This window comes from Luteimonas sp. TWI662, from assembly GCF_039673825.1.
In the GTDB taxonomy this organism is placed as follows: Bacteria; Pseudomonadota; Gammaproteobacteria; order Xanthomonadales; family Xanthomonadaceae; genus Luteimonas.
The window spans coordinates 114447-172117 of sequence record NZ_JBDJMI010000003.1 but is presented as its reverse complement, the minus strand read 5'-3'; the positions used below and the strand labels follow the sequence as shown (position 1 = coordinate 172117).

Here is a 57671-nt window from a genome sequence, read left to right as displayed (position 1 = left end):
GCATCGCATCTTCATCGCCGGCGATTCGACCGCGGCGACCTATGGCCCCGAGCGGGCACCGCAGGCCGGCTGGGGTCAGGCGCTGCCGCGCTGGACCGCCGACGGCTGGGAGGTGCGCAACCACGCGATGGGCGGGCGCAGCACCCGCAGCTTCATCGACGAAGGCCGGCTGGACGCGATCGCCAGCGAGATCGGCGCAGGCGATGTGTTGCTGATCCAGTTCGGCCACAACGATGCCAAGCGCGAGGACCCCGCGCGCTACACCGATCCGGCGACCGACTACCCGCGCTGGCTCCAGCGCTACATCGACGTGGCGCGCGAGCAGGGCGCCACGCCCATCCTGATCACCCCGGTCGCGCGGTTGCGCTACGACTTCGGTTCGCTGATCGACACGCATGGCCGCTACACGCTGGCGATGCAGGCCGTGGCGACCCGCGAGAACGTGGCGCTGATCGATCTCAATGCCGCGTCTAGCGATTGGATCCGCGTCCATGGCGAAGACGGTGCCAAGCACTACTTCATGCACGTGCCGGCGCAGGGCAAGGCCGACGGCACTCATTTCAGCGAGGCCGGTGCCGATGCGGTCGCCTGCCTCGTCGCGGCCGGCTGGCGTGGCCTCGATGCCGACGCGCCGGTCAAGCACGTCACCGCAGCCGACTGCCACGCATTGCCCGCGCCGCCGCCCGACTCGGTGTCGCCGTCGGTCGTCGTACAGGAGCGCGACATTGCGGTCCAACAGCCCGGGCCGCACGAAGGTGCCGGCACGACGACGGCCTATCCGTTCTTCGATGACGCGACCGGCCTGGACCTGGTGTTCCGCAAGCGCGCACTGCACCCCGGCGCGACGATCGGCGAACACGTCAACGACAAGGACGAGATCTACTACGTGCTGTCCGGGCGCGGGCGACTGCTGCTGGGCGAGACCGTGCGCGAGGTCGGCCCAGGCGATGCGATCCTGACCCGCGACGGCGACCGCCACGCGCTCGACCAGGTCGGCGACGAGGACCTGGTGATCTTCATCGTCTATCGTCCGGTGCGTCGCTGAGCGAGTATTGCGGCAGGCCCGTGCCCCCACCCGACACGCGTTGCGTGTCGACCTCCCCCGCAGGCGGGGGAGGTGACTTCACTGCGGCGTCCAGGCTTTGGCCCCTTCCCCCGCGTGCGGGGGAAGGCTGGGATGGGGGCGCTTCTTCCGTGGCAGGTCCATGCCTCCACCCGATGCGCAGGCGGGGGAGGTGACATCACTGCAGCGTCCAGGCTTTGGCCCCTTCTCCCGCGTGCGGGGGAGGGCTGGGATGGGGGCGCTTCTTCCGTGGCAGGCGCATGCCTCCACCCGACGCGCAGGCGGGGAGGTGACTTCACCGCAGCGTTGAGGCTTTGGCCCCTTCTCCCGCGTGCGGGGGAAGGCTGGGATGGGGGCGCTTCTTCCGTGGCAGGTCCAAGCCTGCACCCGACGCGCAGGCGGGGAGGTGACTTCACCGCAGCGTCCAGGCTTTGGCCCCTTCTCCCGCGTGCGGGGGAGGGCTGGGATGGGGGCGCTTCTTCCGTGGCAGGCGCATGCCTCCACCCGACGCGCAGGCGGGGAGGCGGCTTCACTGCAGCGTCCAGGCTTTGGCCCCTTCTCCCGCGTGAGGGGGAAGGCTGGGATGGGGGCGCTTTCCCGCACGCCTCGGCATCGTGGCGATCTCCGATGGCGGACTCGGCGGTATCCTAGGCGCAGTCGAAACGAGGATATGTCGATGGATCCGCAGCGCTGGCGCCTGGATGGCCAATGTGCCCTGGTGACCGGTGGCAGCGCCGGCATCGGGCGGGCGATCGCACGTGAGCTGGCGGGGTTTGGCGCCACGGTGTTGATCGTCGGCCGCAACGGCGACGCGCTCGAGGCCGCGCGTGAGGAACTGCTCGAGGCGTTTCCACAGGCTGACGTCCGCGCGCTGATCGCCGATGTCGTCGACGAGGAGCAGCGCGGCGAGATTCTCGACTGGGTCGAGGATCAGGGACAGGGGCTGAACATCCTGGTCAACAACGCGGGCGGCAACGTGCCGCGTGCGGCGACCGAGTACGGCGAGGACGAGTGGCGCGAGATCTTCGAGATCAACGTGTTCAGCGCGTTCGAGCTCACCCGCCTGGCGCATCCGCTGCTCACCCGCCATGCCAGTTCCAGCGTGGTCAATGTCGGCAGCGTGTCGGGCATCACCCACGTGCGCACGGGCGTGGTCTACGGCATGAGCAAGGCGGCGCTGCACCAGATGACGCGCAATCTCGCGGCCGAATGGGCCGAGGACGGCGTGCGCGTGAACGCGGTGGCGCCGTGGTACATCCGCACCCGGCGCACGTCCGCGCCGCTGGCCGATCCCGACTATCTCGACGAAGTGCTGCTGCGCACGCCGATGGGACGCATCGGCGAGCCGGAGGAAGTGGCGGCGGCGGTCGCGTTCCTGTGCCTGCCGGCGGCGGGCTACATCACCGGCGAATGCATCGCCGTGGACGGCGGCTTCCTGCGCTACGGGTTCTGAGGGCGGAGGCAGCCCACTGGGGTCACGGCGGGTCCGCCGCGCACGCGCTCCCGTCCCAGGTCGCACGCATCTGCTCGTAGGCCTGGCGCAGCGCCGGACCGGTCGCGCGGTCGGCGTAGCGCCAGCGGAACTCCGCTTCGTGCAGCCGGGCCTGCCAGGCCGCGCACAGCGCATCGGCGGCGACCGCCTCGCAGCTGTCCTCGACCCGCTCGCAAGCCTGGCCGGCACCGATGCCCGGCAGGCCACCGATGCCGACGGTCTGCATCGGCCGGCAGCGCGTGGGCGGGGTGGCGTCCTCGCGCCAGTCGATGTGGCCGTCGTAGCTGCGACAGGCGTACAGCGGTGGCGGCGGGGTGCGCACGGCCGGCGGCTCGGCCGCCACGTCCGGGGGCGTGCGCGGCGCCGGTGCGGGCGTCGCTGCCGGTGCCGGGCGTGCCGGCGCGACGTAGGCGGGCAGGGGCGCCGCGATCTCGACCACGCGCCGTTGTTGCTGTTGTCCGGGCGCGCAGGGGCGGCCGTTCTGGAACGTGACCGCGCCGTCGGCGTCGGTGCAGCGGTAGATGACGGTATCGGCGGCGGCGGTGCCGACGGCCACGACCGACAGCAGCAGCGCCACGGCCGCGAGCAGGCCGCGCGTCATCGACCGCAGTCCTGGCCCAGGCGGGCGTTGATCGTGGTCTCCTCGCCGCGCAGGCGCGCGCGTTCGCTGGGTTGGGCGTTGAAGAACCGGCGCCGGATCTGTTCGCGGCGATCGGCCAGCAGGCTGCAGACCTCGGCCTGCGGCAGCGGGCTGCAGTCGTCGCGGACCCAGGTGCCGGCGTCACCGTAGCCGCCGCGCCACCCGCGCCGCGTGCCTGCGTCGATGTCCACGTCCACCCGGCCGCCGCCCTGGCCGGCCTCCACGCCGATCCGGGTCGAGGGGCCGCGCTGCGGCGGTCCGTAGCCCAGCGTCCACAGCGGCACCCAGCGCGGATTGCCCGCCGACGAATCGCTGGTGTACGTACTGCCGTCCGGACGCACGCAGCGGTACATCGGTTGCGGGGGGCGGACCACGACCACCTGGGGGGGCGCGGGGGCGACTGCCGGTTCGGCCGAAGGCGTCGGCCGCGGCGGTCGCGGCGCGGGTGCGGCATCGATCGGGCGGATCATCGTGCGCACCTCCTGGCGATGGCCCTCGCTGCACGGCGAGTCGCGCAGCGCGACCTGTCCGCGCGCATCCGTACATCGGTACACGACGACGTCGTCGCCGGCTGCCGCCGGGGAACTTGCCGCGGCCAGGCATGCGATCAGGACGAGAAGGCTCGGAACGCGGCGCATGCCGCCATCATGCGACGACTGGCGGCCGGACGAAACCGGGGGAGGGGCCAGCGAGATCGCGGGTTGATCTGCTTGCTGCTGCCCGCTGGCGACCTGCGGCGAAGAAAGGCGGACAGAACCGACGGCATCGCAGGGCGCGACAGCGGATCGCACGGCAGAGCGGGGCGCCGCGATCCGCAGACGGCCCTTCGCGCATGGGCCGACACCAGCCGCGATGCGCGCCGCTGCCAGCCCATGGACGCGGTTCGGCCGCAGGATTACGATGCGCGCCGGATCGTGACCCCATCCGCTCTTCGCGAAGGGCGGGCGAGGCGACGGTCCCCGGCGTTCGTCGCGACGCGCCCCAGCGCGCCACGGCCTGTGCGATCGGTGGAGACCGATCCGGCCTGGAGCGGATGCAGACATGCATCGGCGCTCTTTCCCGCGATGTTCAGGAGTCCGGCGCGTCGACAACGTCCGGTCCGCAACGCCCGCCGCCGCGCGCGGCGCACGTTGCGCGGCCCTGCCGATCGCCCGGGCCGCGTTTCCCGTTTCCCCATGTGCCGGCCCTGTGCTGGCGCGTGCCTGCGCATGGACGCGCTGCCGCTGTGTCGTCCCGTGCTGTCCCGACCGTCATCCACCACGACCCTAAAAAGCCCCCTGGAGGGGATGTCATGAACGCAACCCGTTCGCCCCGTGTTCCCCAACCCGCCCTGCTGGCCTGCGCGCTGGCCGCCTGTCTGGCCGTTGCCGCACCTGCGTTCGCCCAGTCCACCAGCGCCACGCTGCGCGGGCAGGTGCGCTCGGCCGAAGCCGGCACCACCGTAACCGCGACCAACGTCGCCACCGGTGCCGTGCGCCGTGTGCAGACCAATGCCGGCGGCGCCTACACGCTCGTTGGCCTGCCGCCGGGCACCTACCGCGTCGACGCCGGTGGCGAGCCGCAGACGGTGACGCTGTCGGTCGCCTCGACCGCGACGCTGGACATCCAGGGGGCGGTCGCCGAAGGCGTGCCGGCCGACGGCCCGGTCACCGACATCGGCGGGGTCACCGTGACTGCCCCGCTGCTGCGCGACGTGCGCACGTCCGAGGTCGGCAACACGATCTCGCTGCGCCAGATCCAGCAGCTGCCGCAGGCCACGCGCAACTTCCTCGAGTTCGCCGACACCGTCCCGGGCATGCAGTTCAAGATCGACGCCCAGGGCCGGGCGACGCTGCGTGCCGGCGCGACCAACACCAGCTCGTCCAACCTCTACATCGATGGCGTCAGCCAGAAGAGCTACGTGCAGCAAGGCGGCATTGCCGGCCAGAACGAGAGCCCGGGCAATCCGTTCCCGCAGCTGGCGATCGGCGAGTACAAGGTGATCACCTCCAACTACAAGGCCGAGTACGGCCAGGTCAGCGGCGCGGCGATCACCGCCGCCACGCGTTCGGGTACCAACGCGTTCGAAGGCGAGATGTTCTATCGCTTCACCAACGAGCGCATGCGCGCCAAGCGGCCCGACGAGACCGACAAGGACGATTCGCAGGTCAAGGAGTACGGCTTCGCCCTCGGCGGCCCGATCATCGAAGACCGCATGCATTTCTTCGTCGCCTATGAAGGCAAGAAGAACATCTACGCCCGCTCGGTGCAGCCCGAGGCCGCGTCGGGCGAGGCGTATCTGCGGCTGCCCGACAACCTGCGCAGCTACTACGGCGCGACTACGCTGCCGTTCGCAGAAGACCTGTACTTCGCCAAGCTCAGCTGGGACATCGGCGACAACGACCGCCTGGAACTGAGCGGCCAGTACCGCGACGAGGACGTGATCGGCAACGTCGGGGGCATCAGCACGCCCGAGCACGGCGATGCGCGCATCAACGAGGACAAGCGCGTCAATCTCAAGTGGATGCACTACGGCCAGCGCTTCTACAACGAACTGATCGTCAGCACCCAGGACTCGCAGAACTCCAAGACGCCGGTCTCGTTCGGCAACGGCGCCATCTACACCGTGATCGACCGCCGCCCGCCGCTGACCGAGGCTACGCTGTTGCAGCTCGGCCCGGCCAGCGGGTTTAGCCTGCAGTCGCAGCACCAGAAGGGCTGGTCGCTGCAGAACGACCTGACCTTCAACAGCTTCGAGTTCAACGGCGATCACACCGTCAAAGTTGGCGTGAACTACCGTGACATCGAGCTGGCGTCGAGCGACGGGGAGCCGCTGAATCCGCAGTTCTCGTGGGAATTCGACCCGGCCACCGGCCAGGTCGCCGCGCAGCCCTACCGCGTGGAGTTCATCGCGCCGTTCGCGACCCCGGGCCTGACCCCGCGCGTGGAGACCACGGCCAAGCAGTACGGGTTCTATATCCAGGACGACTGGCAGGTGAACCCGCATCTGATGCTGAACTTCGGCGTGCGCTGGGACTACGAGGACGTGCCGGCCTACACCGACCACGTCACCCCGAAGGCCTTCGTCGATGCGCTCTACGCCGCCGATCCGCAGAATCCGGGGCAGCGCTGGGTCGACCGCTGGCTCAACGGCGGTATCGATGCGATCAACCCGCTCGACTACATCAGCACCGGCAGCAACCGCAAGAACTTCAAGGACGCGTGGGCGCCGCGCTTCGGCTTCTCCTACGACCTGGGCGCCGACGAGCGTCACGTGATCCACGGCGGCGCCGGCCGGTCCTACGACCGCAACCTGTTCCGCGACCTCGCGTTCGAGCGCCACAAGGGCTCGATCTCGCTGGTGCGCCTGGAGTTCGCCGATCCGGCGACCGGCCAGTGCGTGGCGATCACCGGCTCGCGTTGCGTCGCCTGGGACCCGGCCTACCTGGGCGGGGCGGACGTGCTCGCCGGTATCACCGGTTCGCGCGATGCCGCCGAGGCGTTCATGCTCAACAACCGGCTCAAGACGCCCTACAGCGATCAGTTCAGCCTGGGCATGAGCAACCAGGTGGGGCAGTGGCTGACCGACGTCACCGTGCAGCGCATCCTCGCCCGCGACGGCTTCGGCTACACGCTCGGCAACCGCTATCCCGACGGCGCGTTCTTCAGCCCCGACGGCAGCCCGCCGTGGGGCGCCTCCGATCGCGTGCCGCCGGGCTTCGGCGGCGTGATCCTGGGCGACAACGGCGTCGAGCAGCGCAGCACGCAGATCCTGCTGGCGGCCGACAAGCCGTACACCAAGGAATCGGGCTGGGGCGCCAACATCGCCTACACCCATACCCAGGCGCGCCAGAACAGCCGCGACAACGACAGCCAGTTCGACTACTTCGACAAGGCGCGGCTGCAGTACTTCCCGTTCGTGAAGTCGAGCAACCAGCCCAAGCACCGCTTCACCGCCTCGGCCTCGGTCGACGGGCCGTGGGGGGTGACCTACGGCGCCAAGCTGGTGCTCGAGACCGCCAACCCGATCAACACCGTGGCCTGCTACGGCGTCCAGGGCTGGGACGGTTCGACCTGCCAACTCGTCGGCTTCGTGCCGCCGGGAAACGGCAAGTTCCTGGTCGGCGGCGACATCTGGAGCTACCGCACCGTGGATCTGCAGGCGACCAAGGAGTTCGTGCTGGGGGGCGACACGCGGCTGACCGCACGCGTGAACCTGCTCAACGCGTTCAACTTCAAGAACTACGACAGCTACGTCTACGGCGGACCCGACGGCAGCAGCAACTACTTCGGCGAAGGCGGCCAACTCGACACCGGCTACGTGTCGGTGAACCGCAATGCCGGGATCTTCTACTTTCCGCGCACGCTGACGGTGGAAGTGGGCCTGAAGTTCTGAGGCCACGCTGCATCGATGGAAACAGAACGGGGCCTTCGGGCCCCGTTCTGCGTTCCGGCGCATGCCCACGCAAACCGCGCAGCGGCACGCAGCGTCGATTAGATGGCGTCGAGCGCGGCCCGCGTCGTGTCGGCGACCCGTCGGCGCAGCATGCGCGCGATGCTTGCGGCTGCGTCGCGGCCTTCCTGCACCGCGGTGACCACCAGATCGGCGCCGCGCACCGCATCGCCACCGGCGAATACACGCTCATGCGCGGTCTGATACGGCAGCCGACGCTCGCCGCCGACGCGGATGCGCCCGCTGCCCGGCGCCTGGGCCTCGACGCCGTGCGGGTCGAGCCAGGCCGGCACGGCCGGCGAAAAGCCGAAGGCGATGATCACCACGTCGGCGGCCAGCGTCGATTCGCTGCCCGCGACCGGAACGGCGGCACGGCGGCCGTTCGCGTCCGGGTCGCCGAGCCGGGTCTCGACCATGCGCACGCCGGCCGCGTTGCCGTCCGCATCGGCTTCGATTGCCAGCGGCTGGCGGTTGAACAGGAAGCGCACGCCTTCCTCGCGGGCGTTGGCGACTTCGCGCGCCGAGCCGGGCATGTTGGCTTCGTCGCGACGGTAGGCACAGGTGACGCTGGCCGCGCCCAGTCGGACGGCTGAGCGCACACAGTCCATGCCGGTGTCGCCGCCGCCGAGCACGACCACGCGCTTGCCGGTCAGTTTCGGCAGCGTGAGCGTGTCCTCCCAGCCGGCGATCGGCCGGCCCCAGGTGTCGCCGCCAGTGACCAGGCGGCCGTTGTGCACCAGGAACGGCAGCGCCGGCAACACGCCCGGCAGGTCCTGACCGGCCAGGCCACCATCGGTGTAGCGGTAGGCGCCGGTGCCCAGGAACACCGCATCGAAGTCTTCCAGCAGCGCGTCGAGCGCGATGTCGCGGCCGATCTCCACGCCGAGCCGGAACGTCACGCCCATGCCCTCGAGCACGGCGCGCCGGGTGGCGATGACGGCCTTGTCGAGCTTGAAGCTGGGGATGCCGAACTGCAGCAGGCCGCCGATCTGCTCGTAGCGGTCGAACACGACCGCCTCGATGCCGGCGCGCGCCAACCGGTCGGCGCAGGCCAGCCCGGCGGGCCCGGCACCGATCACCGCGACCCGCCGGCCGGTGGCCACGACCTTCGACAGGTCCGGCCGCCAGCCCTGGGCGAATGCGGTATCGACGATGTACTTCTCGACTGCACCGATGGTCACCGCGCCGAAGCCGTCGTTGAGCGTGCACGCGCCCTCGCACAGCCGGTCCTGGGGGCACACGCGGCCGCACATCTCCGGCAGCGGGTTGGTCTCGTGGCACAGCGCCGCGGCCTCGTGCACGCGCCCTTCCTGCACCAGCTTCAGCCAGTTGGGGATGTAGTTGTGCACCGGGCACTTGGCTTCGCAGTACGGGTTGCCGCAATCGAGACAGCGATCGGCCTGGTGCGCGGCCTCGCTCGGCCCGAAGCCGCCATAGAGCTCGTTCCAGTCGCCGGCCGTGCGCAGCGTCAGCGGCACTTTGCCCGGCATCTCGCGCGGCTCCTTGAGGAACCGAAATACATCGCGCTTGGTCATCAGGTGGACTCCGTTGCGCGAGATGCGAAGCGGATCGTAAAGGCGGATGTGCGCAACACGGACCTCATGCCGCCCGCCTCAGGTCTTCGGCGAGTGCCGCCAGGCTCGCGGCCTTGGGCTTGACCAGCCAGAACTTGCCGACGAAGTCGCGGAACTCGTCGAGGATGCGGGCGCTCCAGGCGCTGCCGGTCAGGCGGGCGTGGGTCTCGATCAAATCGCGCAGGTGCGAGCGGTAGTTGTCGAAGGCTTCTGGTGTCACCCGCAGGATGTCGATCAACTCGTGGTTGTAGCGGTCGACGAAGTCGCGATCGAGGTCGAGCACGTAGGCGATGCCGCCGGTGAAGCCGGCGCCGAAGTTCAGGCCGGTGCGACCCAGCACCGCGACCGCGCCGCCGGTCATGTACTCGCAGCAATGGTCGCCGGCGCCTTCGATCACTGCGACCGCGCCCGAGTTGCGCACGCCGAAGCGCTCGCCCGCGCGGCCCGCAGCGTACAGCTCGCCGCCGGTCGCGCCATACAGACAGGTGTTGCCGAGGATCGGCGTGAGTCGCGACTCGAACGCGCTGCCGGCCGGTGGACGCAACACGATCCGGCCACCGGCCATGCCCTTGCCGACGTAGTCGTTGGCTTCGCCCTCCAGTTCGAGGTGCAGGCCGCCCGCATTGAACGCGCCCAGGCTCTGGCCGGCGGTGCCGCGCAGGCGCAGCGTCAGCGGCCGGTCGGCCATGCCGGTGTTGCCGTGCACGCGCGCGATCGCGCCCGACAGGCGCGTGCCGATGCTGCGGTCGGTGTTGCGGATCTCGAAGTCATAGCTGCCACCGTCGCCGCGTGCGATCGCCTTGGACACGCGCGCGTCCAGCGCGGCCGCCAGACCGTCGGGCGGCGCCTGCAGCGCCGGGGCACCGCAGTAGCCAAGCGGCTTGTCGGGATCGCGGCGCAGCAGCATCGACAGGTCGATGTCGACGTGGTCGCGGGTGCGGCGCAGGTGCTGCTCGAGCAGGTCGGTGCGGCCGACGATCTCGTCGAGCGCGCGCGCGCCCAGCGCCGCCAGGTGCTCGCGCACGTCCTCGGCGACATTGCGGAAGAACGCCTCCACGCGCTCGGGCAGGCCCTTGTAGTGGTGTTCGCGCAGCCGCGGATCCTGGGTCGCCACGCCGGTGGCGCAGTTGTTGAGGTGGCAGATGCGCAGGTACTTGCAGCCCAGCGCGATCATCGGCGCGGTGCCGAAGCCGAACGTGTCGGCGCCCAGCAGCGCGGCCTTGATCACGTCCAGGCCGGTCTTGAGCCCGCCGTCGGTCTGCAGCAGTACGCGCTCGCGCATGTCGTTGAACTGCAGTGCCTGGCGCGCCTCCGACAGGCCCAGTTCCCACGGCGCGCCGGCGTAGCGGATCGAGCCCAGCGGGCTGGCACCGGTACCGCCGTCGTGGCCGGAGATCGTGATCAGGTCGGCGCCGGCCTTGACCACGCCGGCGGCGATCGTGCCGACCCCGGCATGGCTGACCAGCTTGACCGAGATCAGCGCCTGCGGGTTGACCTGGCGCAGGTCGAAAATCAACTGCGCCAGGTCCTCGATCGAGTAGATGTCGTGGTGCGGCGGCGGCGAGATCAGGCCGATGCCCGGCTTGGCATAACGCAGGCGCGCGATCAACGCGTCGACCTTGCTGCCCGGCAACTGGCCACCCTCACCGGGCTTGGCGCCCTGCGCGACCTTGATCTGCAGCACCTCGGCGTTGATCAGGTACTCGGGCGTCACGCCGAAGCGGCCCGAAGCGATCTGCTTGATCTTGCTGCGCCGCTCGCTGCCGTAGCGCGCCGGGTCCTCGCCGCCCTCGCCGGAGTTGCTGCGTCCGCCCAGCCGGTTCATCGCGATCGCCAACGCTTCGTGCGCCTCGGGCGACAACGCGCCCAGGCTCATCGCCGCCGAGTCGAATCGGCGCACGATTGCCGAGACCGGTTCGACCTCGTCGAGCGGTACCGGCATGGCCGCCGCGCGCGGGCGCAGCAGGTCGCGCAGCGCGGCCGGGGGCCGGGTGTCGACGAGGCCCGCGTAGCGACGCCAGTCCTCGCGCGCGCCGGTGGCGACCGCGCGCTGCAGCGCTTGCACCACGTCGGGATTGAACTGGTGGTACTCGCCGCCGTGCACGTAGTGCAGCAGGCCGCCGGGTTCGGGCAGCGCGGTATCGTCCCAGCCTTGCGCGGCCAGCGCCCAGGCGTCGGCCTCCAGGCGCGCGAAGCCAGCGCCGCCGATGCGGGATGGCGTGCCCTCGAAGCATAGCGCGACGACTTCCGCATCGAGTCCGACGATCTCGAACAACTGCGCGCCGCGATAGCTGGCGATACTGCCGATGCCCATCTTCGACAGAATCTTCAGCAGGCCCTTGCGCACGCCGCGGCGGTAGCTGCGACCCAGTTGCAGCATCTCGTCGCCGCTCTGGGTCGGGATCACGCCGCGCCGCGCCAGTCCATGCAGGGTCTGGTAGGCAAGGTAGGGATAGACCGCGGTCGCGCCAAAGCCGATCAGGCAGGCGAAATGGTGGGGATCGCGCGCGGTGCCGGTCTCCACCAGCAGGTTGGCGTCGCAGCGCAGTCCCATGCGCACCAGGTGCAGGTGGATCGCGCCGGTCGCCAGCAGCGCGTGCACCGGTGCGGTGCCGCGCTTGGGATAACGATCGCTCAGCAGCAGGATCTCCACACCCTCGCGCACCGCCGTTTCGGCCTCGGCGCACAGCCGGTGCAGGGCGGCCTCGAGCGTTTCGTCCTGGCCGAAGTACAGGTGCAGCAGTCGGTTGGCGTGCTCGAAGCGCGGCAGCGCGAGCAACTGCCTGAGCTTGCGCTGCGAGAGCACCGGCGAGTTCAGCAGCACGTGGTGCACGTTCTCGGCGCGGTCGAGGAACAGGTTGCCCTCGCGCCCGATCTGCGTGGCCAGGGTCATGACCCCGCCCTCGCGCAGCGGATCGATCGGCGGGTTGGTGACCTGGGCGAAGGCCTGGCGGAAGCCGTCGTAGAGCGGGCGCACGCGCTGGCTGATCGCCGCCATCGGCACGTCGTCGCCCATCGAGCCGATCCCTTCCTGTTCGGTCTGCGCCAGCGGGCGCAACACCGATTCCTGTTCCTCGCGGGTGAGCTGGAACAGCTTCTGGAACGCCAGCAGGGTGTCGGCGGGGAAGGGCTCGGCGGCCAGCGCCGGGTCGATCAGTTCGGTGTGCAGATAGCTCATGCCGCGCTTGAGCCACTGCTTGTATGGCGCGCGCGCGCGGTTGACCGCGTCGATCGCGTCGTTGTCGAGCAATGTGCCGGCGGCCAGATCGATCGCGATCATCTCGCCCGGCCCGAGTTTGCCCTTGGCCTTGACCCGCTCGGGCGCGACGTCCCACACACCGGTCTCGGAGGCGATCACGAAGATGCCGTCGTGCGAGAGCGTCCAGCGCGCCGGGCGCAGGCCGTTGCGGTCGAGGGTGCAGGCCGCATACCGGCCGTCGCACATCACCACGCCGGCCGGCCCGTCCCACGGTTCGGAGTTGATCGCGTAGTACTCATAGAACGCGGCGAGGTCGGCGTCCTTGTACTCCAGCGACTGGGTTGCCGGCGGCATCAGGATGCGCATCGCCTGCAGCAGGTCCATGCCGCCGAGCAGCAGCCACTCGAGCATGTTGTCGAGGCTCTGCGAATCGGAGCCATGCATCGTGACCGGCGCCTCGAACTCGCCGATGTCGAGCAGCGGCGATGCCCAGACCCCGCGGCGCGCCTGGGCCCAGCGCCGGTTGCCTTCGATGCTGTTGATCTCGCCGTTGTGCGCCAGCCGCCGGAACGGGTGCGCCAGCGGCCAGCGCGGCAGCGTGTTGGTCGAAAAGCGCTGGTGGAACACCACCGTGACCGCGGCCAGGTCCGGCCGGGCCAGGTCGGGGAACAACTGGGTCAGGTGGCTCGGCAGCACCATGCCCTTGTAGCCGAGCAGGCCGGGCGTCAACCCGACGACGTAGAAGTCGGCCACGTCGCGCAGCGCCTGCTCGGCGCGGCGGCGCGCCAGGTACAGCGCGCGCTCGAACGCCGGCGCATCGTCGTCATCGGCTTCGACGAACACCTGCGCCACCTGCGGCAGCGACGACAGCGCCAGGCGGCCGAGTGCGGCAGTGTCGAGCGGCACCTCGCGCCAGCCGAGCGTGCGCACACCCAGCGCTACCAACTGCGCGGACAGCGTCTCGCGGCACTGCGCCGCGGCCGTCGCGTCGTACGGCAGGAACACCATGCCGGCAGCGATTCGAGGACCGGTGACGACGAACCCGCTTTCGGCGGCGAGCGTGCGCACAAAGGCCTCGACGCCGACCAGCAGCACGCCGCAGCCGTCGCCCGACAGGCCGTCTGCGGCGATGCCGCCGCGATGGGCCATGCGCGACAGCGCCTGCAGTGCGCCGTCGACAATCTCGCGCGCGGGCGCGCCGCCGATCGTCGAGATCAGGCCGAAGCCACAGGCGTCGCGTTCGTCAGCGGGGTCGTACAGCCCACGCACCGGGGATTCCCGCATCGTCGTCATTGCCGTCCGGTCAGGGGAGCAGAGCCGGCGTGGGGATCGGAGCGTGTGGAGATCTCGCAACGCGTCCACGTCGGGCCATCGAATAGAGCACAGTTTGTGCAGTGCGGCAATACGCTATTCGCAGCACTTCAGACGTTTCCGATGCAACCATTGCGACGCGGCACCAGCCCCGATGCAGGTCGATCCGGGCGGCGGCCGTCAGCCGCGCAGCACCCGTCCAGTGGCGGCGTCGCGGATCGTCGACGGCGCGCGGCGTCCGCCGGTCTCCCCGTCGGCCACACCGTCGATCTGCGCCAGCAATCGCGGGTCGAGCGCGGAGGCCTCGTGCACGGCCGGCTCGCCCGAGAGGTTGGCGCTGGTCGATACCAGCGGCCCACCGAAGGCGGCGCACAGCGCGATGACGCCCGGATGGGCGCTGACGCGTACCGCGATGCCGGCATGGTCACCGGTCAGCCAGTCCGGAACGCCGGGCAACGCCGGCACGATCCAGGTGTTGGGGCCCGGCCAGGAAGCGAGCACCGCGTCGCGGCGCTCGGGCGCGAGCCGGGGCCAGTCGGCGATGTCGGCCAACTGCGCCGTTTCCCCGGCGATCAAGATGACCCCCTTGTCGACCGGCCGGCGCTTGATCTGGAGCAGGCGACCCACGGCGGCCGCGTCGAACGGCGCGCAGCCCAGCCCCCACACGCCCTCGGTGGGGTAGGCGATCACACCGCCGCGCGCGAGCACGGCGGCCGCGGCGGCGATGTCCAGACGCGCGAGGGCGGACATGCGCGATGCCGGCCGCGCGTCAGAACGGCGCGGCGTCGTCGGACGCGGCCTTGACCACGCGCTTCTTGCCCGGCGCGACCTTGGCCGGCGTCAGCAGCGACTTGGCCGGCTCAGGCGCCGCGACCGCCTGTTTGGCGACCTTCTTCGTCGCTTTTTTCGCGGTCTTCTTGGCGGCTTTCTTCGCAGGTGCCTTCTTGGTCGCGGCCTTCTTCGCAGCCGGGCTCTTGTCGGGCGCGGCCTTCTTCGTCGCGACTTTCTTGGCGGCGGCCTTTTTGGCGCCGAACCCCTTGCGCACCGGCTTGCCGGTTTCCTCGAGCAGGCGGGTGACCTCCTCGAACGTCAGCGACGCGGGCTCGCGGTCCTTGGGGATCTTGCCGTTGAGCTTGCCGTCGCTGATGTACGGCCCGAAACGGCCGTTGAGTACCTGGATGTCGCTGCCATCGAAGGATTTGATGATCCGGTTGCGCGCGATCTCCTCCTTCTCCTCGATCAGGAACACCGCGCGCGTCAGGTCGATCTTGTACGGATCGTCCTCCTTCTTCAGCGAGGCGTAGGTGCTGCCGCGCTTGGCGAAGGGACCGAAACGGCCGATGCCCACGCTGACCTGCTCGCCCTTGTCCTCGCCGAGGATGCGCGGCATCAGGAACAGCTCGAGCGCCTGCTCGAGCGTGATCGTGTGCATGCTCTGGCCGGGGCGCAACGAGGCGAACTTGGGCTTGTCCTCGGCGTCCTCGGCGGTGCTGCCGATCGCCGCGTACGGCCCGAAGCGGCCCAGCCGTACGCTGACCGGCTTGCCGGTCTTGGGGTCGGTGCCCAGCTCGCGCGCGCCGGTGGCCTCGGTGCGGTCGACCGACTCGGTCTTCTCGACCACCAGCTCCTTGAACGGCCCCCAGAACTTCTCCATCAGCGGGATCCAGTCCTCCTCGCCGCGGCTGACCGCATCGAGCTCGTCCTCAAGCTTGGCGGTGAAGTCGTAGTCCACGTAGCGGGTGAAGTGGCTGGACAGGAACTTCGACACCGCACGGCCGACATCGCTGGGCCGGAAGCTGCGGCCTTCCATCTCGACATACTTGCGGAACAGCAGGGTCTGGATGATCGAGGTGTACGTCGACGGGCGGCCGATCCCGTACTCCTCGAGCGCCTTGACCAGCGCGGCTTCGGTGAAGCGCGGCGGCGGCTGCGTGAAGTGCTGCTCGGCGAGGATGCGGTCGAGCGGCACGCGGTCGCCCGGCTTCATCTGCGGCAGCTTGCGGCCCTCGTCGTCGTCATCCTTGCCCTTGGTGTCCTTGCCTTCTTCGTAGACCGCCAGAAAGCCCGGCACCACGACCGTCGTGCCCGAGGCGCGGAAGCTGTGCTCGCTGCCGGCCGCCAGGTCGACGGACACGGTGTTGAGCGTGGCGGGAATCATCTGCGAGGCCACCGCGCGCTTCCAGATCAGCTCGTAGAGGCGGCGCTCGTCGTCGGTCAGATGGCGCGCGACCTGCGAAGGCGTGCGCAGCGCCGAGGTCGGGCGCACCGCCTCGTGGGCCTCCTGCGCGTTCTTGGACTTGGTCTGATAGGTATTGGGCTGGTCGGGCAGGGACGCGGTGCCGTAGTCGCGCGCGATCACGTCGCGGATGTCCACCAGCGCGTCCTGCGACAGATTCACCGAGTCGGTACGCATGTAGGTGATCAGGCCGATCGTGCCCTCCTCGCCGAGCGCCACGCCCTCGTAGAGTTTCTGCGCGATCTGCATGGTCTTGCGCGTGGTGAAGCCGAGCTTGCGCGAGGCTTCCTGCTGCAGCGTCGAGGTCGTGAACGGCGGCGCCGGGCGGCGCTTGCGTTCCTTGGCGCCGACGTCGGTGACGTGCAGCGCGCCCTGCGCGGCGGCCTGGATGCGCGCGCGGGCGGCCTCGGCGGTGTCGCCGTCGGTGATCGTGAACTGCTCGAACTTCTGCCCGTCGAGCTTGGCCAGCCGCGCGCTGAAGCTCTGCGAGGGATGCGCGCACGCGGCTTCGATCGACCAGTACTCGCGCGCGATGAAGGCCTCGATCTCCTCTTCGCGCTCGACGATCAGTCGCAGCGCCGGCGATTGCACCCGGCCGGCCGACAGCCCGCGCTGCACCTTGCGCCACAGCACCGGCGAGAGGTTGAAGCCGACCAGATAGTCGAGTGCGCGGCGCGCCTGCTGGGCATCGACGAGGTCGCCGGCGATCGAGCGGGGCTTCTGCATGGCCTCCTTGATCGCCCGCGGCGTGATCTCGGTGAACACCACGCGCTGCAGCGACCGGTCCTCGAGCAGTCCGCGCTCTTTGAGGATCTCGGCGATGTGCCAACTGATCGCCTCGCCCTCGCGGTCCGGGTCGGTCGCCAGAAAGATGTCCTGCGCGCCGCGCGCGGCCTTGGCGATCGCCTCGACGTGCTTTTCGTTCTTCTCGATCAGGTCGTAGCGCATCGCGAAGCCGTGGTCGGGGTCGACCGCGCCTTCCTTGGGGATCAGATCGCGCACATGGCCGTAGGACGCCAGGACCTGGAAGTCGTTGCCGAGGTACTTGTTGATCGTCTTGGCCTTGGCGGGCGACTCGACGATGAGGAGGTGTTTGGCCATGGGGGCGACATCCGTGGGTGCGCCGTTGGACCGGCGCCCCGAAAGGTGTGAAGACGCCGCCGCCCGGGGCGGGGCCCCGGGCGGTCGGTTGCTTTTATAGTGGAATCACGGGCGGGCAGGGCTGTCAAGCGCGAGCCCTGCCGGGGTTCACATCGAAGCGAACAAAAGGGCGGCCACGATCGCGACCAGCCCCAGTCCGAACAGGGCGCCGAAGATCGCCAGCACGACGATCGCCACCGTTCCCAGGCCATCGTGCTGCAAGTCGGGCCGGTCGGTGAAGGCCCACTTGTCGACCACCACGGTGTCGCAAATGATGTCGTGCAACGACTGCCTGCGCTCGGTGAAGACAATCATCAGGAAGCCGATCATCAGGATCAGTGCGCTGAGGATGGTCGAAAAATAGCGGCCGATGCCGCGCAACAGCGAAATGCGCTCGCCGTTGGCGCGGACGACCTTGATGCCCACTGCCATCTTGCCCGGTGTGGCCATCATGTTCGAGGCGTGGAACCAGGCGTAATAGAGCGCGCCAATGGCGATCGACAGCAGGTTGGACAGGACCTGGACCAGCACGAACCCGATGCTCCCGGCCGAGCCTGAGCCGCCGACGGCGAGAATGCCGCCGAGCACGGCGAGGGCGATCCCGCCGATCACCATGCCGATGATGCCCACGACCAGACCGTCGATCAGATAGGCTGCGACCCGCTTCCAGAAGCCTGCGTAGAACACGGGGCCGCCGCGCACCACTGCAGCGGCGCCGGCCACCGGGGCGGTCGGTGGCGCGTAGGGCGAGGCGCTGGCCGTGGCGCCGGCAGGAGCGACTGCGGTGGTATGCGCGCTCTCGGTGACCGGGCGCCAGGCATCGCCAGGCGCCGGGGCCCCCTCGACGTTCGCTTCCGCGGGCGCCAGCGCCTCGAGGGTCCATTCCGATGCCGCGGGGGCCGGGGAGGCGGCACTGGCGAACTCACCGCGCACCGCGTCCAGCGGCACCCACTCGGCCAGGCCATCGCGCCAAACCAGGGTCCTGTCGTCGATCTGGCGGGCCTGGTACAGGCGCAGCAGTTCGGTGGCCGGGACCGGTCCCCGGCGGGCATGCGTGGTGTCGGCGTAGAACCAGTCGGTCATCGGGGCGGATCCTGTGCGGGGAGCGATGCCGCGGCTGCGGCAAGACGAAGGGGCACGATGCTGCAGCCACGCATCGCACGCGGCCTGCGCCAGCGTGCCGCCGTCAGACCATCAGCGACACCGTGTTGCGGCAGGCGAGGCATCGGCACGCGCGGCGCGTGCCCGATGTCGGGAGCCCATGGAGCCGGTGCGAATCGGCTTTGCGGACCGCCTGCCCCTGCAACGCGATGGCCGCTGGCCTGGCCGGCCGCACGGGCGTCGTGGGCGGCATGCTAACCCGTGCAGCGCGATTCGTCCCCGTTGCGCGGCGGCGCAACGGGACCGGGTGATCGCGGGTGGTCAGGCATGCGGCCGGATCAGTGCACCGGCTCGGGTTCGTCGATGAACATCTGGGTTTCCATCCAGGCGTAGGCCGCCTCGCTGCCGGGCTGGTTGAACAGCACCATCAGCACGACCCATTTGAGGTCGTCGAGGTCGAGTTCGTCCTGGTCGAGCGCCATCACGCGGTCGAGCACCAGTTCGCGCTGGTCGGCATCGAGCACGCCGTGCTGCTCGAGGAACATCAGAAAGCCGCGGCCCTCGACGTCCAGCCGGTCGATCTCGGGGGCCGAATACACGCGGGTGGGCCCGTTCGCGCGGACCTCCGACACGGCCGGGCGCTGCTCGGCCAGGGCGTCGAGCCAGTCGAAGGCCTTGCTGGTCTCCGCCGGGCTGAATCCAGCCTGCAGCAGACCGCTCTGCAGCGAGTCGCGGTCGCGGACCAGGTCCGCGTCCTCGGTGAAGTAGTGCTCGAACAGATAGAGCAGGACATCCAGGATGCTTTCTTTCATATTCCCCGGCCTGCGCCCCAAGAGGCGCGTCATTCAGGACTTTCGGCAATAGCGACCGTGCGCGACGTCGAGGCGTCCATCCAGCTCCATGGCCAGGAGCATGGCCGACGCACGTGCGACCGTCAATCCGGTGCGGGCGATCAGTTCATCCATACCGCTTGGGTCGTGGCTCAGGGCCTGCCACAAGCGGTTGTAGTCGGGGTCTGAGGACGGAACGGCGGGCGCCGGGCCCGCCGCCTCGTCTTCGATGGGGGCGGCCAGGCGCCCGCGCAAGGCATCGGCGAGGTCGGCGGCGACCGGGCCGAGCGCGGCGCTCACCTCGTCCGGCGATTCGACCAGCATCGCCCCGTCGCGCAGCAGGCGATGACAGCCGCGGGCCTTGGGGTTGCGGATCGAACCGGGGATCGCGAACACCTCGCGACCGGCCTCGCCGGCCAGGCGTGCGGTGATCAAGGCGCCCGAGCGGTAGGCTGCCTCGACGACCAGGGTGCCGAGCGCAAGGCTGGCGACGATGCGGTTGCGGCTGGGGAACTGTGCGCGGCGCGCGGGCGTGCCGGGCGGGTACTCGCTGACTACCGCGCCTTCGACCGCGATCCGCGCGTGCAGGCCGGCATTGCAACGCGGGTAGGGTTGGTCGATGCCGCTGCCGAGCACCGCCACCGTGACGCCGCCCGCCTGGAGCGCGGCCAGGTGGGCGGCGGCGTCGATGCCGCCGGCCAGGCCGCTGAACACCGCCAGCCCCTGCGCAGCGAACCGCCGGGCGAATGCGGCGGCGGTGTCCAGCCCGGCCGCGGTCGGCGCGCGACTTCCGACCACGGCGACCCCCGGATGCCAAAGCAGGGTGGGATCGCCATCGACGAACAGTGCCAAGGGCGGGCCGGGCGCGCGCCGCAGCAGCGCCGGGTAGTCGGGCGCGTGCCAGCCCACGAGGTGGCGCCTCGGCGCGGACTGCAGCCAGGCGCGCGAGCGGCGCCAATCGGGGTCGGGCGTGCGCAGTGCACGGCATTGCGCCGGGTCCAGGCCGGCTTCGCGCCAGGCGTCGGCGCCGGCGGCGAGTGCGGCTGCAGGCCCGCCGTGGCGGTCGAGCAGCTCGCGCCGCGGCGCCAGCGGGCCGCCGGCATGGATCAGCCGCAGCAGCGCGTCGGCATCGGTAGGGGCGGTGTCGGGCATGTGCCCAGGCTAGGCCGGCCTGGGCACGCTGGCCGTCGGCGCATGCCCCGTGTGCGGGTCGGAAACGCCCGCGCGCGACGGTGCGGGGCGCATGACCCCGCAGCGCGGGTCAATGGGTCGCGTCGGGGTGCTTGAGACGGTCGCCGATCTGGACTGGCTTGGTGCCTTCCATGACCAGCGCGTAGCTGACATGGTCGAACGTCCGGAACACCATCGCATGCGCGGCGTACTCGTCGGGCAGCCGGTCGCGGCGCGAGCCGCGGTCGGGCGCGGCGTCGATGCGCGAGGTGTTGGGATGGCGCACGCGGTCGACGATGTAATCGCCGCTGTTCCAGATCGAGAACACCGTGCCGTTGTCGATGCCCGACGCGCGGCCGGCCGAGATCGCGATCACGTCGCGCGGGCCACCGGTGATGAGCGTGTCGGCGACCGCGAGCACCTGCACGTCGGCGGCGATCGTGTCGGCGGCCGGCGCGTGCGGGAAGAACTGCAGGTCGTAGGGCTGCGGGTCGACCGGCACCACGCGGTCGCCCGGGCGGGCCTCAAAGCCGCCGCCGTCGAGCGCGATCGTGGTGGCGTCGGTGTCCTCGGTGGGCCCCGAGACCACGGTGCCCACGCCCAGTTGGACCATCTCCACGCCCAGGAACGCATCCTGGCCGCGCAGGCGGGGCAGCGTCTGCCGCCACAGGTGGCTTTCGCCGGCGACGCGCTTGCCGCGGTAGTTGAGGTCGCGCGCGCGCCGGGCACCGTAGAACTCGGTCGCCGGTCGCTGCACCGCGTAGCGTTGGCCGGGCAGCGCGTTCTCCAGGCCCTTGACGTAGATGTCGCGGTCGATGCTGCCGCGCAGGCGGGTGCCTTCGCTGCCGAGCACGTAGGGCAGGTGGTCGAAGTTGAAGACGATGCTGCGGTTCTTCAGGAACGGCTCGATGTCCGACAGCGAGACCGCATCGATCGGCGCCTGCGCGGTCGTGCGCGGACCCGGGCGCACGGTTGCGGTGACCCGGTCCAGGTAGGCCAGGCTGATCACGTCGCCCGGGTAGATCAGATGCGGGTTGGCGATCTGCGGGTTGGCCTGCCAGATCTCCGGCCATAGCCACGGACGGTCGAGGAAGCGGCCTGCGATGTCCCATAGCGTGTCGCCACGCACCACGACATAGGTGTCGGGATGATCGCCGCGCAGTTGCTGGGCCGTGGCATACGTGGTCACGGTCAGCAGCGCGACGGCACACACCGTGCGGAGCGTTCGGGAAAGGCGTTCGAGCGTGCCGGCCATCTACAGCTCCCCTTGGGTTTCTCCCCTTGCAGCGCCGCAATATAGCCTGAAACCGCGAAACGGAAGCAACTGCGCGCCGCGTTACAATGCCCGGCTTCCGCCTGCGCGCTGCCGCCTACGCCGTCCAATCCATGGCCCTGCTCCCGATCCTCGAATACCCCGACACCGGCCTGCGCAAGGTCGCAGCGCCCGTGCCCGCCGACCGTTTCGCCGACCCGGCGTTCCAGCGCCTGCTCGACGACATGTTCCAGACCATGTACGAGGCGCCGGGGATCGGGCTGGCCTCGACCCAGGTCGATACCTACGAGCGTTTCATGGTCATCGACGTCACCGAGACGCGCGACCAGCCGCTGGTGTTCGTCAATCCGACGATCCGCGACCGCTCGGCCGACCTGCGGGTGCATACCGAGGGCTGCCTGTCGATTCCGGGCGTGTTCGCCGACGTGACCCGCGCCGACGGCATCGTCGTGGAGGCCTTCGACCGCCACGGCAAGGCGTTCGAGCTGACCGTCGACGGCCTGTTGGCGACCTGTGTGCAGCACGAGATCGACCACCTCGACGGCAAGCTGTTCATCGACTATCTCTCGCCGCTCAAGCGCGATCGGGCGCTCAAGAAGCTCGAGAAGCTGCGCAAGGGCCGGGAGTAAGCAGGCGGGGGCGGGGATTCGCAGCGTCGAGCCCGTCATCCGTTTCTCCGAGCCCGCCGGGTTCGATTCCCGACTCCAGACTCCACGCTCCCCGGATCTCCATTCCCGTCCCATGAGAATCGTCTTCGCCGGCACCCCGGACTTCGCCGTGCCCTCGCTGCTCGCTGCCGATGCGCGGCGTGAGGTCGTGGCCGTCTACACCCAGCCCGATCGCCCGGCCGGGCGCGGGCGCGCGCTGACGGCCTCGCCAGTCAAGCAGACAGCGCTCGAGCGCGGGCTGGTCGTGCGCCAGCCCGAGCGGTTGCGCGGCGCCGAGGTGCTCGATGCGCTGCGGGCGCTCGAGCCCGACCTGATGGTCGTCGTCGCCTACGGCCTGCTGCTGCCGCAAGCGGTGCTCGACATTCCGCGCCTGGGATGCTGGAACGTCCACGCCTCGCTGTTGCCGCGCTGGCGGGGCGCCGCGCCGATCCAGCGCGCGATCCAGGCCGGTGACGCCCAGACCGGCGTGTGCCTGATGCAGATGGAGAAGGGGCTGGACACCGGGCCGGTGCTGCTGCGGCAATCGACGCCGATCGCGCCCGACGACACCGGCGGCCGCCTGCACGACCGCTTGGCCGAGCTCGGTGCGCAGGTGCTCGCCGACGGCCTGGGCCTGCTGCGTGCCGGCATCCGGCCGGTGCCCGAAGTGCAGGCCGAGGCCGGCGCGACCTACGCCCACAAGCTCGACAAGGCCGAGGCCCGGCTCGACTGGACGCGCCCGGCGCGCGTACTGGCCGACACCGTGCGTGCGTTCGACCCCTGGCCGATCGCCGAAGCCGAACTCGCCGGTGAGCGCGTGCGCGTGCATGCAGCGCAGGTGTTGCCGCTCGCCCACGACCGCACGCCGGGCACGCTGCTGGCAGCCGGCCGCGACGGGCTCGATATCGCTTGCGGCGACGGCGCGCTGCGCGTACTGCGGTTGCAGCGCGCTGGCGGCAAGGTCGTCGCTGCGGCCGACTATCTCAACGCCCGCCAGGACCTCAAGGCGCTGGTCGCCGCCCCGGCGGGCCAGGCCTGACATGGGCGCCCCCGGCGCCACGGTCCGCGTGCAGGCCGCACAGGTGCTCGATGCGGTCGCGCACCGCGGCACCTCGCTCAAGGCCGCGTTGGCCACGGCGCTGCCGACGCTCGCCGATCCGCGCGACCGCGCATTGCTCGAGGCGATCTGCTTCGGCGCGCTGCGCGGCGCCGCCCGCTACGATCGTGCGCTCGCGGCGTGGATCCCGCGTCCGCTGCCGCGTCGCGACGCGTCGCTGCGCGCGTTGCTGCATGTCGGCTTCGCCCAGCTCGACCCGCTCGGCTTGCCGGCGCATGCCGCGCTGTCGGCGACGGTCGAGGCCGCGCGCGCGATGGGCCGCAGCCACCAGGCCGGGCTCGTCAACGCGCTGCTGCGCCGCGCCCAGCGCGACGGCCTGCCACCGTCGGCGCCCGGCGATGGCTGGCCGGCCTGGCTGCTGGCGCAGGTGCGCGAGGACTGGCCGGATGCGTGGGAAGCGATCCTCGAGGCCAGCGCGTCGCAGGCACCGACCTGGCTGCGGGTCAACCGTCGGCGCAGCACGCCCGCGGCCTGCATCGCCGCGCTGGCCGAGGCGGGTGTCGAGGCGGTCGTGTCGCCTGGATTGCCGGATGCGCTGCGGGTCGACGCGCCGTTCGCGGTGGCCGCATTGCCCGGCTTCACCGATGGCCTGTTCTCGGTCCAGGACGGCTCGGCCCAGCAGGTCGCCGCCGCGCTGGCACCGACCGCGGGCGCGCACGTGCTCGACGCCTGCGCCGCGCCCGGTGGCAAGAGTGCCCACCTGCTCGAGCGCGATCCGGCCCTGCGGCTGACTGCGCTCGATGTCGCCGCGCCACGCGTGGCGCGGATCGCCGCGACCTTCGCCCGGCTCGGCGTGGGCGAGCAGGCCACGCTGCGCACGGTCGACGCGCTCGAGGTGGGGCGTTGGTGGGACGGCACGCCATTCGATGCGGTGCTGCTCGATGCGCCGTGCTCGGCGACCGGCGTCGTGCGTCGCCAGCCCGATGTGCTGCTGCACCGGCGCGCGTCCGATCTGGAAGCCCTGGTCGCGCTGCAGGCGCGTCTGCTCGACGCATTGGCGCCGACGGTCGCGCCCGGCGGCGCACTGCTGTACGCGACCTGTTCGATCCTGCGGCGCGAGAACGCCGCGCAGGTCGAGGCGTTCCTGGCCCGACATCCCGACTTCGCGGTGCAGTCGCTGGACGCGGGCTTCGGCCGCGATACCGGTGCAGGTCACCAGCGCCTGCCCGGTGAGGACGGTATGGACGGCTTCTTCTATGCGCGGCTGCGGCGTCGGCGTTGACCTGCGGACAGCTAGAATCGCCGGCATGCAGACGCCCGCCGCCAGCCTGATCATCAGTACCTACAACCATCCCGACTGGCTGCAGCGCTGCCTGTGGGGCTATGCCGCCCAGGACCGTCTGGATTTCGAACTGATCGTCGTCGACGACGGCTCCGGTGCGCCAACGCGCGCGCTGATCGAAGCAATGGCGCCGACATTGCCGTTCCCGCTGCGCCATGTCTGGCACGAGGACGCGGGCTTTCGCAAGTGCACGATCCTCAATCGCGGCATCGAGGCCGCGCACGCGGACTATCTGATCTTCTCCGACGGCGACTGCGTGCCGCGGGCCGATTTCGTGTCCCAGCACCTGCGCCTGCGCGAACCGGGCCGGTATCTGGGCGGCGGCTACTGCAAGCTGCCGATGGACCTGAGCCTGAAGATCGACCGCGACATCATCGCCCGGGGCCTGCACGCCGACCTTGGCTGGCTCAAGGCCAACGGCCTGCCGCGCAAGAAGCGTTCGCTCAAGCTGTGGGCGCGGCCGGGCTGGCGCGAGCGGGTGCTCAACGCGGTCACCCCGACGCCGCCCCGCTGGGCCGGCAACAACGCCTCGGGCTGGAAGGCCGACCTGGTCCGCGTCAACGGCTTCGACGAGCGCATGACCTACGGCGGCGAGGACCTGGAACTGGGCGAACGCCTGGACAACGCCGGCGTGACCGGCAAGCAGATCCGATTCTCGGCCGTGTGCGTGCACCTCGACCACGCCCGTGGCTACGTCAAACCGGAAATGAAGGCCGCCAATCAGAAGATCCGCGACGCGGTGAAATCAGGTCGCCTGACGTGGACCGAGTACGGCCTGGTCCACGGCCCCAAGTCCTGAAGGCGCGTCGTCACGCAATTGGATGCGACGACGACGCGCCCCGCTCAGAACTGCTTGGTCACGCTGAGATAAATGTTGCGCCCGAGACTGCTGCGGTTGTTGGTTTCCACCGCCGAGGCATTGAGGCGACGCTGATCGAACAGGTTGTTGATGCCGATCAGAAATTGCGTGCTGCCATCGAAGAAGTCGACATGGCTGTTCACGGGTCGCCAGCGCAACTGCACATTGGTCTGATTGAAGGGCTCGCGGACATACCAGTATGTGGTGCCACCCGAAACGACGGTCTCGGGATTCTGCTCGGGCTTGAACCAGTGCGTGTAGTCGATCGAAAGCGTGAGATCGTCGTTGACCGGGCGCCAGCGCAGGCCGACGCGTGCGCGGTCGGCGAACGCGGTCGGTGACTTTTCGCCGGTGGCGACGTCGGTCATGTCCAACGATTCGTAGGTGAGATACCCGCCCCAGGCCGGCAGGTCGTAGGCTGCCTCGAGTTCGAAGCCTTTCCGGTCGACGCCATCGACGTTCCGGAAGCTGGCGTACTCGCTGTTTTCAGGCGACACCGAACCGTGATCCACGACCAGGCGGATCATGTCCTCGATCCGGCCCTTGAAGTACATGGCCTTGGCGCTGAACCGGTCCGCGTCGAGCAGCAGGCCGGTGGTCTGCCAGGAAAAGCCGGCTTCGTATTCCCGCGAGGTCTCCGACTTCAGGTGCGGATTGGGCTTGTACCAGTAATGGATGTTGAGCGGCCCGTCGGAAGACGTCTCGTGCGGAGTCGGTGCGCGGAAGGCCTCCGAGTAGTTCGCCAGAAGGTTCAATCCGTCGAGTAATTCCCAGCTCAGGCCTATGCGCGGCGAGAACCGGCTCTTGTCGTAATCCTCGGCAACGCCGAGCACCTCGCGGTCGAATTGATCGTAACGGCCGCCCAGTTGGACGGCTAGGCGCTCGTTGAACCACAGCGACTCGTGTTGCACGAACACGCCCAGGTCGCGATAGCGGTTGGGCATGGACTGGAAGCTGGTCCGTTCTCCGTCAAGGATGTAGATCCCGTCCTCTTCGCGATGCTCGAAGTCGACGCCGACCAACAGGCGATGCGCCACTGCGCCGGTCGAGAAGCGCATCAGGTTCTGTGCGCTGACACCCCAGCGCTCGTCGAGGTTCTTGTAGTACAGATCCACACCAGACGCGTAGCCGCGCTCGTAAAAGCCTTCGGTCCGATACGCGGTGGCAGTGAGGTCGAGCCACTGACTGTTGCCTGGATGGGCGGTGTAGCGAAGAACGGTGTCCCGCTGCACGCGCTCGCCTATCACCGCGCCATAGGTGGTGGGATAAGCGGTGTGATAGAGGCTGTTCCAGCCTGCCCGGGAGTCGATGGTGTAGTCGTAGTGGCTCAGGCTCAGCGCGTGACCATCGGCGATGCGCCATCCCGCCTTGGCGAACACCGTGGTGATCTCGTCATCGGTTTGGGTTGTCGTGCGGGAGCCATCGACGTTGCGGCCGGCGAGCTTCAGGTCGGCGCCTTCGGACTGCTTCACGAAAGCGAGAAACTCGAAGGGGCTGTCCTGCGGAGCGATGGCAAAAGCGCCGTAGGCCTGGTTGCGGTTGTTCGAATCGAAGCGCGCACTGGCGGTCACGCCGACGCTGCGTCCCGGCAGGATGAAATCGCCGGCGTCCTTGGTGGTACTGCCGATCACGCCGCCGATCGCGCCACCACCGTAGGTAATGCCCGAAGATCCGCGCACGACGTCCACCTGCTTGAGCAGATCGCTGTCCATGCTCAAGCCCGAGACCTGATTGGCGAACAGGTTCGCGGAACGGCGCACGCCATCCTGCATCAGGATGACGCGGCTTTCGCTGCCGTGCCCAAAGCCGCGAATCGTAAAGCCCTGACCGATCGCACGCCCTCCGTCGCCGCCGGTGTCGATGCCCGGCACCTTCTTCAAGGCCTGGATGATGTCGGTGGAGTCATCCAGATCGTCGGAGAGCAACACCGATGCCGAGCCCGGATACTTCTGGACGTCGATCGCGAAGCGTGTCCCCACGACGGTGACGCGGTCCAGTTCGCTGGTTGTCGAGGCGCACTGATCCGGGATTCGGTTTGCGACACAGGCCGCGACTGCTGCTTCGTCGGCGCATGTCGTGCGTGCAGCGGCACGCAGCGCGGGGCAATCGGGTGGGTTGACCTGCGCCAGGATGGTGGATGGCAACATCAGGGCGAACGGAATCGCTGCGGCCAGCGCAGTACGTCGCATGGGAAGCTCCAGAAGGTGAGTAAAGGCCTTGCTGGCTCACGCTCGCTGGCGGCGCGGATGTTACGCAGGGGTTCAGGGGAAATCAAACGCAGACGCGCTCTGCACTGGCGGTTGACGCGCGCTGCCTGCGGTGCGGGATGTGGCGCAAAACACCGCACCGTTGCGCAGGCTATTGCATCGCGCGCAAGTCTCGATATTTCTGCAGAACGTAGTGCGCCTGCGCGTTGTGGAAGCGCCACCCCGCCGCGCCGTCAAGCCAGGCGCCGCGTAGCAGGTACTGCTTGAGGAGATACGCCACTGCATGCAGCGGCCCGTCGAGTGCACGGGCGCGCTTGCCCGTATCGTGGCGTTGCTGCGCCCACAGCGCTGCGTACTTCGACAGCTTCGCGACGTGCTCGGCATGGCTGCGCGACGTGTCGTGCTCGAAGTCGGCATCGAGCCGGGCGACCGTCTTGCCTTCGAGATCCGGACGCTCATGGACCTGCGAGGGCAGGTAGCGCCAGCCCGCGCGCACCAGCCGCTCCATCGGCTCGCCGCCGCGCAGGCGATGGCCCAGGAACCAGTTGCGGCGGGTCAGCAACCAGGCATCGGCGGACTCGACATGTCCGTCCGCGAACAGCGCACGGATGCGGGTATCGGTGCCGGGCGACAGCCATTCGTCGGCATCGAGCAACAGCAGCCAGTCGTGCGTGGCCAGCGTGTTGGCGAAGGTCTTCTGCGCGGCGTAGCCCAGCCAGTCCTGGTGCACGACGCGCGCGCCGTGCGCGGTGGCGACCGCGACGGTGTCGTCGGTCGAACCCGAGTCGACGACCAGCAGTTCGGCGCACAGCCCGCGCATCGAATCGAGGCAGCGGCCGATGCGGTCGGCCTCGTTACGGGTGATGACGACGCCGGAAAGGGGCAGCGGTGCGGGCATGCGGGCAGGGCCTGGGGCGATGGTGGCATTGTCGCCGATCGCGCGAGAAGCCGCCGGTGGCGTTGCTATCATGCCGGCGCCGCACAAGCGGCGTCGTCGGCTTTCCAATGATCGTTTCCGCCCGGCCCAGCGTCAGCGTCCTCGTTTCGAGCTACAACTACGCCGCGTTCGTCGTCGAGGCGATCGAATCGGTGCTCGCGCAGACCGAAGCCGCGCTTGAGATCGTCATCGTCGACGACGGCTCGCGCGACGGCTCGCCCGAGTTGCTGCGGCAGCATTACGGCGACCATCCGAAGATCACATTGATCGAGCAGGCCAACGGCGGCCAGCTTCAGGCGTGGATCACCGGTTTCGCGCAAGCGCGCGGGGAGATCGTCGCGCTGCTCGATTCCGATGATCGCTGGAATCCCGACTACCTGCAGCGCATCGTCGACGTCTACGCTGCGCGCCCGGAGGTCGATTTCGTCTATACCAATATGCAGCTGTTCGGCGATCTCGACAAACCGATGTTCGCGCCCGGGCCCGACCGCGACCTGGGCCTGTCGATCCTGCTCGGTGCGTATTTCCATCGCTTCCAGGGCGCGGCGACCTCGGCGGTGAGCCTGCGTCGCGGGTTGATGGCGCAGTTGCTGGCGTTGCCGCCCGAGCGCGCCTCCGATTGGCTCTCGCGCCCCGACGACTGCATCGTCTACGGCGCCGACATCCTCGGCGCGCACAAGGTCTACCTGGCCGACACGCTGGTCGGCCACCGCGAGCACGGCAGCAACGCGCTCAAGACTTTTGGTCCTTCGCCGCTGCGGGTCTACCGACACGTGATCGGCAGCGAGCGCATGCTCGAGTTCTACCGCAGCCAGGCCGGGGTCACGCCGCGCTGGCTGCGCATGGCCAAGGCCGAGTTCCGCACCAAGCCGGTGCCGACGTTCTGGGAACTGCGCGCTTACCTATGGCTGTTGTGGCGCGCGCCGGTCCCGTTGACCAAGCGCATCGAGCACGGCCTGGGCATGCTCGGGCACTTCCTGAGAACACGCCGCCGCTGAGCGGCGCGTCAGCCGCGCAAGGCGTCCGCCAGCAGCGCGGCCCACAACGCCAGCAACGCCAGCCACGCCCAGCGCCAGCGTCCCATCCCGCGCCAGGCGGTCCGCCAGGGGCCGGGCGGCGTCACGCCGGCCTCCGGCGCTGCGCAGCGCGCAGGGCGTCGGCCACACGCAGGCCGTAGAGGTAGACACCGGTTGCGCACAGCGCGGTCAGCATCGCGCCGAACACGCACCACAGCCAGCGCACCGGCCAGCCGCCGAAGGTGCCAAAGTGCAAGGGATCGGCCAGTTCGGCGATGCGCTGGTGCAGGCCCATGTCGCGGCCGTCGCGCAGGCCGGCGACCGTGCCGTCGCGCAGATCGAAGCCGATCGCGTTCGCGCGGTCGCGGACCAGCCAGGCCTGCGCCTGGCCGTCGACCAGCAGCGATGCAGACGAGACCTCGTGCACGCCGCGGATCTGCAACTGCGGCCAGCGCCGCGCCGCGTCGGCGATCGCGTGGTCGATCGCTGCCGGATCGGCGGGCGCCGCGGCGGGGACCTCGGGCAGCGCGATCTTCGCCGCAGGTCCGGCATCGCCGCCGAGCGATTCGACCAGGTACCAGGCTCCGGTCAGCCCGATCAGTGCGATGAACCACAGGCTCCAGACACCGGCAAGACGATGCACATCGCCCCACAGCCGGCGCGGCCGGTCGCCGCGCGGCCAGGTCCCGAACCCGCGCCACCAGCGCTTGTAGATGACCAGGCTCGTGGCCAGCGAGAGCAGCAATGGCAGCGACAGCGCCGCCACCAGCGGCACACCGATCTTCAACGGCAGCATCAGATGGCGATGGGTATTGCGCAGGATTCGCTGGGCATTGAACCAGGGCGTGTCGCCGGTCACCCGGCCGGTGGCCGGGTCGACCCAGACGAAGCGGCGCTCGCCATCGGGCAGGCGCATCACCGCGCGGGCAGCGAAGCGCGACGCGTGCGGCGCGGCCAGCGATTCGAGTGTCCACGCCGGATAGCTGCGCTGCACCGCGGCCACCAGCGTCCCCCAGCTCGCGTGCTGCGTGGACGGGGTGACCCGCGCCTCGGGGAAGATCAGCCAGTCGATTTCCTGCGATACCGTCGCCAAGGTGCCGGTCAGGCACACGAAGCCCATCAGCAGCGACAGCTTGAGTCCGACCCAGCTGTGCAGGTCGAACCACAGCCGTCGGCCGCTGGCCTTCTTCGTTGCGGCGGGCGGGCGCTGGCGGTGGGCGGGCGGGTCGGCGGGCATCGGCTCAGAACGTGTATGCGGCCTGCAGGTACAGCCGTCGCGGCTCGCCGGGGAAATGCCCGGTGCGTTCGGTGAAGCCGCTGGCCGCATAGACCTTGTCGAAGAGGTTCTTGACGTTGGCCTGGAACTTCCAGCGCTGCCAGTGCGTCTGCCAGCTCAGGTCGAAGACGGTATAGGGTTTGACCCGCTGGCCGTCCATGCTCAGGCGTTCGCCGGTGTGGTCCAGGCCGAAGCCGACCGCAGAGGCCAGTGCCGGCAGGTCGTACCGGGTCCAGACCCCCAGCTTGTTGCGCGGCGCGTTGGCGAAGCGGTCCCCGGAAGCGTTGGTGATGCCGTTGCTGCCGGCGTCGATCACCCGCGCGTCGTTGTAGGCGTAGGCGATGTTGAGCACCCAATGCGCGGTCAAGTCGGCGAGCAGGTCGACCTCAACGCCTTCGCTGCGCACCAGGCCCAGCGGTGCGAGTTGGTTGACGCCATCGGCCACGCCCCCCGTGGCCTGCACGATATTGCTGCGCTCGATGCGGTAGAGCGCGGTGCCGAGCGTCAGGCGGCCGTCGGCGAGCGCGGTCTTGAGGCCGGCCTCCCATTGGCGGCTGCGCTCGGCATCGAACGGGCCGCCGGCCGCCGGGTCCTGGTTGGACGTGGCCTGCGGAAGGAAGCCGCTGGCGACATTGGCATAGGCGTTGATGCCTTCGCGCAGCGTCACCGTGCTGCCCAGACGCCAGCTCAGGTCGCTCCCCTTGATCCGGCTGCTGCCGATGCGGTTCTCGTCCTCGAAGCCGTCCCAGCGCAGCCCGGCGAGCACCTGCCAGCGCGGTGTGATCGCGATCTCGTCCTGGACGTAGCCGCCGTAACGCAGCCCGCGCGTGCGGGTGTTGCGCCAGGGCAGGGCGTCGAGGCCGTAGTCGAGGTACGAACTGCGTCCGTACCTGGGCGCGCGCAGGTCGATGCCCGGCACCGGGCCGGCACCGCGACGCAGGTCGGCGCTGTTGGCGGTCTGGGCGGCGAAGTCGGCATCCAGGCGGTAACCGTCCGCCCCGAACAGCAGCGTGTGGCCGAGCGTGCCGGTCGAAAAGCGCCAGACCGCGTTGCCGGCCAAGGTGAGTCCGGTGTTGTCGCGCCATTGGTTGCGCAACTGCCGGGTCATCCATTCGGCGCGGCCGTCGCCGTCGCGGTCGATCAGTCCCATCGGCTCGTGGTAGATCTGGTGCTCGCTGTTCTCGAACCAGCGCGCCGCCAGGTCCACGTCCCAGTCCGCCGACGGCGAGGCGCGGTACTGCACCAGCGCTACCCGCGCGTCCATGTCCAGGAAGTCCGTGGCCTCGTTGTGGTTCCAGCGGCGATCGGTCAGGAAAACACCATCGTCGTCGACTGGCACGCCACGCAGGCGGTTGCCGCCCAGGTTCTGCTCGATGTCGGTCACCTGCAGCGTCAGTTCGCCGGTGTCGCCGATGTCGAAGGCGAGCGACGCGTCGCCGATCCGGCTCTCGCTGTCGGCGTTCCAGCGCACGCCCTCGTCACCGTCGGCGTGCACGCCGACCCGGTAGCGCACACGGTCGGACAGCGGGCCGGTCGCCTCGAGCGAACCGGCAGCGAAGGCGGCATTGCCGGCCGCCAGTTCGACCCGGCGCAATGCGCGGCGTTGCGGCTTGCGGGTCACGTAATTGATGATGCCGCCGGGCTCGCCGCCGCCGTAGAGCGCGCCGGCCGGTCCTTTGAGCACTTCCAGCCGCTCGATGTTGAACAACTGCGGTACCGAGAAGCCCGCGTAAGGGTCGCCACGCAGCCCGTCGTAGAGCACGTTCTCCTGGCGGAAGCCGCGCAAGGTGACGCCGGCGTAGCTGAAGAAACTCACCCCGCTGATGCTGCGGTACAGGTCGGTGACCTCGTAGGCCGCCTGGTCGTCGATCAGCTCGCGCGGCAACACCTGGACAGAGACCGGGACCTGCGACAGCGGCGTGCCGGTGCGGGTCGCGACCGCAGCGTCGTCGCTGCGATAGAGCGCTTGTGCGCGGCCGACGACGCGCACCGCGTCGAGATCGGTGGCCTGCGGCGGCTCGGCCGCAACGGCGATGGACGGCGCGGTCAGGGCGGCGATCAGCCACTTGGCCAATGGGCGGAGCGAGGAGGATGAAAGCATGGGGCGCCTGAGGTGGCAGGATGCAGTCGCCCATTATAAATGACATTCATTCTCATTTAAACGACCTGCAACAACGCGCTACCAGCGTAGCGGTCGCCGGGCGATCTCGCGCGACAGCGCCGCGTGCAGGCGTTCGGCCTCGGCAAGCGGAACGAAGCGCACCCGCAGCTGCGGTGCCAGGGGCTGCGCGCCGGCGGTGTCGAGCCACAGCGAGGCCATGCCGGTCCACCGGTCCAGTGGCGACTGACGCAGCTCCACCGCCTGCAGCTTGCCGATCTCGGCAAAGCGCCAGTGCCGACGCCACCACCCCTCGCGTACGGCGACCATCGCGGTATCGATCGCGTAGCCGGCGCGGGCCGCATGTCGATGCGCGACGAACGCCGACCACGGCAGCCACAGCAGGCCGAGCAGGCCCCAGCGGCCGAAGAACCAGCCCAGTACCCCGCACAGCACGGTGGTCGGCAGCCACGCGCCGAGCGCCAGCCGCAGCCAGGCCCGGCGATGCAGCGGCCGCCAGTGCGTCGGCGGCCAACTGGCGAGCGCCGCAACATCGCGGACGATCGCGTCGCAGGCCGCGGCCGTCGCGATCGGCGCCAGCGCATCGAGCACGCGGCCGTCCTGCTGCCCCTGGCCATCGCTGCCGCGCGCACTGGCGGTGTCGATCTCCAGCGTGCGCCGCGCGAACAATCGATGCAGCACGCCTTCGCGCAGCGTCCAGGCCTGGATGCGTCGGCGCGGTACCGAACTGCGCGACCGGCTCACCAGCCCGCGCTCGACGGTCAGGCGGCGTCCCTGCCGCTGCAGCCGGAGGCCGTGGTAGCGCACCAGCGCCAGCGCCACCGAGAACGCGCGGATCGCCAGCAGCGCCAGTGCCACTGCGCCGGCCAGCACCAGGGTCTTCGCCATCCAGGTTGCGGCGAAGGTGTTGGCGTAGCCGAACGCCTCGCGCCCGCCCTCAAAGAGCCAGCGGCCAGCGGTGCGGTCGGGCAGCGCCTGGAACGCGAGCGCCAGCGCACCGGCGACGACGATCATGCCGCGATTGGAGATCAACCCGAGCTTGACGACCTCGGCCGTCGACAGCGCGAGCAGCGTGTCGCCGGGCGCAGCCATCGACGCCGGCTGCGGCGCGCCCGGATCGCTCCGGCCACGGTCGCGGATCAGTTGCTCCAGCGCCAGCGCGTCGGGCAGGCGCAGCACCCGCATCTGCGCCTCGGGACGGGTGCCGCCGGCCGACTCGAGCCGGACCTCGGCCACGCCGACCAGGCGATGCAGCAGCGACTGGTGGATCGCGACGTTGTGGATGCGCGAATAGGGGATCTGGCGCACGCTGCGCTCGAGCAGCCCGCTGCGCACGACCAAGCGATCATCGGCAATGCGGTAGCGGAACGTCAGGTACTGCCACACCGACACCGCGACCAGCGCGCCGATGCCGATCAGCGGCAGCCACGCCGGGCCGTCGTCGGCGCGCCGGCCGGCGACCAGCAGCACGATCAGCGGCACGATGAACTGGCGCAGGTTCTGCAACAGCACGAACAGCCATGAGGCCGGATGCAGCCGGCGCTCGGCATCGTCGGGCCTCGCCGCAGGGGGAAGCGGCGGCAACGGCGGCGGCTCAGGCGTCGTCATGGTCGTCGTCACGCGCCGCGCGTGCGGCCAGCGCATCGCGCAACCGCTCGGCCTGGGCGTGCGCCAGACCCGACAGCGCTACCGCGCTGTTGCGGGTGCCGGCCGTGTGCACGGTCAGCGTCGACAGGCCGAACGCGCGTTCCAGTGGGCCGCGCCGGATGTCCAGATGCTGCACGCGGTTGCCCGGCACGCGCACGTCGCTGCGCCACAGGTGCCCGCGGCGGATGCCCAGGCCGTCGTCGTCGAGCCGCCAGCGCGTGCGCAGCCAGCGCCGCCGTGCGATCCACACCGTCCATGCCGGCAACAGCACCAGCGCGCCAGCGTGTGACGCCAGCGAGAGCGGCGAGCGTCCGAACGTGAGCAGTCCCGGCACCAGCAGGGCCGCCAGCGGCAGCAGCGTGCCGATCAGCGCGGTGATCGTCGATAGCGTGCGTGCGGCGACCGGCAGCGGCTGCCAGACGCCAACGTCGACCGGGGGGGCGGCCTCTGCGACGGATGTCGGCGGCGACAGCGCGGCCGCTGCGTCGTCGCGGCCCTCGGTCGGCAGGGTCATCGGCGGCGCTCCAGGTCGAGATAGGGGTTGTCGTCGTGCGAACCCGACGGCCGCGCCTTGTAGCGCTTGTAGGTCCACTGGTACTGCGCCGGGTCGCGTCGGGCGATGTGCTCGACGCCGGCGTTGAGCGCAGCGGTGGCGCGCGGCACGTCGGCATCGGCGATACCCTCGGGCGCCGGTTCGATGCGCAGTGCGAACCCGGGGCCATCGCCGAGGCGCTCGCAGTAGGCGTAGAGCACGGTCGCGCCGGTGCGTTCGGCCAGCCGCGGCACCAGCGTCATCGTCAGCGCCGGCAGACCGAAGAACGGTACGAACTCGCCGTCGCCGGCCTTGGGCTGCTGATCGGGCAGGATCCCGGCCACGCCGCCGTCGCGCAGCGTCTTCCACAACTGGCGCACCGCCGGACCCTCGGCGCGCACCTGGGTCACGCGGGTATCGTCGCCGGCGCGCGCACGCACCAGCCGCAGGAAGGCTTCGCCGACTGCCGATTCGGGGGCGCGGTAGAGGATCGAGATCGGCGTGCGCGCGGCCAGCCACTGGTTGAGCAGTTCCCAGTTGCCGTAATGCGGCGCGACGACGATCAGGCCCCGGCCCGAGGCGAGCGCGGCATCGAACAACCCGACGCCGTGCTGCTCGCGGATCATGCGCAGGTTGTGCGTCGGGCGATGCGTCCACAGCCGCAGCGTCTCGAGCGTCTGCAGCGCGGTGGTGCGCAGCACCGCGCGCCGCAGTCCCTCTCGCTCGTCTGGCGACAGCTCGGGATAGGCGAGTTCGAGATTGCGCAGCGCGACGCGGCTTTCGCGACTGCCGGCGGTGCGGCCCAGTGCGGCAGCGACGGTGGCGATGGCGCGCTGGGCGACGTTGGGCAGCAGACCGACCAGCGTGGCGAGCAGGTACAGCAGGCGGGCGAGAAAGGCGGGCATGCGGGGGAGTTTAAGCGCCCGGGCCCGACCCGAACGAAGAACGCCGCCCTGGGGGCGGCGTTGGTGTCGTCAGTCGCGGTCGCTGTCGATCGCAGTGCGCTCGGTCGCGAACGGGTTGAGGCGACGGATGCGCCAGGGCTCGTTCGGCCAGGAACCGGTCAGATACGGGTGATCGGGTTCGTTGCGCTCCAGCACCCGGCGCGCGTCGGCCGAGAGGGTGTCGTTGCCGAGCCGGTCGTAGGCGAGCGCGAGCACGGCGACGGCGTCGTTCTGGTATTCGCTCTGCGGATAGGTCTCCAGCAGATAGGTCGCCCGCTCGGTCGCGGCGACGTACGCGCCGCGGCGCAGGTAGTACAGCGAGGTCTCGATCTCGTGGCGCGCGAACAGATTGCGCAGCGCGACCATGCGCTGGCGCGCGTCGGCGGCGTAGCGGCTGTTGGGGAAGCGCTCGGTGACGGTGTTGAAGTCGGCGTAGGCCTGGTTGGGCGAGGCCAGGTCGCGGCGGCTGCTGTCCAGGCTCCACACACGCTGCAGGAACACCGTGTCGCGGTTGGAGTTCACCAGCCCGCGCAGGTAGTACAGGTAGGCGATGTTGCGGTGCGTGGGATACGTGCGGATGAAGCGGTCGATGCTGGAGATCGCTTCCTCGTTGTTGCCCATCTTGTACTGCGCGTAGGCAATCTCGATCAGCGCCTGCTCGGTGTGCGGCCCATAGGGGTACTGCGCGACCAGGCGGCGGAACGTCGTCGCCGCGTTGCTCCAGTTGCCCATGCGCATCGACGCGTGGCCCTTGTCGTAGAGCTCGGTGACCGGCACGCCCTCGTTCTCGTCGTCCTTGGTCTTGCCGCGGGAACAGCCGGTGGCGACCAGCACGGCCAGCAGCAGGCACACCAGGGCGCGGGTCGTCAATGCAAGGCGTGGGGTCATGGAGGCAATGGGCGGTCGGGGCACGAAGCGCGGATAATACCAGTCCGGGCCCCGTGCCCGTCGCCCACGCCTGAATCCGAGCCGTCCAATGCAGCCAGCCCCCAGCGACCTTCCCGACCAGCGCACCGCCAAGGTGCCCGATGCCGCCGCGGGACGCCGATTCGACGCGGTCCTGGCCGAACTGTTCCCGCAGTTCTCGCGCTCCCGCCTCACCGCCTGGATCAAGGCCGGCGATGTCCTGCTCGACGGCGCCGTGCCGCGCCCGCGCGACCCGGTCGTCGGCGGCGAGACCGTCCGCCTGAACGTCGTCCTCGACGTCCAGACCGAGGCGCTGCCGCAGGACATCCCCTTGTCGGTGCTGTACGAGGACGACCAGGTGTTCGTGATCGACAAGCCCGCCGGCCTGGTCGTGCATCCGGGCGCCGGCAACCCCGATGGCACGCTGGTCAACGCGTTGCTGTTCCGCGATCCGTCGCTGACCGCGCTGCCGCGCGCGGGCATCGTCCACCGGCTGGACAAGGACACCTCGGGGGTCATGGTGGTCGCGCGCACGCTCGAGGCGCATAACGCGCTGGTCGAGCAGCTCTCGGCGCGCGACGTGCACCGCCAGTACCTGGCGGTCGTGGTCGGCGCGCTGGTCTCGGGCGGTACGGCCGATGCGCCGATCGACCGGCACCCGCGCGATCGCCTGCGCATGGCCGTGCGTGAGGATGGCCGTGAGGCGGTCACTCACTATCGCCTGCGCGAGCGGTTCCGCGCACACACCGCGCTCGAGTGCCGGCTCGAGACCGGCCGCACCCACCAGATCCGCGTGCATATGGCGCATCTGCGCCATCCGATCCTCGGCGACCCGCTGTACGGCGGTGCGCTGAAGCTGCCCAAGGGCGCGTCGGAGGAGACCGCGTCGATGCTGCGCGGCTTCCGCCGTCAGGCGCTGCATGCCGAGACGCTGGCGTTCCGCCATCCCACGACCGGCGAGGCCGTGCGCTGCAGCGCACCGCTGCCGGCCGACATGCAGGCCCTGCTCAAGGCGTTGCGTGCGGATGCCGCAGCGCACGGCGACCTGGCGCGCCGATGAGCGCCTGGCTGCCCGCCGATTGGCCCGCGCCGCCGGGCGTGCGCGCCGGGACCACGCTGCGCCATGGCGTCGGCGCGTCACCGCCGCCGTTCGACCAGTTCAATCTGGGCAACCGCTATTCGCCCGACGGCGACGACCCGGCGGTCGTCGACCGCAACCGCGCCGCGCTGGTGCGGCTGCTCGCGCTGCCGTCGCCGCCGCACTGGCTGCGGCAGGTGCATGGCACCACAGTGCTGCGTTTCGACGCGCCGGGCGCGGGCGCTGCCTCGCCCGACGCCGAGCCTGAAGCCGATGCGGCGGTGACCTCGGTGCCCGGCACCGTGCTGGCGATCCTGACCGCCGACTGCCTGCCGGTGGTGTTCGCCGCCGACGATGGCCGCGAGGTCGCCGCCGCGCACGCGGGCTGGCGCGGCCTGGCGGCCGGGGTGCTCGAGCGCACGCTCGGCGCGATGCGCACGCCGCCCGACCGCGTGCGCGCCTGGCTGGGGCCGGCGGCGGGGCCGCAGGCCTATGAAGTCGGGGCCGAGGTGTACGACGCCTTCGTGGGGCCGGACGCGGGCACGGCGGCGGCCTTCGTCGCCACCCGGCCTGGACACTGGCGGGTCGACCTGTTCGCGCTGGCGCGCCGCCGGCTGATCGCTGCCGGCCTGCGGCCCGGCGCGCTGCACGGGGGCGGACGCTGCACGATCTCCGAACCGTCCGCGTTCTTCTCGCACCGGCGAGACGGCCGTAGCGGCCGGATCGCGACGCTGGCCTGGATCGATGGGCCGCCGCCCGCGGCGTGACGCACGCTCAGCAACGGCGCGGTCGGGTCAGAACGTGTAGCGCACGCGGGTGTACCAATAGGCGCCGTTGCTGCCGATGGGCGAGAGCACGTCGTAGGGCAGGTTGCCGAAGTAGAAGATGTCCTCGTTCGACAGGTCCGGGTACTCGTCGGTGATGTTCTGGCCGCCCAGCGCCAGCGTCCAGCGCTGGGCCAGGCGCAGTTCGACCTCGGCGTCGAGCTGCCATTGCGCGCCGTAGACCTGCTCGGGCTCATGGCCGCCGCCGAAGTTGAACACCCGTTTGGCGCTGCCGTGGCGCTGCACGCGCGCGAGCAGGTTCCAGCGGTCGTCGCGCCAGGTCGCGGTGAACTGGCCGCGGGTGCGCGGCGCGGCGTCGGTCAGCGTGTTGCGCTCCTCGACGCCGAACAGCACGTAGTCCGGGTCCAGCGCGGCGAGTTGCTGCGGCGTGGCGACGATGTTGCGCAGCTCGGTCTTGGCGTAGCTCCAGGCCCCGGTCAGGTGCAGTTGGCCGCCGGCGAGCGCGTCGCGCCAATTGGCGACCAGCTCGGCACCGCGGGTCCGGGTGTCGGCGGCGTTGACGAAGAACTGCGCGCTCTGGATCCGCGCGACATCGAAGTTGGCATCGACGAACGCGGTCAACGCATCGCTGGTGATCGCTTCCGACAGCGCGATGCGGTCGTCGATCTCGATCTGGAACAGGTCCAGAGCCATGTCGAAGCGCCGGCCGATGCGGCTGGTGAAGCCCAGGCTGGCGTTGATCGACGTCTCCGGCGACAGGTCGGTCGCGCCCAGTGCGCGCGCGATCGGGTTGTTCACCGACAGCAGCCGGCCCTGCACGATCTGGCCAGCGGCGTTGTAGCCGGTGCTGGTGGACTCGTAGCCGGTCTGCGCCAACGCCGGCGCGCGGACGTTGTTCGACAGCGCACCGCGCAGCGCGAACGCCGGCGCGAACTCGTAGCGCGCGGCCAGCCGCCCGGTCAGTTCGCCGCCGAAGTCGTCGTAGTTCTCGTAGCGCACCGCGACATCGGTCGCCAGGCGCTCGCCGAAGCTGCTGGCCAGGCTGGCGTAGAGGCTGGCGACGTCGCGGTCGAGGTCGGCCTCGTCCTGCGGCGTCAGCCCGCCGCCGGCCTGCGAGCCGGCCGGCCGGTCGGCGTACGGGCCGACCGCATAGCTCGCCGGGTCGCCGGCGCCGGTCTCGTAGCGCTCGGTGCGCAGTTCCAGGCCCGCGGCGACGGTGTGGTAGTCGGTGAACGTCTCGAAGCCGCGGCTGAGGTCGAGGTTGAGCAGGCGCTGCGAGAACGCGTAGTCGCCAGTGCGGAAGCGCGTCGGGCTGCCGGGCCCGAGCGAAGCGTTGATCGAGTCGCGCAGGCGGTACGTGAACTCGTTGCGGCCGTGATTGAGGCTGGCGTCGACCTGCCACTCGCCCCACTGGCCGCGCACGCCCGCGACCGCGCCGATATCGAGATTTTCGCCGATCGAGACCGGCCGGAAGCCGTCGGGATAGACCTGCGGCCAGTTCGCCTTGCCGTCGGGGTAGCGGTAGTAGTTCGCGCCTTCGGTATCGCGCTGGTGGTAGGTGCCGAAGCCATACAGCGTCGCCGTCTCGCCGATCGGCACTTCGGTGTTGAACCAGCCGTTGAGATCCTGCGACGCGCCATCGCCCAGGTGGTAGTTGCGCCGACCCTGCACCGTGAGGTTGGCCTCCGTCTGGTCCCACGGCGGCACCTGGTCGAAGCCCGCGCGGTTGGTGGCCTCGCGGTTGCGGGCCTCCAGGCCCACGCGCAGGAAGCCCTCGTCGCCGAGCGCGGTGCCGACCTTGGCGCTGACAAAGCTGGTCTGGCCGTCGGTGAGCGTGCGCCCGATCGGCGCCAGGTCAGTGTGGTGCAGCCCATAGCTGGCCTCGAACGCACCGCCATCTGCCGCGTCGTCGAGAATCACGTTGACCACGCCTGCGACCGCGTCCGACCCGTACTGCGCGCCGGCGCCGTCGCGCAGGACCTCGATGCGCGCGATCGCTGAAACCGGGATCGCGTTGAAGTCCACCGGTGTGGCGCCGCGACCGATCTTCGAGCCGGTGCTCACCAGTGCCGAGGTGTGCCTGCGCTTGCCGTTGATCAGCACCAGCACCTGATCGGGCGAAAGGCCGCGCAGTTGCGCGGCGCGCACGTGATCGGCGCCGCCGGAGTTGGACTGGCGCGGAAAGTTGAACGACGGCAGCAGCGTCTGCAGCGCGCTGCCCAACTCGCCGCCGGCCACGCCCGCCCGGCGCAGGTCCTGCGCGTCGAGCACGTCGATCGGCGAGGTCGATTCGAGCACGGTGCGGTCGGCGGCGCGGGTGCCGGTGACGATCACCGCGTCGAGCCGCGTGGCGCCATCGGCGTCGGCCGTCTGCGCGGCGGCCGGCGCGCAGATCACACACGCGATCGCCAAGGCCAGCGGGGCGGGGGGACGACGGACGGACGGACGACGCATGCGGACTCCTGGCGCGGGGCGGGTAAGGGGTGGCTCCGGAGCCGTCGCGGGCGGGGAGAGGGACGCGCGCGAGGCCCGGCGCCGATGGCCGTGCGTGCAGCGACGGCCAGGGCCGCATTAGGCCCGTCGTACGATCCATGCGTCCATCTGCATAAAGCGATACAGTGTTGCGGCGCCGCAACAATTGCGGACGCGCCAGTGCCTAGGATGGCGCTCTTCCTTTGTCGATGCCGATCGCCATGCCGTCTGAGTTGCGCTCCACCGTTCCGTTGCTCGTCGCGTTGTCGCTGGTTGCCTGCGCGAGCGCGCCCGTGCCTGCCGGCGCGCCAAGGCAGGGCGTGACTGCCGCCTATCAGGGCGATGCGACGCGCCCCGCGGAGGGCCGCGGCTGGCTGCGCACCGAACTGTATTTCGCCACCGGGCGTTGGGAGGCCGACGCCGATGAGACGGCCGCCGCCGAGCGGCGCTGGCTGGATTTCCTCGATCGCGAGGTCTCGCCCCGGTTCCCGGCCGGTCTGAGCGTCGTCGACGTCTACGGCCAGTGGCTGCCGCCGGGCAGCAACACGCCCAGCCGGCTGCGCTCCAAGGAGCTGGTGGTCCTGCATGCCGATACCCCGGAAGCCGCGGCGTCGATCGAGGCGATCCGGTTGGCGTGGAAGCGCGAGACCGGACACTTGTCGGTGCTGCGCTCGCAGTTGCATGCCGACGTGTCGTTCTGACCCCCTCTCCTCCCGTCCCCAGATCCCGCCATGTCGCTCGAGCGCATCTGTCATCCGCGCCGCTCCATCCTTCAACGATTCGCGCCGGCACTCGCCGGCGCGCTGCGAAGTGCTGAAGATCGTCCCGCCCGATGGCTCGCGGCGCGCCGAGGTGGGCAATCGGCGGGAGGCGCGGCGCCGTCGCGTGTGACGCCCGGTGCTGTCACGTCCGGCCTTCGCAGAAACGCCGGGATCGATGTCCAATACCGGAATCCGTATGGCTTCTTCCCCGCGCACGCCCCCTGACGCCCGGCCCCGCTGGTTCGTCCCCGGCGACATCAACGGCTTCTTCGGCCTCGTCGTCGACAACCTCTCGATTCTGGGGTTCATCGCCGCGGCGCTGGTCGGGATTTTCGGGGTGCCGGCCGACATCGTGTTCGGACGCATGTTCCCGGGCACCGCGTTCGGCGTGCTGGTCGGCAACCTGATGTACACGGCGATGGCGCGGCGTCTGGCGCAACGTAGCGGCCGCGATGATGTCACCGCGATGCCACTCGGCCTCGACGCGCCGACCAGCATTGGCATGGCGCTGCTGGTGCTCGGTCCTGCGTTTCTCGCGTTCCGCCAGCAGGGCATGGACGCCGAGGCCGCCGGCATCGCGACCTGGCAGCTCGGCATGGCGTCGCTGGTCGTCATGGGCGTACTGAAATGCTTGCTGTCGTTTGCCGGCGACTGGATCACCCGGGTCGTGCCGCGCGCAGCGCTGCTGGGCTCGATCGGCGGTGCGGCGTTGATGTTGCTCGGCTTCCTGCCACTGATCGAGACCCTGCGCTCGCCCGTCGCGGGCTTTGCGACACTGGGGCTGCTGCTGTACGTGCTCGTCGCCCGCGGACCGGTGCCGTTCCGCCTGCCGGGTGTGCCGTTCGCGCTGCTGGTCGGGCTGGTGCTGTACTACGGGCTCGGGCTGTCGGGCCTGTCGCCGGGGTTCGCCGTGCCCGACGTCACCTGGCCTGCACCCGCCTGGCCGTGGCCGAACCTGGGCTTCGTCACCGGACTGCCGACCACACTGCCGTACCTGTCGCTGCTGCTGCCGTTCGGCCTGCTGATGGTGGTCGGCGGGATCAACGTCAGCGAAAGTGCGCGCGCGGCCGGCGATGACTACCGCACGCGCGATATCTTGCTGGTGGAGGCGGTGTCCACGCTGGTCGCCGGCGTCTGTGGTGGGGTCGCGCAGACCACGCCCTATATCGGCCAGCCTGCTTACAAGCACATGGGGGCACGCAGCGGTTACACGCTGCTGACCGGACTGTTCATCGGCCTGGGCGGCGTGCTCGGGCTGGTCTCGGGGTTGGTGCAGTGGCTGCCGGTGGCGGTGCTGGCACCGATCATCGTGTTCGTCGGCATCGACATCACCGTGCAGGCGTTTCACAGCACGAGGCGCGAGCACGCGATCGCAGTGTCGCTGGCTTTCCTGCCGGCCATCGCCTACCTGCTCAACATCAAGTTCGGCAATCCGGCGTGGATCGATCCCGAACGCATGGCTGCGCTGTACGCGCAGCTCGATGCCGGCCACGGACTGCCGGAGATGGCGACCATCGTCGTGCTCGGCAACGGCTTCATCATCACCGCGATGCTGTGGGCGACGACCCTGGTCGCGCTGGTCGATTGGCGCCCGGCCACTGCCGTGGCGACGCTGCTGCTGGCCGCGGTTGCGACCCTGTTCGGGGTGATCCATTCGGTGCACCCGGCCGGTGCGCTGGTGCTGCCTTGGCAGCTGGAGGGGCTGCGCCAGGCGATCGCATTCCAGTTCGCGGCCGCGTATGCGGCCCTGGCGGTGGCGTTCGGTCTGCTCGGCCTGCAGCGACGACCGCCCGCGGCGGTCGATCCGGGCTGATCGCCGGGCGCGCAAGCGCTATTCTGCGCGCCCGATCCGTTCCAGGCCGCGCGATGGTGCCGACGCTGTTCCAGACCCTGCTCGGCGCCGCGTTCTTCCGGATGCCCGATGCGCTGCGTACGCTGCATGGCGCGCGCGGGCATGCGCGGCATGTCGGCGCGATGACGATCGAGCGCAGTCGGGGACGCTTGGCGCGACTGTGCGCGCGCCTGGCTGCCGTGCCGGGCGCTGCCACGGACGCGGCGCTGACCCTGGACTGCACCACCGGGCCACGCGGGGAAATCTGGCTGCGCGAACTGGACACCGCGCCGCGACGAGGTCAGGCGCGTTGGCGGCTGTGGCATCGCGACGGCCAATTGCGGCTGCGCCGTGGCGCGCTGCACCTGCGCTGCGTGCTGCACCACCACGACGGGACGCTGTACTGGAACGTGGTCGGGGCGCGCGTGCTCGGCGTGCTGCCGCTGCCGGCGCGCCTGCTGGCGGACGTGCGCGGCAACGAGCGCGAGGACGACGGGCGCTGCGTGTTCGAGGTCGAAGCGGTGCTGCCATTGGTCGGCCCGGTCTTCCGCGCTCGCGGCTGGCTGCAACCGGAGACCGGCGAGGGGTGATGGCGGCGGGGGCGGGCGCATGGGGCCGCGACGCAGCGTTGCGCGTCATGCCCGCAGGCGAGTGGCCGATCACCGATAATGGCGCACCCGCCATTTCGGAAAAGCCGTGCCATGACCGCACAGACCCGTGCCGCACTCGCCCAGGTCCCCGGTGTCGCCGCCGAACGCGATCGCGCGACGCGCGAGTTCGTCTTCAACCACACGATGCTGCGGGTCAAGGATCCGGTCGCATCGCTGGACTTCTACACGCGCGTGCTCGGCTTCACCCTTGCGCGCAAGGTGGATTTCCCCGAGGCGAAGTTCTCGCTGTACTTCCTGGTCCTGATCGACGACGCCGAGGCCCTTCCCGACGACGACGAAGCGCGCCGTCAGTGGCTGGCGCAGCAGCGCGGCGTGCTCGAGTTGACCCACAACCACGGCACCGAACACCAGGACGGCCCGGTCTACCACGACGGCAATCGCGACCCGCGCGGTTTCGGCCATATCTGTGTCAGCGTGCCCGATATCCGCGCCGCCTGCGCGCGATTCGAGGCGCTGGAGGTCCCGTTCCAGAAGCGGCTGAGCGACGGCAGCATGCGCTCGATCGCCTTCATCAAGGACCCCGACGGCTACTGGGTCGAGATCATCCAGCCCGCCCCTCTTTGAACCAAGCCGGGTTCCCAAAACCGGGGTCAGAGTCGCTTTTCACGCGGCAATGCCTGAGGGCGTCGACCAACTCGCAGGAAAAGCGACTCTGACCCCGGTTTTGGCCCCGGGTTAGCGGGTCTGTTGGAGGCGGTCGAGAAAGTCGCGGCGCCAGGCGTGGATGTCGTAGCTGGAGATGCGCTGCATCATCGATTGCCAGCGTTCGCGGCGTTCGTCCAGCGGCATCTTCAACGCGGCGGCGATCGCATCGGCGACGCCGTCGCTGTCGAAGGGGTTGATCAGCAGTGCCCCGTCGAGCTCGCGTGCGGCGCCGGCGAAGATCGACAGCACCAGCGCGCCGGGGTCCTGGGGATCCTGGGACGCGACGTATTCCTTGGCAACCAGGTTCATGCCGTCGCGCAGTGGGGTGACCAGGCCGATGCGCGCCAGGCGGTAGAAGCCGGCCAGCGTCGCATGCGGGTAGGTGCGATTGACGTAGCGCATCGGCGTCCAGTCGGGGTCGGCATGGGCGCCGTTGATGTGGCCGGCGTACTGCTCCAGTTCGCGGCGCAGGGCGCGGTAGCTGGCGACACCACCGCGCGAGACCGGGGCGATCTGCAGATAGGTCAGCTGTCCGCGCAGGTCGGTGTGCTTGTCGAGCACGCGCTCGAAGGCGCGGAAGCGCTCGGGCAGGCCCTTGGAATAGTCGAGGCGGTCCACGCCGATCGCCAGCGCGCGACCGGTGAGGCTGGCCTGCATCCGGCGCACGGCCGGGTTACGCGAGGCGTTGGCCGCCAGCGTCGCGATCGCCGAGGCATCGATGCCGATCGGGAAGGCGTCGGCCTGGAAGCTGCGCCCGTCGTGGTCGCGCAGCGTCCCGCGCGCTGCCACGCTGCCGCCGCGGAACAGGCGGATGTAGTCCTGGAACCGCTCCAGGTCGCGTTCGGTCTGGAAGCCGACCAGGTCGTAGGCCGCCAGTGCACCGAACGTCTTCTCGTGGTGCGGCAGCCCGGCGACGATGTCGGCCGACGGAAACGGCACATGCAGGAAGAAACCGATGCGCGCGCGCACGCCGCGCCGGCGCAGTTCCTGCGCCAGCGGCAGCAGATGATAGTCGTGGACCCAGACGATGTCCTCGTCGCGGATCTCCTTGGCCAGCTTCTCGGCGAACAGCGCATTGACGCCGCGGTAGGCGGCCTGGGTCATCGCGTTGTAGTCGACCAGGTCCAGCCGGAAATGCAGCAGCGGCCACAGCGTGCGGTTGGAGAAGCCGTTGTAGTAGCCCTCGTAGTCCTCGCGCGACAGATCGATCGTCAGGTAGTCGATGTTGTCGTGCGTGGCGCGGTGCAGTTCCCCCGAGTGTGCGCGCGCGACCTTGCCGCTCCAGCCGAACCACAGGCCGCCGGCCTCCTTGAGCGCGGCGTCGAGCGCGGTTGCCAGGCCGCCGTTCTGGTCCGAGTCCGGCAGCGCCACCCGGTTGGAGACGACGACCAGGCGGCTCATGCTGCCTCCTGCCAGGAACGCGACAGCCGCATCGCCGCCATGATCAGGCCCACATGCGAGTAGGTCTGCGGGAAGTTGCCCCAGGCCTCGCCATCCTCGAACGACATGTCCTCCGACAGCAGGCCCAGGTGGTTGCGACGTGCGAGCATGGTCTCGAACAGGCTGCGCGCCTCGTGTTGGCGTCCGATCGAGGCGAGTGCGTCGATGTACCAGAACGTGCAGATCGTGAAACTGGTCTCCGGTGCACCGAAATCGTCGGGCACGACGTAGCGGAACAGGCCGTCGCCGTGGCGCAGCGTTCGCCCGATCGCATCGACGGTGGCGACAAAGCGCGGATCCTCGGGCGATACGAAGCCCAGGTCGGCGAGCAGCAGCAGCGAGGCGTCGAGGCGATCGCCGCCGAAGGCGTCGGCGAAGTGACCGAGTTCTCCATTCCAGGCCTCGGCCAGGATGCGGGTGCGCATCGTGTCGGCGCGCTCGCGCCAGTGCGTGGCGCGCGCGTCCAGGCCGAGCTGCACCGCGATCCGCGCCAGCCGGTCGCAGGCCGCCCAGCACATCGCGCTGGAATAGGTGTGCACGTGGGCCTTGCCGCGGAACTCCCACAGGCCGGCATCGGGTTGGTCGTAGAGTTTCCACGCCAGGTCGCCGAGCGGTTCGAGCTTGGCGAACGTCGCTGTATCGCCTGGATGCTCGAGGCGGCGGTCGAAGAACAATTGGGCCGAGGCCAGCACGACACTGCCGTAGGTATCGTGCTGGCGCTGCACATAGGCCAGGTTGCCGCGGCGCACCGGGCCCATGCCGCGGTAGCCGGCCAGCGCCGGCATCTCCTCCTCGGTCAGCTCGTGCGCGTAGTCGATGCCGTAGACCGGCTGCATGTCGCCGTCGTCGCTGACCGCCAGGTTGAAGATGTAGCGGATGTACTCCTCCATCGTCCGGGTCGCGCCCAGGCGATTGAGCGTGCGTACGACGAACGCCGCGTCGCGCAGCCAGCAGTAGCGGTAGTCCCAGTTGCGCGCAGTGCCCGGTGCCTCCGGGATCGAGGTGGTCATCGCGGCGATGATGCCGCCGCTGTCCTCGTACTGGCACAGCTTGAGCGTGATCGCGCTGCGGATCACCGCCTCCTGGAAATCGAGCGGAATCGACAGGTAGCGCACCCATTCGCGCCAGTAGTCGGTGGTGCGATGCAGGGCGTCGCGCACGAACTCGGCGATCGGCTGAGTCAGTGTTTCGTCCGGGCCCATCACGAAGTGCAGGTCGCGATCGAGCACGAACGGCAGGCCCTCGCGCAGCAGCCGGATCGGCATGTCGGTGGTCGCGCGCAGCGCGAAGTCCCGAAGCAGGAACCGGATGTGGTTGCTGCCCCAGGTGCTCTCGGGCGTACGCGCACCCCAGTCGGCGAGCGGACGCAGCAGCACGCGGATGCGCGGGCTGCCCGAGAGCAGGCGAACCCGGCGCGTCAACATGACCGGGCGGTAGAACCGCCCGTGCTGGCGCCAGCGCGGCGCGAAGTCGAGGATCTCGATCGAAGCGCCATGGCGGTCGTAGAGCACGGTGCGTAGGATCGCGGTGTTCTCGATGTAGCGCTGCTCGCTGCGCGCGAAGTCGTCGAGCTCGATCGACCAATCGCCGTGGCCGGTTTTGGGCGAGAGCAGCGCACAGAACGCCGGATCGCCGTCGAAGGCCGGCAGGCACGACCAGACCAACCGGGCCTTCGCGTCGAACAGCGCGCCGAAGCTGCCGTTGCCGACGAGGCCCAGGTCGAGGGTGGCGGTGTCGGCTGGCGTCATCGGGAGATCTCCGTAGGCAGGGCGGGAAGCGGGGCAGGCACGCCGAGCCAGCGGTGGACCTGGGCCGGGCCGGCCAGCGCGAACTGGGCGGCCGACGCGGTGCGGTCGCCGACCAGGACGCTGATGCCGCCGCGGGCGTTGACCGCGGCGAAACCCGTCTCGTCGGTCAGGTCGTCGCCGGCGAACACCGGGCGGCGGCCGGCGAACGGCGGCTCTTCAAGGAAGGCAAGGATCGCACTGCCCTTGTCGGCGTGCTCGGGGCGCAGTTCGACGACGTGGTCGCCGGGTTGGAGCTGATAGCCGGGCAGCCGCGGCAGCATCGCCTCGGCGAAGCCGCGCAGCGCGATCTCCGCCTGCGGCGCGGCGCGCCAGTGCAGGCCGAGCGCCGCGCCTTTGTCTTCGATCACCGCGCCAGGATAGCTGCGAGCGACGACAACGGCCTCGTCGCGGATCGCCGCGAGCGCGGCGGGCGACGGCGCGCCGTGGGTGGTGCCGTCCGCGCACCGCCGCTCGACGCCGTGCAGGCCTGCGGCCGTGAACCGCTCGGGCGCGAACAAATGATCGAGCGTTGCCAGGCTGCGTCCGCTGACCAGGGCCAGCGCGCCGCCCAGCGAGGCGCGCAACGCACTCAGGCGCGCGAGCAGGGGCGGAGGTACCGAGACCACGTCGGGTCGTTCTGCGAATGGCAACAGACAACCGTCGACGTCGAGAAACAGCGCCCAGTCGTCGGCCGGTGGCGGCGGTGGTCCGCGATGCGGGGCGGAAGATGAGGGCGAGGGGGTGGCGGCTTCCAGTGATTGGCGCATTGCAGCATGATCGCGTGTGCGGCGATAAACCGATGTGAATCCGTGTGGCGTGTCACGTGTCCAAAGGGGTAATTGCGCCGTCGAGTTCCGGGTAGTGGCGGAAGATCCCTTGCGTGTTGAACGGCAGCCGGCGTGTCGAGGCCAGATAGGCGGCGATGTTCGGACGCTCGGCGATCCGGGCCTCGAGCGCGCGCAGCCGCGGCAGCGTTGGCGACAGCGACGCCATCGCCTCGGGAAAGGCGTAGTCGAGGCCGCGCAGCAGTTGGAACAGCGACAGGTCGACATAGCAATGGCGTCCAAGCACGTGCGCGCCGCCGGCCTGCCCGAGTACGGCTTCGAAGTAGCCGAGGAACTTCGGCAGGCGGTGCTGGCGCAGGTCGGCCGCCCGACGCGCAGCGGCGTCCTTCTGGTTCTCGTAGTACGCCGCGCTGGCGATCGGGTGGTGGCTGTCGTGGATCTCGGTCACCAGGTCGGCGATCGTGAGCTGCAGTTGCAGCGCCTGCAGCCGGCGCGCGGCGTCGTCGGGCACCAGGTCCAGCTGCGGCCCGAGGACATGCAGGATCGCGGCGACCTGGGCGATGACCTGGTCGTCAGCCTCCAGGAATGGGGGAGCGAACGGGCGCAGGCCGATCGCGCGGCCGGCCAGGAACGATGTCATCGCGGTGTCGCCCTGCTCACGCACCACGTCGATGTAGTCGGCGCCCGCGTCCTCCAGCGCCAGCCGTACGAACTCGCCGCGCCCCTGGATGCCGTTCCAGTAGTAGAGGCGGTACTGCATGCGGGCGGGCTCCGGGCGGGATCAGTCCGCATCCTGCCGGCCACCGCGCAAGTGCCGGGTGAGGACGCCCGATGGCTCGGCGCCTGCCGGGGCGCGCTCTGCGGGGGCGGGCGCTTGCAACCGCTCGCTTCGCCCGCATCTGGAGGACATCGCCGGCAGGCGCCGGCCTTCTCTCTTCGAGGATTCCCGTCATGCGGATGGACAAGCTCACGTCGCGTTTCCAGCAGGCGCTGGCCGATGCGCAGTCGCTGGCCGTGGGCCGCGACCACAACTTCATCGAGCCGGCGCACCTGCTGCTGGCGCTGCTCGATCAGCAGGGCGGCGGCACCCGGCCGCTGTTGGGCCAGGCCGGCGTCAACGTGCCGGTGCTGCGCGAGCGGCTGACCGAGGCGCTCGAGCGCATGCCCAAGGTGACCGGGCAGGCCGGCCAGTTGTCGGTCGGCAACGACCTCTCGCGCCTGCTCAACGTCACCGACAAGCTCGCCCAGCAGCGCGGGGATGCCTTCATCGCCTCCGAGCTGTTCGTGCTCGCCGCGCTCGACGATGGCGGCGACGCGGGCAAGGCGCTGAAGGCGGCCGGCGCGGACAAGGCCCGGCTCGAGGCCGCGATCGCGAAGGTCCGCGGCGGCGAGAGCGTCCAGGACGAGAACGCCGAGGACGCGCGCCAGGCGCTGGAGAAGTACACGATCGACCTGACCGCGCGCGCCGAGAGCGGCAAGCTCGACCCGGTGGTCGGGCGCGACGAGGAGATCCGGCGCACGATCCAGGTGCTGCAGCGGCGCACCAAGAACAACCCGGTGCTGATCGGCGAGCCCGGTGTGGGCAAGACCGCGATCGTCGAGGGCCTGGCCCAGCGCATCGTCAACAATGAAGTGCCCGAGGGCCTGCGCGGCAAGCGCGTGCTTTCGCTCGACATGGGCGCACTGATCGCCGGGGCCAAGTACCGCGGCGAGTTCGAGGAGCGCCTGAAGGGCGTCCTCAGCGACCTGGCCAAGAACGAGGGCCAGATCATCCTGTTCATCGACGAACTGCACACGATGGTCGGCGCCGGCAAGGCCGACGGCGCGATGGACGCGGGCAACATGCTCAAGCCCGCGCTCGCCCGCGGCGAGCTGCACTGCATCGGCGCGACCACGCTCGACGAGTACCGCAAGTACGTCGAAAAGGACGCCGCGCTCGAGCGCCGCTTCCAGAAGGTGTTCGTCGGCGAGCCCAGCGTCGAGGACACGATCGCGATCCTGCGCGGCCTCAAGGAGCGCTACGCCGTGCATCACGGCGTGGAGATCACCGATCCGGCGATCGTGGCCGCGGCGACGCTGTCCAACCGCTACATCGCCGATCGCCAACTGCCCGACAAGGCCATCGACCTGATGGATGAGGCGGCCAGCCGCATCCGCATGGAGATCGATTCCAAGCCCGAGGAACTCGACCGCAAGGAGCGCCGGCTGATCCAGCTCAAGATCCAGCGCGAGGCGCTGAAGAAGGAAAAGGACGCCGAGTCCCGGCAGCGCCTGTCCGACCTGGAGTCCGAGATCGGGACCCTGGAGCGCGAGTACAACGACCTGGAGGAGATCTGGAAGGCCGAGAAGGCCACCGTGCAGGGGGCGACCAAGATCAAGGAGCAGATCGAGGCCGCCAAGCTCGACCTCGAATCGGCCCAGCGCACGCAGGACTATGCGCGCATGAGTGAGATCCAGTACGGGCGCATCCCGGAGTTGGAGAAGCAGCTCAAGGCCGCCCAGGAGGCCGAAACGCACGGCTTCCAGTTGCTGCAGGACAAGGTCACCGCTGAGGAGATCGCGCAGGTCGTTGCGCGCTGGACCGGCATTCCGGTCAGCAAGATGCTCGAGGGCGAGCGCGAGAAGCTGCTGGCGATGGAGTCGCAGCTGCATGCGCGTGTGGTCGGCCAGGAAGAGGCGATCAAGGTCGTCTCCGATTCGGTGCGCCGTTCGCGGGCCGGCCTGTCCGATCCCGACCGGCCCACCGGCTCGTTCCTGTTCCTGGGCCCGACCGGCGTGGGCAAGACCGAATTGTGCAAGGCGCTGGCCGAGTTCCTGTTCGACAGCCAGGACGCGATGGTGCGCATCGACATGAGCGAGTTCATGGAGAAGCATTCGGTCGCCCGGCTGATCGGCGCGCCTCCGGGCTACGTCGGCTACGAGGAAGGCGGTTACCTGACCGAGGCGGTGCGCCGCCGGCCCTACAGCGTGATTCTGCTCGACGAGGTCGAGAAGGCACATCCCGACGTCTTCAACATCCTGCTGCAGGTGCTCGACGATGGCCGCCTGACCGATGGCCAGGGACGCACGGTGGATTTCCGCAACGCGGTGATCGTGATGACCTCCAACCTCGGCTCGCACCAGATCCAGGAACTCGCCGGCGACGACTCGGCCGAGGCCTATATGCAGATGAAGGCGGCGGTGATGGGCGTGGTGCAGGCGCATTTCCGGCCCGAATTCATCAACCGGCTCGACGACATCGTCGTGTTCCACCCGCTGCGCAAGGCGCAGATCCGCGAGATCGCGAAGATCCAGATGCGCGGGCTGGAAAAGCGCCTGGCCGAGCGCGGGCTGCGCATCGAGGTCTCGGATGCGGCCTTCGACCTGCTGGGCAACGTCGGTTTCGACCCGGTCTATGGCGCACGTCCGCTCAAGCGTGCGATCCAGCAGCAGCTCGAGAACCCGCTGGCCTCGCGCATCCTCGCCGGTGAGTTCGCCAGCGGCGACACGATCGCAGTCGACGTCGCTGGCGGCGAACTGGGCTTCGCAAAGGCCTGACCCCGCCGGAGCGCCCGCAGCCTGCACCTCTCCACCTGTCGCGTGGTCTCGGCGCGAGCGAGTACGGACACCTCCCCCGCCCGAGGGGGAGGTCGGCGCGTGCAAGCGCGCCGGGTGGGGGCACGGGCCTTCCCCGGACACCATCGTCCGATCCGTCCAAGCGCCCCTGCCTTGACGCCCGCTTCCCCGTTTCTGCGGCAGCATTCAGGCAACGCGGCAGGGGCCCTCGCATGCACATCCTGATCACCGGCGGCAGCGGTTTTCTCGGCAGCGCATTGACCCGCGCCCTGCAGCGCGACGGCGCGCGCGTGACCTGGCTCTCGCGCCGGGCGTCGACACCGGCCCCGGACGGTGTCGAGGTCCGCGATTACGCTGCATTGTGGTCGGACGACCGTTTCGATGCGGTCGTCAATCTGGCCGGCGCGGGCATCGCCGAGCGTCGCTGGAGCGCGGCGCGCAAGCAGGCGCTGCGCGACAGTCGCCTGATTCCCACGCGCGTGCTCGTCGACTGGATCGGCTCGGCGCATGTCCCGCCGAAGGTGCTGCTCAGCGGCTCGGCGGTGGGCTGGTACGGTGCCCAGGGCGATCTGCCGCTGGACGAGGACAGCGCGCCGCATGACGAGTTCCAGCATCGGCTGTGCGAGGACTGGGAAATCGCCGCCCGCGCCGCCGAGGATCGCGTGCCGGTGGTGCGGCTGCGGACCGGCGTGGTGTTGCATCCCGACGGCGGCATGTTGCAGCGGCTGCTGCCGCCGTTCCGGCTCGGCCTTGGGGCCCGGCTTGGAGACGGCCGCCAGATGCTGAGCTGGATCGCGCGGGAGGATTGGGTGTCGGCGGTTCGGGCGTTGCTGCAGGCGCATCTGCGTGGCGAGCCGCAGGCGCCGGTCGGCGTGTTCAATCTCACGGCGCCCGAGCCCGTGGACAACACCGGTTTCACGCGCGCACTGGCCGATGCCCTGCGGCGTCCGGTGCTGCTGGCGGTACCGGCCCGCGCGCTGGCGCTGGGCCTGGGCGAGATGGCCACGCTGCTGGTGGACGGGCAGCGTGTGCTGCCGGCGCGCTTGCTGGCGTCCGGCTTCGAATTCGCGTGGCCGCGCCTGGCGCCTTACCTCGACGCCGAACTGCGCTGATCCTGCGGCGCGCTCAGCCCGGCTGCGGCGCCGGCGGTGTGGCCGCGTCGCTGCCCGGGCGCACCGGGCGGAACGGCGGCGTCGACATGACCATCTCGGCCAGCGAATAGGCCAGTTCGCGCTCGGCCAGCACCGCGCCGTCTGCGCCGTGCTCGAGCAGATGGCGGACCTCGCCATCGCTGTGCGCGCGCGCCAGCACGGTGATGCCCGGATTGATGGCCTTCATGCGCTCGATCGCCTCACCGGCCTCCAGCGCCTGGGGAATCGCGAAGATCGCCAGCGCCGCGCGCTCGGGGGCGGCGTCGCGCATCACCGGTTCGGAGGCGACGTTGCCGCGCACCACCAGCAGGCCGCGGTCGCGCGCCTTGCGCACCAGGTCCGCGTCGTCTTCGATGATCACCAGCGGCACCTCGCGCTGCTGCAGCAGTTCGGCCAACTGCCGGCCGACACGCCCGTAGCCGACCAGGATCGCGTGGCCGCGCAAGTCGGCCGGAATCGCCTGGACCGGCTGCGCGGGCTCGGGCGCCGACGCCGCGGTGGCGGCTGCGCGACGCGCCTGCCAGCTGTCGAGCAGGCCGAAGATCAGCGGGTTGGCCATGATCGAGATCAGCGCGCCGGCGAGCACCAGCGAGCGGCCATCGGGCGGCAGGATGTCCAGCGCCACGCCCAACCCGGCGATGATGAAGGCGAACTCGCCGATCTGCGCCAGACTGGCGGAGATCGTCAGGGCCGTACTGGTCGGGTGCTTGAACGCGCGCACGATCAGGAACGCGGCCGCCGACTTGCCGAAGATGATGATCAGCGCCGTCGCCAGCACCTGCCAGGGGTGCACCAGCAGGATGCGCGGGTCGAACAGCATGCCGACCGAGACGAAGAACAGCACCGCAAACGCGTCGCGCAGCGGCAGGGAGTCGTTCGCGGCCTTGTGGCTGAGTTCCGACTCGTTGAGCAGCATGCCGGCGAAGAACGCGCCGAGCGCGAACGACACACTGAAGATCGCCGCCGAGCCGAAGGCCACGCCCAGCGCGATCGCGAGCACCGACAGCGTGAACAGCTCGCGCGAGCCGGTGCCGGCGATGCGCTCCAGGACCCATGGGATCACCCGACGTCCGACCAGCAGCATTACCGCGACGAACATCGCGACCTTGAGCAGTGTCCAACCCACGCTCAACAGCACCGAGCCGACCGTGGTCTCCTCGCCGCCGGTGCTGTGCATCACGTCGGCCAGCACCGGCATCAGCACCAGTGCAATCACGCAGGCCAGGTCCTCGACGATCAGCCAGCCGACCGCGATCTTGCCGCGCGTGGTGTCGAGCAGCCGGCGTTCCTCCATCGCCCGCAGCAGCACCACGGTGCTGGCGGTCGCCAGCGCGAAACCGAACACGATGCCCTGGACGGTCGGCCAGCCCATCAGCGCCGCCAGCCCCCAGCCCAGCAGGGTGGCCACGGTGATCTGGGTCAACGCGCCCGGGATCGCGATCGACTTCACGTCGAGCAGGTCCTTGAGCGAGAAGTGCAGGCCGACGCCGAACATCAGCAGCATCACGCCGATCTCGGCCAACTGATCGGCCAGCGCCTGATCGGCGACGAAGCCGGGCGTGAACGGCCCGACGAGGATGCCTGCGACCAGATAGCCCACCAACGGCGAGAGCCGGAGCCGGTTGGCGAGCGCGCCGAACACGAAGGCCATGCCCAGGCCGACGGCGACGATGTTGATCAGGTCGGTGTTGTGCGGCATCGGCGAAGTGTGGGGGACAAGTATTGCAGTGTCGCCGACGCATCCGTATCCAGGCAACCCGCGCCCGCAGGCATGCGGGCGTGGCGAGGCGTGCCGTCACGGTCTCGACGGCAGACATCGATGCGCCGTCGCCCACACGACGACGGCGCGCTGGAGGCCCGGCGCCACGCCGGCGCCGGGCGGGGCATCACCAGGTGTAGGCGATCTTGGCGTAGCCGAATGCGCCGCCGAACCCGAACGGCGACAGGTTGCTGTACGGGAACTGCCCGTTGGTCGAGTTGCCGAAGATGTTCTCGTCGGGGTACTCGTTGAGCACGTTGTCGGCGCCCAGCGTCAGGGCCCAGTTCTCGCCGGGCTTGTAGGTCGCCGACACGTCGACCAGCCACTTGGCCCCGTACTTCTGGTCCAGCGCCGGGTTGTTGGGCGTGGTGCGCACGCTGCCGTAGCGCGTGGTCGACAGCGAGAAGCCCCAGTCGGCGGCGTTCCAGGTCCCGGCCAGCAGCAGCTTGTTGCGCGGGAAGCCCTGCTCGATGCGGCCGGCCTCGACGCGGTCGATGCGCTCCAGGTCCACACCGATCGCCTCGAGCGCCGCCGGGTTGTCGGCGATCCGGGTGATCTCGGTCTTGGAATGGTTGTAGCCGGCGGTCAGGTCGAGGCTGCCGGCCGCCAGGTCCCAGCGGTAGGTCCCGACGACGTCAACGCCGCGGGTGCGGGTGTCGATGGCGTTGGTGAAGTAGCGGCCACCGTTGACGCCGAAGATGCCCTGCGATTCAAGCAGCGCCCGCACCGCATTGCCGGTCAGGTTCGACGACAGCGCGATGCGGTCGTCGACGTCGATCTGGTAGGCATCGACCGTGACGTAGAGATTGTCGACCGGCTGCAGCACCAGGCCCAGGCTGTAGGACAGCGATTCCTCGGGCTTGAGCGGCTCGGCGCCGAAGGCCTGCGCGACCGCGCTGCTGGCCGGGAACGTGCGGATCTCGAACGGCGTGGTGATGCCCGGCAGGAACACCGTGCTCACGGTCTGGAAGTACTGCTGGGCCAGCGACGGTGCGCGGAAGCCGCTCGACACCGTGCCGCGCAGCGCGACCGCATCAGTGAACGCGTAGCGCGCCGACAGCTTGCCAGACAACTGGCTGCCGAAATCGTCGTAGTCCTCCCAGCGCGCGGCCAAGCCGGCGGAGAATTTCTCGGTCAGATCGGCCTCCAGATTCGCGTAGACCGCGTGGCTGTCGCGGTCGTAGGCCCCGGCGATGCCGGGCGCGAAGCCGCCGAAGCCTTGCGCGCCGGCCGCCGCGCCGGGTACGCCCGCGCCCGCATCGATGTACGAGCCCGGCTCGCCCGGCGACTGGTTCCACTTCTCGTTGCGGCCCTCGGCACCGAAGGCCAGCGTCACCGGATAGGCCAGGCCCCAGTCGAACTGCCGGCTGATGTCGAAATTGACGATGTTCTGCGTGGTCTCCAGCGCGCCGTCGTAGAACGAGGTCGGCGAATCGGGCCCCAGGCTCGCGTTGAGCGTGTTGCGGGTATAGAACTCCAGCCGGTTGTAGCCGTAGTTGTAGCTCAGGTCCCAGTTCCATTCGTTGGCGGTGTGGCCCTTGAGGCCGGCGACGATCGAGCGGTCCTTGGAGATGTTGTTGATTTCCGGCAGGAAACCGTCGGGATGGATGCTGCGGATGTTCTGGGTCGGGTTGGTCGGGGCGCGGAAGAACGCGAACGAGGTGACATCGCGGTTGCTGGCGGTCCCGAAGCCGTAGAGGCTGATCGCATCGGTCAGGGCGATGTCGGTGTTGAAGCCGACGGCGCCGAAGTCGACGTCGGGCTCGCCGATCACGAATGCCTTCTGCCCGAGCGCGGGCTGGGTCGGCCCGGGTGTGCCGGCGAATGGGCGGGCGCGATTGGTCGCCTCCTGCTGGCCGACCTGGGCCGACAGGTGCAGGAAACCGCGCTCGCCCAGCGCCAGGCCGGTGTCGCCGGCGATCTGGTGCTGGGTGCCGTCGCCGGCCGAGTACTGGCCCAGGTTCACCGCCAGGCTGCCGCCCTGCGAGGCGCCCTTGAGTA

At 70.0% G+C, this 57671-nt stretch carries 40 protein-coding genes and 1 pseudogene (2 of these 41 cut by a window edge); 16 read left to right on the top strand and 25 right to left on the bottom strand.

Features of this window, described 5'->3' with window-relative positions:
* Positions 1-1045, top strand: the 3' portion of a protein-coding gene (locus tag ABE488_RS04345; RefSeq protein WP_346447286.1) for a GDSL-type esterase/lipase family protein. It extends 68 nt beyond the left edge of the window; 1045 of the gene's 1113 nt are visible here — the last part of the coding sequence; its start codon lies beyond the left edge, outside the window; it ends in the stop codon at positions 1043-1045.
* 694 nt (positions 1046-1739) lie between these two features.
* Positions 1740-2516 carry an SDR family oxidoreductase gene (locus ABE488_RS04340; RefSeq protein WP_346441640.1) on the top strand — a complete coding sequence of 259 codons (777 nt, stop codon included), beginning with the start codon at positions 1740-1742 and terminating at the stop codon, positions 2514-2516.
* A gap of 22 nt (positions 2517-2538) precedes the next feature.
* On the opposite strand, the gene ABE488_RS04335 is transcribed toward ABE488_RS04340, so the two are convergent.
* Together ABE488_RS04335 and ABE488_RS04330 are read right to left on the bottom strand one after the other, a co-directional pair.
* Positions 2539-3156, bottom strand: coding sequence for a DUF4124 domain-containing protein (locus ABE488_RS04335; RefSeq protein ID WP_346441639.1), 618 nt, complete (start codon positions 3154-3156; stop codon positions 2539-2541).
* Entirely contained in the window at positions 3153-3749 is a 597-nt protein-coding gene (locus ABE488_RS04330; protein ID WP_346447285.1) for a hypothetical protein, read from the bottom strand. Before ABE488_RS04330 ends, ABE488_RS04335 begins: the two co-directional genes overlap by 4 nt.
* Before the next feature lie 737 nt (positions 3750-4486).
* Between ABE488_RS04330 and ABE488_RS04325 the strand changes: the two genes are divergently transcribed.
* Positions 4487-7570: a TonB-dependent receptor gene (locus ABE488_RS04325; protein ID WP_346447284.1), complete on the top strand. Its 3084-nt coding sequence runs from the start codon at positions 4487-4489 to the stop codon at positions 7568-7570.
* A 98-nt stretch (positions 7571-7668) separates the two neighbouring features.
* Here the strand turns inward: ABE488_RS04325 and ABE488_RS04320 are convergent, their stop codons facing one another.
* From ABE488_RS04320 to ABE488_RS04285, 8 genes are all read right to left on the bottom strand, one after another.
* The gene (locus ABE488_RS04320) at positions 7669-9162 is read right to left on the bottom strand and encodes an FAD-dependent oxidoreductase (RefSeq protein ID WP_346447283.1); all 1494 of its coding nucleotides are present in this window, start codon (positions 9160-9162) and stop codon (positions 7669-7671) included.
* Positions 9163-9226: 64 nt separating this feature from the next.
* A complete protein-coding gene (gene gltB, locus ABE488_RS04315) occupies positions 9227-13684 on the bottom strand; it encodes a glutamate synthase large subunit (RefSeq protein WP_346447312.1) in 4458 nt (1485 codons plus the stop codon).
* Between the two features lie 207 nt (positions 13685-13891).
* Positions 13892-14461 carry a Sua5/YciO/YrdC/YwlC family protein gene (locus tag ABE488_RS04310; RefSeq protein WP_346441634.1) on the bottom strand — a complete coding sequence of 190 codons (570 nt, stop codon included), beginning with the start codon at positions 14459-14461 and terminating at the stop codon, positions 13892-13894.
* A 19-nt stretch (positions 14462-14480) separates the two neighbouring features.
* Positions 14481-17048: a DNA topoisomerase I gene (locus ABE488_RS04305; RefSeq protein ID WP_346447282.1), complete on the bottom strand. Its 2568-nt coding sequence runs from the start codon at positions 17046-17048 to the stop codon at positions 14481-14483.
* 147 nt (positions 17049-17195) lie between these two features.
* On the bottom strand, positions 17196-18170 hold the full coding sequence (locus tag ABE488_RS04300) for an RDD family protein (protein WP_346447281.1): 975 nt from the start codon (positions 18168-18170) through the stop codon (positions 17196-17198).
* A 356-nt stretch (positions 18171-18526) separates the two neighbouring features.
* Positions 18527-19000, bottom strand: coding sequence for a DUF494 family protein (locus ABE488_RS04295; RefSeq protein WP_241944127.1), 474 nt, complete (start codon positions 18998-19000; stop codon positions 18527-18529).
* A 33-nt stretch (positions 19001-19033) separates the two neighbouring features.
* Positions 19034-20170 (bottom strand): DNA-processing protein DprA, encoded by a 1137-nt coding sequence (gene dprA / locus ABE488_RS04290; protein WP_346447280.1) that lies wholly within the window; start codon positions 20168-20170, stop codon positions 19034-19036.
* 109 nt (positions 20171-20279) lie between these two features.
* Positions 20280-21443, bottom strand: a complete 1164-nt coding sequence (locus tag ABE488_RS04285) for a LysM domain-containing protein (RefSeq protein WP_346441629.1) — start codon at positions 21441-21443, stop codon at positions 20280-20282.
* Positions 21444-21574: 131 nt separating this feature from the next.
* Here ABE488_RS04285 and def point away from each other — a divergent pair, with 131 nt between their 5' ends.
* The 4 genes from def (at position 21575) to ABE488_RS04265 (ending at position 25306) form a co-directional block, all read left to right on the top strand.
* The gene (def, locus tag ABE488_RS04280; RefSeq protein ID WP_346441628.1) at positions 21575-22090 is read left to right on the top strand and encodes a peptide deformylase; all 516 of its coding nucleotides are present in this window, start codon (positions 21575-21577) and stop codon (positions 22088-22090) included.
* A 112-nt stretch (positions 22091-22202) separates the two neighbouring features.
* Positions 22203-23147, top strand: coding sequence for a methionyl-tRNA formyltransferase (gene fmt / locus ABE488_RS04275; RefSeq protein WP_346447279.1), 945 nt, complete (start codon positions 22203-22205; stop codon positions 23145-23147).
* Between the two features lies 1 nt (position 23148).
* Positions 23149-24447: a 16S rRNA (cytosine(967)-C(5))-methyltransferase RsmB gene (rsmB, locus tag ABE488_RS04270; protein ID WP_346447278.1), complete on the top strand. Its 1299-nt coding sequence runs from the start codon at positions 23149-23151 to the stop codon at positions 24445-24447.
* Positions 24448-24472: 25 nt separating this feature from the next.
* Positions 24473-25306, top strand: a complete 834-nt coding sequence (locus ABE488_RS04265) for a glycosyltransferase family 2 protein (RefSeq protein ID WP_346447277.1) — start codon at positions 24473-24475, stop codon at positions 25304-25306.
* 44 nt (positions 25307-25350) lie between these two features.
* Here ABE488_RS04265 and ABE488_RS04260 read toward each other — a convergent pair whose 3' ends face one another.
* Both ABE488_RS04260 and ABE488_RS04255 read right to left on the bottom strand, forming a co-directional pair.
* Positions 25351-27555 (bottom strand): TonB-dependent receptor, encoded by a 2205-nt coding sequence (locus ABE488_RS04260; RefSeq protein ID WP_346447276.1) that lies wholly within the window; start codon positions 27553-27555, stop codon positions 25351-25353.
* 169 nt (positions 27556-27724) lie between these two features.
* Positions 27725-28471, bottom strand: coding sequence for a glycosyltransferase family 2 protein (locus ABE488_RS04255; protein WP_346447275.1), 747 nt, complete (start codon positions 28469-28471; stop codon positions 27725-27727).
* A gap of 107 nt (positions 28472-28578) precedes the next feature.
* Between ABE488_RS04255 and ABE488_RS04250 the strand changes: the two genes are divergently transcribed.
* Positions 28579-29508, top strand: a complete 930-nt coding sequence (locus tag ABE488_RS04250) for a glycosyltransferase family A protein (protein WP_346447274.1) — start codon at positions 28579-28581, stop codon at positions 29506-29508.
* Between the two features lie 121 nt (positions 29509-29629).
* Here ABE488_RS04250 and ABE488_RS04245 read toward each other — a convergent pair whose 3' ends face one another.
* The 6 genes and pseudogenes from ABE488_RS04245 to ABE488_RS04220 form a co-directional block, all read right to left on the bottom strand.
* The gene (locus tag ABE488_RS04245; protein ID WP_346447273.1) at positions 29630-30763 is read right to left on the bottom strand and encodes a PepSY-associated TM helix domain-containing protein; all 1134 of its coding nucleotides are present in this window, start codon (positions 30761-30763) and stop codon (positions 29630-29632) included.
* A gap of 4 nt (positions 30764-30767) precedes the next feature.
* Positions 30768-32807 (bottom strand): annotated as a pseudogene (locus ABE488_RS04240) (TonB-dependent receptor); the annotation flags it as partial.
* Positions 32808-32981: 174 nt separating this feature from the next.
* Entirely contained in the window at positions 32982-34529 is a 1548-nt protein-coding gene (locus ABE488_RS04235) for a PH domain-containing protein (protein ID WP_346447272.1), read from the bottom strand.
* A complete protein-coding gene (locus ABE488_RS04230) occupies positions 34516-35082 on the bottom strand; it encodes a PH domain-containing protein (protein WP_346447271.1) in 567 nt (188 codons plus the stop codon). The genes ABE488_RS04235 and ABE488_RS04230 overlap by 14 nt, the downstream gene beginning before the upstream one ends.
* Entirely contained in the window at positions 35079-36005 is a 927-nt protein-coding gene (locus tag ABE488_RS04225) for a lauroyl acyltransferase (protein WP_346447270.1), read from the bottom strand. The genes ABE488_RS04230 and ABE488_RS04225 overlap by 4 nt, the downstream gene beginning before the upstream one ends.
* A 69-nt stretch (positions 36006-36074) precedes the next feature.
* Positions 36075-36932: an outer membrane protein assembly factor BamD gene (locus ABE488_RS04220; protein ID WP_346447269.1), complete on the bottom strand. Its 858-nt coding sequence runs from the start codon at positions 36930-36932 to the stop codon at positions 36075-36077.
* Between the two features lie 88 nt (positions 36933-37020).
* Here ABE488_RS04220 and rluD point away from each other — a divergent pair, with 88 nt between their 5' ends.
* Positions 37021-38010 carry a 23S rRNA pseudouridine(1911/1915/1917) synthase RluD gene (gene rluD, locus ABE488_RS04215; protein ID WP_346441617.1) on the top strand — a complete coding sequence of 330 codons (990 nt, stop codon included), beginning with the start codon at positions 37021-37023 and terminating at the stop codon, positions 38008-38010.
* Positions 38007-38795 (top strand): peptidoglycan editing factor PgeF, encoded by a 789-nt coding sequence (gene pgeF / locus ABE488_RS04210; protein ID WP_346447268.1) that lies wholly within the window; start codon positions 38007-38009, stop codon positions 38793-38795. Before rluD ends, pgeF begins: the two co-directional genes overlap by 4 nt.
* A gap of 27 nt (positions 38796-38822) precedes the next feature.
* On the opposite strand, the gene ABE488_RS04205 is transcribed toward pgeF, so the two are convergent.
* Entirely contained in the window at positions 38823-41267 is a 2445-nt protein-coding gene (locus tag ABE488_RS04205; RefSeq protein ID WP_346447267.1) for a TonB-dependent receptor, read from the bottom strand.
* A 239-nt stretch (positions 41268-41506) separates the two neighbouring features.
* On the opposite strand from ABE488_RS04205, the gene ABE488_RS04200 reads away from it, so the two are divergent.
* The 4 genes from ABE488_RS04200 to gloA all read left to right on the top strand — a co-directional run bounded on the left by ABE488_RS04200 (position 41507) and on the right by gloA (position 45112).
* Positions 41507-41986 carry a DUF3574 domain-containing protein gene (locus ABE488_RS04200; protein WP_346447266.1) on the top strand — a complete coding sequence of 160 codons (480 nt, stop codon included), beginning with the start codon at positions 41507-41509 and terminating at the stop codon, positions 41984-41986.
* A gap of 256 nt (positions 41987-42242) precedes the next feature.
* Positions 42243-43859, top strand: a complete 1617-nt coding sequence (locus ABE488_RS04195) for a hypothetical protein (protein WP_346447265.1) — start codon at positions 42243-42245, stop codon at positions 43857-43859.
* A gap of 53 nt (positions 43860-43912) precedes the next feature.
* Positions 43913-44467: a DUF4166 domain-containing protein gene (locus tag ABE488_RS04190; protein WP_346447264.1), complete on the top strand. Its 555-nt coding sequence runs from the start codon at positions 43913-43915 to the stop codon at positions 44465-44467.
* A gap of 111 nt (positions 44468-44578) precedes the next feature.
* Entirely contained in the window at positions 44579-45112 is a 534-nt protein-coding gene (gloA, locus tag ABE488_RS04185) for a lactoylglutathione lyase (protein ID WP_346447263.1), read from the top strand.
* A gap of 111 nt (positions 45113-45223) precedes the next feature.
* Here gloA and otsA read toward each other — a convergent pair whose 3' ends face one another.
* The 4 genes from otsA to ABE488_RS04165 are packed head-to-tail and all read right to left on the bottom strand — an operon-like array spanning position 45224 to position 49965.
* Positions 45224-46594: an alpha,alpha-trehalose-phosphate synthase (UDP-forming) gene (gene otsA, locus ABE488_RS04180; RefSeq protein WP_346447262.1), complete on the bottom strand. Its 1371-nt coding sequence runs from the start codon at positions 46592-46594 to the stop codon at positions 45224-45226.
* Complete coding sequence (locus tag ABE488_RS04175) at positions 46591-48381, bottom strand: glycoside hydrolase family 15 protein (RefSeq protein ID WP_346447261.1); 1791 nt, start codon at positions 48379-48381, stop codon at positions 46591-46593. Before ABE488_RS04175 ends, otsA begins: the two co-directional genes overlap by 4 nt.
* On the bottom strand, positions 48378-49187 hold the full coding sequence (gene otsB / locus ABE488_RS04170) for a trehalose-phosphatase (protein WP_346447260.1): 810 nt from the start codon (positions 49185-49187) through the stop codon (positions 48378-48380). The genes ABE488_RS04175 and otsB overlap by 4 nt, the downstream gene beginning before the upstream one ends.
* Before the next feature lie 52 nt (positions 49188-49239).
* On the bottom strand, positions 49240-49965 hold the full coding sequence (locus ABE488_RS04165; protein ID WP_346447259.1) for a glutathione S-transferase: 726 nt from the start codon (positions 49963-49965) through the stop codon (positions 49240-49242).
* A gap of 191 nt (positions 49966-50156) precedes the next feature.
* Between ABE488_RS04165 and clpB the strand changes: the two genes are divergently transcribed.
* Positions 50157-52742, top strand: coding sequence for an ATP-dependent chaperone ClpB (clpB, locus tag ABE488_RS04160; protein WP_346447258.1), 2586 nt, complete (start codon positions 50157-50159; stop codon positions 52740-52742).
* A gap of 230 nt (positions 52743-52972) precedes the next feature.
* Complete coding sequence (locus ABE488_RS04155) at positions 52973-53872, top strand: TIGR01777 family oxidoreductase (protein ID WP_346441606.1); 900 nt, start codon at positions 52973-52975, stop codon at positions 53870-53872.
* Between the two features lie 13 nt (positions 53873-53885).
* Here ABE488_RS04155 and ybaL read toward each other — a convergent pair whose 3' ends face one another.
* Positions 53886-55610: a YbaL family putative K(+) efflux transporter gene (gene ybaL / locus ABE488_RS04150; protein WP_346441605.1), complete on the bottom strand. Its 1725-nt coding sequence runs from the start codon at positions 55608-55610 to the stop codon at positions 53886-53888.
* Positions 55611-55797: 187 nt separating this feature from the next.
* Positions 55798-57671, bottom strand: partial view of a TonB-dependent receptor gene (locus tag ABE488_RS04145; RefSeq protein WP_346447257.1) — the 3' portion only. Its footprint extends 523 nt past the window's final position; 1874 of the gene's 2397 nt are visible here — the last part of the coding sequence; its start codon lies off the right edge, out of view — the gene reads right to left on this strand; its stop codon occupies positions 55798-55800.

What these genes read in the sequence shown, in the direction of transcription:
- ABE488_RS04340 (WP_346441640.1), top strand. Translation starts at nt 1,740, where the DNA reads ATGGATCCGCAGCGCTGGCGCCTGGATGGCCAATGTGCCCTGGTGACC.
- ABE488_RS04335 (WP_346441639.1), bottom strand. Translation starts at nt 3,156, where the DNA reads ATGACGCGCGGCCTGCTCGCGGCCGTGGCGCTGCTGCTGTCGGTCGTG.
- ABE488_RS04325 (WP_346447284.1), top strand. Translation starts at nt 4,487, where the DNA reads ATGAACGCAACCCGTTCGCCCCGTGTTCCCCAACCCGCCCTGCTGGCC.
- ABE488_RS04320 (WP_346447283.1), bottom strand. Translation starts at nt 9,162, where the DNA reads ATGACCAAGCGCGATGTATTTCGGTTCCTCAAGGAGCCGCGCGAGATG.
- gltB (WP_346447312.1), bottom strand. Translation starts at nt 13,684, where the DNA reads ATGCGGGAATCCCCGGTGCGTGGGCTGTACGACCCCGCTGACGAACGC.
- ABE488_RS04310 (WP_346441634.1), bottom strand. Translation starts at nt 14,461, where the DNA reads ATGTCCGCCCTCGCGCGTCTGGACATCGCCGCCGCGGCCGCCGTGCTC.
- ABE488_RS04305 (WP_346447282.1), bottom strand. Translation starts at nt 17,048, where the DNA reads ATGGCCAAACACCTCCTCATCGTCGAGTCGCCCGCCAAGGCCAAGACG.
- ABE488_RS04300 (WP_346447281.1), bottom strand. Translation starts at nt 18,170, where the DNA reads ATGACCGACTGGTTCTACGCCGACACCACGCATGCCCGCCGGGGACCG.
- ABE488_RS04295 (WP_241944127.1), bottom strand. Translation starts at nt 19,000, where the DNA reads ATGAAAGAAAGCATCCTGGATGTCCTGCTCTATCTGTTCGAGCACTAC.
- dprA (WP_346447280.1), bottom strand. Translation starts at nt 20,170, where the DNA reads ATGCCCGACACCGCCCCTACCGATGCCGACGCGCTGCTGCGGCTGATC.
- ABE488_RS04285 (WP_346441629.1), bottom strand. Translation starts at nt 21,443, where the DNA reads ATGGCCGGCACGCTCGAACGCCTTTCCCGAACGCTCCGCACGGTGTGT.
- def (WP_346441628.1), top strand. Translation starts at nt 21,575, where the DNA reads ATGGCCCTGCTCCCGATCCTCGAATACCCCGACACCGGCCTGCGCAAG.
- fmt (WP_346447279.1), top strand. Translation starts at nt 22,203, where the DNA reads ATGAGAATCGTCTTCGCCGGCACCCCGGACTTCGCCGTGCCCTCGCTG.
- rsmB (WP_346447278.1), top strand. Translation starts at nt 23,149, where the DNA reads ATGGGCGCCCCCGGCGCCACGGTCCGCGTGCAGGCCGCACAGGTGCTC.
- ABE488_RS04265 (WP_346447277.1), top strand. Translation starts at nt 24,473, where the DNA reads ATGCAGACGCCCGCCGCCAGCCTGATCATCAGTACCTACAACCATCCC.
- ABE488_RS04260 (WP_346447276.1), bottom strand. Translation starts at nt 27,555, where the DNA reads ATGCGACGTACTGCGCTGGCCGCAGCGATTCCGTTCGCCCTGATGTTG.
- ABE488_RS04255 (WP_346447275.1), bottom strand. Translation starts at nt 28,471, where the DNA reads ATGCCCGCACCGCTGCCCCTTTCCGGCGTCGTCATCACCCGTAACGAG.
- ABE488_RS04250 (WP_346447274.1), top strand. Translation starts at nt 28,579, where the DNA reads ATGATCGTTTCCGCCCGGCCCAGCGTCAGCGTCCTCGTTTCGAGCTAC.
- ABE488_RS04245 (WP_346447273.1), bottom strand. Translation starts at nt 30,763, where the DNA reads ATGCCCGCCGACCCGCCCGCCCACCGCCAGCGCCCGCCCGCCGCAACG.
- ABE488_RS04235 (WP_346447272.1), bottom strand. Translation starts at nt 34,529, where the DNA reads ATGACGACGCCTGAGCCGCCGCCGTTGCCGCCGCTTCCCCCTGCGGCG.
- ABE488_RS04230 (WP_346447271.1), bottom strand. Translation starts at nt 35,082, where the DNA reads ATGACCCTGCCGACCGAGGGCCGCGACGACGCAGCGGCCGCGCTGTCG.
- ABE488_RS04225 (WP_346447270.1), bottom strand. Translation starts at nt 36,005, where the DNA reads ATGCCCGCCTTTCTCGCCCGCCTGCTGTACCTGCTCGCCACGCTGGTC.
- ABE488_RS04220 (WP_346447269.1), bottom strand. Translation starts at nt 36,932, where the DNA reads ATGACCCCACGCCTTGCATTGACGACCCGCGCCCTGGTGTGCCTGCTG.
- rluD (WP_346441617.1), top strand. Translation starts at nt 37,021, where the DNA reads ATGCAGCCAGCCCCCAGCGACCTTCCCGACCAGCGCACCGCCAAGGTG.
- pgeF (WP_346447268.1), top strand. Translation starts at nt 38,007, where the DNA reads ATGAGCGCCTGGCTGCCCGCCGATTGGCCCGCGCCGCCGGGCGTGCGC.
- ABE488_RS04205 (WP_346447267.1), bottom strand. Translation starts at nt 41,267, where the DNA reads ATGCGTCGTCCGTCCGTCCGTCGTCCCCCCGCCCCGCTGGCCTTGGCG.
- ABE488_RS04200 (WP_346447266.1), top strand. Translation starts at nt 41,507, where the DNA reads ATGCCGTCTGAGTTGCGCTCCACCGTTCCGTTGCTCGTCGCGTTGTCG.
- ABE488_RS04195 (WP_346447265.1), top strand. Translation starts at nt 42,243, where the DNA reads ATGGCTTCTTCCCCGCGCACGCCCCCTGACGCCCGGCCCCGCTGGTTC.
- ABE488_RS04190 (WP_346447264.1), top strand. Translation starts at nt 43,913, where the DNA reads ATGGTGCCGACGCTGTTCCAGACCCTGCTCGGCGCCGCGTTCTTCCGG.
- gloA (WP_346447263.1), top strand. Translation starts at nt 44,579, where the DNA reads ATGACCGCACAGACCCGTGCCGCACTCGCCCAGGTCCCCGGTGTCGCC.
- otsA (WP_346447262.1), bottom strand. Translation starts at nt 46,594, where the DNA reads ATGAGCCGCCTGGTCGTCGTCTCCAACCGGGTGGCGCTGCCGGACTCG.
- ABE488_RS04175 (WP_346447261.1), bottom strand. Translation starts at nt 48,381, where the DNA reads ATGACGCCAGCCGACACCGCCACCCTCGACCTGGGCCTCGTCGGCAAC.
- otsB (WP_346447260.1), bottom strand. Translation starts at nt 49,187, where the DNA reads ATGCGCCAATCACTGGAAGCCGCCACCCCCTCGCCCTCATCTTCCGCC.
- ABE488_RS04165 (WP_346447259.1), bottom strand. Translation starts at nt 49,965, where the DNA reads ATGCAGTACCGCCTCTACTACTGGAACGGCATCCAGGGGCGCGGCGAG.
- clpB (WP_346447258.1), top strand. Translation starts at nt 50,157, where the DNA reads ATGCGGATGGACAAGCTCACGTCGCGTTTCCAGCAGGCGCTGGCCGAT.
- ABE488_RS04155 (WP_346441606.1), top strand. Translation starts at nt 52,973, where the DNA reads ATGCACATCCTGATCACCGGCGGCAGCGGTTTTCTCGGCAGCGCATTG.
- ybaL (WP_346441605.1), bottom strand. Translation starts at nt 55,610, where the DNA reads ATGCCGCACAACACCGACCTGATCAACATCGTCGCCGTCGGCCTGGGC.